The 57671-nt window shown below is 42.7% G+C and carries 58 protein-coding genes (2 of these 58 cut by a window edge); 4 read left to right on the top strand and 54 right to left on the bottom strand.

The annotated features are described in order from the left end of the window. On the top strand, window positions 1-63 hold the end of the coding sequence (gene truA / locus WMO37_RS03865; protein ID WP_349154347.1) for a tRNA pseudouridine(38-40) synthase TruA. Its footprint begins 732 nt before the window's first position; only the last 63 of its 795 coding nucleotides appear in the window; its start codon lies beyond the left edge, outside the window; it ends in the stop codon at window positions 61-63. A 34-nt stretch (window positions 64-97) separates the two neighbouring features. On the opposite strand, the gene WMO37_RS03860 is transcribed toward truA, so the two are convergent. After that, on the bottom strand, window positions 98-1414 hold the full coding sequence (locus tag WMO37_RS03860; protein WP_349154346.1) for a pyrimidine-nucleoside phosphorylase: 1317 nt from the start codon (window positions 1412-1414) through the stop codon (window positions 98-100). Window positions 1415-1585: 171 nt separating this feature from the next. Next, window positions 1586-2794: a phosphopentomutase gene (locus WMO37_RS03855; protein WP_227089371.1), complete on the bottom strand. Its 1209-nt coding sequence runs from the start codon at window positions 2792-2794 to the stop codon at window positions 1586-1588. A gap of 515 nt (window positions 2795-3309) precedes the next feature. On the opposite strand from WMO37_RS03855, the gene WMO37_RS03850 reads away from it, so the two are divergent. Continuing rightward, window positions 3310-4338 (top strand): 3-deoxy-7-phosphoheptulonate synthase, encoded by a 1029-nt coding sequence (locus WMO37_RS03850; protein WP_022432210.1) that lies wholly within the window; start codon window positions 3310-3312, stop codon window positions 4336-4338. 64 nt (window positions 4339-4402) lie between these two features. On the opposite strand, the gene WMO37_RS03845 is transcribed toward WMO37_RS03850, so the two are convergent. The 16 genes from WMO37_RS03845 to WMO37_RS03770 all read right to left on the bottom strand — a co-directional run bounded on the left by WMO37_RS03845 (window position 4403) and on the right by WMO37_RS03770 (window position 20017). After that, window positions 4403-4969, bottom strand: a complete 567-nt coding sequence (locus WMO37_RS03845; protein WP_227089370.1) for a hypothetical protein — start codon at window positions 4967-4969, stop codon at window positions 4403-4405. Window positions 4970-5041: 72 nt separating this feature from the next. Beyond that, the gene (locus WMO37_RS03840) at window positions 5042-5572 is read right to left on the bottom strand and encodes an NUDIX domain-containing protein (RefSeq protein ID WP_227089369.1); all 531 of its coding nucleotides are present in this window, start codon (window positions 5570-5572) and stop codon (window positions 5042-5044) included. A gap of 19 nt (window positions 5573-5591) precedes the next feature. Next, window positions 5592-6389: a pyrroline-5-carboxylate reductase gene (proC, locus tag WMO37_RS03835; RefSeq protein WP_349154345.1), complete on the bottom strand. Its 798-nt coding sequence runs from the start codon at window positions 6387-6389 to the stop codon at window positions 5592-5594. A 139-nt stretch (window positions 6390-6528) separates the two neighbouring features. After that, window positions 6529-7809: an aspartate aminotransferase type Ic gene (locus WMO37_RS03830; RefSeq protein WP_227089368.1), complete on the bottom strand. Its 1281-nt coding sequence runs from the start codon at window positions 7807-7809 to the stop codon at window positions 6529-6531. A 346-nt stretch (window positions 7810-8155) separates the two neighbouring features. Continuing rightward, window positions 8156-9145 carry a TRAP transporter substrate-binding protein gene (locus WMO37_RS03825; RefSeq protein ID WP_227089367.1) on the bottom strand — a complete coding sequence of 330 codons (990 nt, stop codon included), beginning with the start codon at window positions 9143-9145 and terminating at the stop codon, window positions 8156-8158. 16 nt (window positions 9146-9161) lie between these two features. Next, window positions 9162-10880 (bottom strand): methyl-accepting chemotaxis protein, encoded by a 1719-nt coding sequence (locus tag WMO37_RS03820; protein ID WP_349154344.1) that lies wholly within the window; start codon window positions 10878-10880, stop codon window positions 9162-9164. A gap of 237 nt (window positions 10881-11117) precedes the next feature. Then, the gene (gene rny, locus WMO37_RS03815) at window positions 11118-12644 is read right to left on the bottom strand and encodes a ribonuclease Y (protein WP_227089436.1); all 1527 of its coding nucleotides are present in this window, start codon (window positions 12642-12644) and stop codon (window positions 11118-11120) included. A 105-nt stretch (window positions 12645-12749) separates the two neighbouring features. After that, a complete protein-coding gene (locus tag WMO37_RS03810; protein ID WP_349154343.1) occupies window positions 12750-13385 on the bottom strand; it encodes a regulatory protein RecX in 636 nt (211 codons plus the stop codon). 14 nt (window positions 13386-13399) lie between these two features. Next, a complete protein-coding gene (gene recA / locus WMO37_RS03805; RefSeq protein WP_349154342.1) occupies window positions 13400-14473 on the bottom strand; it encodes a recombinase RecA in 1074 nt (357 codons plus the stop codon). Window positions 14474-14762: 289 nt separating this feature from the next. Further along, a complete protein-coding gene (locus tag WMO37_RS03800) occupies window positions 14763-15239 on the bottom strand; it encodes a CinA family protein (RefSeq protein ID WP_022432220.1) in 477 nt (158 codons plus the stop codon). Next, on the bottom strand, window positions 15239-15787 hold the full coding sequence (pgsA, locus tag WMO37_RS03795) for a CDP-diacylglycerol--glycerol-3-phosphate 3-phosphatidyltransferase (RefSeq protein ID WP_349154383.1): 549 nt from the start codon (window positions 15785-15787) through the stop codon (window positions 15239-15241). Before pgsA ends, WMO37_RS03800 begins: the two co-directional genes overlap by 1 nt. Window positions 15788-15831: 44 nt before the next feature. Further along, window positions 15832-17160, bottom strand: coding sequence for a 30S ribosomal protein S12 methylthiotransferase RimO (gene rimO, locus WMO37_RS03790; protein ID WP_349154341.1), 1329 nt, complete (start codon window positions 17158-17160; stop codon window positions 15832-15834). A gap of 104 nt (window positions 17161-17264) precedes the next feature. Next, a complete protein-coding gene (locus WMO37_RS03785; RefSeq protein WP_349154340.1) occupies window positions 17265-17630 on the bottom strand; it encodes an Hpt domain-containing protein in 366 nt (121 codons plus the stop codon). A 105-nt stretch (window positions 17631-17735) separates the two neighbouring features. After that, window positions 17736-18734 (bottom strand): hypothetical protein, encoded by a 999-nt coding sequence (locus WMO37_RS03780; protein ID WP_349154339.1) that lies wholly within the window; start codon window positions 18732-18734, stop codon window positions 17736-17738. Further along, entirely contained in the window at window positions 18713-19495 is a 783-nt protein-coding gene (locus tag WMO37_RS03775; protein WP_349154338.1) for a putative sodium/potassium/calcium exchanger, read from the bottom strand. The genes WMO37_RS03780 and WMO37_RS03775 overlap by 22 nt, the downstream gene beginning before the upstream one ends. 36 nt (window positions 19496-19531) lie before the next feature. After that, entirely contained in the window at window positions 19532-20017 is a 486-nt protein-coding gene (locus tag WMO37_RS03770) for an RNA polymerase sigma factor (RefSeq protein WP_227089360.1), read from the bottom strand. Between the two features lie 392 nt (window positions 20018-20409). Here WMO37_RS03770 and WMO37_RS03765 point away from each other — a divergent pair, with 392 nt between their 5' ends. After that, entirely contained in the window at window positions 20410-20919 is a 510-nt protein-coding gene (locus WMO37_RS03765; RefSeq protein ID WP_349154337.1) for a transcription repressor NadR, read from the top strand. A 26-nt stretch (window positions 20920-20945) separates the two neighbouring features. Here the strand turns inward: WMO37_RS03765 and WMO37_RS03760 are convergent, their stop codons facing one another. The 35 genes from WMO37_RS03760 to WMO37_RS03590 form a co-directional block, all read right to left on the bottom strand. Further along, on the bottom strand, window positions 20946-21395 hold the full coding sequence (locus tag WMO37_RS03760) for a cytidine deaminase (protein WP_496111644.1): 450 nt from the start codon (window positions 21393-21395) through the stop codon (window positions 20946-20948). A 6-nt stretch (window positions 21396-21401) separates the two neighbouring features. Further along, on the bottom strand, window positions 21402-22484 hold the full coding sequence (locus WMO37_RS03755; protein WP_349154336.1) for a DUF3048 domain-containing protein: 1083 nt from the start codon (window positions 22482-22484) through the stop codon (window positions 21402-21404). Between the two features lie 88 nt (window positions 22485-22572). After that, window positions 22573-23082: an rRNA maturation RNase YbeY gene (gene ybeY, locus WMO37_RS03750; RefSeq protein WP_022432230.1), complete on the bottom strand. Its 510-nt coding sequence runs from the start codon at window positions 23080-23082 to the stop codon at window positions 22573-22575. Continuing rightward, complete coding sequence (locus WMO37_RS03745; RefSeq protein ID WP_022432231.1) at window positions 23066-24091, bottom strand: PhoH family protein; 1026 nt, start codon at window positions 24089-24091, stop codon at window positions 23066-23068. The genes ybeY and WMO37_RS03745 overlap by 17 nt, the downstream gene beginning before the upstream one ends. After that, window positions 24088-25299 carry a sporulation protein YqfD gene (locus WMO37_RS03740; protein ID WP_349154335.1) on the bottom strand — a complete coding sequence of 404 codons (1212 nt, stop codon included), beginning with the start codon at window positions 25297-25299 and terminating at the stop codon, window positions 24088-24090. Before WMO37_RS03740 ends, WMO37_RS03745 begins: the two co-directional genes overlap by 4 nt. Before the next feature lie 41 nt (window positions 25300-25340). Next, complete coding sequence (locus WMO37_RS03735; protein ID WP_022432233.1) at window positions 25341-25598, bottom strand: YabP/YqfC family sporulation protein; 258 nt, start codon at window positions 25596-25598, stop codon at window positions 25341-25343. A 158-nt stretch (window positions 25599-25756) separates the two neighbouring features. Further along, on the bottom strand, window positions 25757-25933 hold the full coding sequence (rpsU, locus tag WMO37_RS03730; protein ID WP_005539624.1) for a 30S ribosomal protein S21: 177 nt from the start codon (window positions 25931-25933) through the stop codon (window positions 25757-25759). Between the two features lie 136 nt (window positions 25934-26069). Beyond that, window positions 26070-28676, bottom strand: a complete 2607-nt coding sequence (gene alaS / locus WMO37_RS03725) for an alanine--tRNA ligase (RefSeq protein WP_349154382.1) — start codon at window positions 28674-28676, stop codon at window positions 26070-26072. Window positions 28677-28721: 45 nt separating this feature from the next. Beyond that, window positions 28722-28865, bottom strand: a complete 144-nt coding sequence (locus WMO37_RS03720; RefSeq protein WP_022432235.1) for a hypothetical protein — start codon at window positions 28863-28865, stop codon at window positions 28722-28724. An 88-nt stretch (window positions 28866-28953) separates the two neighbouring features. Beyond that, window positions 28954-30645 (bottom strand): MutS-related protein, encoded by a 1692-nt coding sequence (locus WMO37_RS03715; protein WP_022432236.1) that lies wholly within the window; start codon window positions 30643-30645, stop codon window positions 28954-28956. 30 nt (window positions 30646-30675) lie between these two features. Beyond that, the gene (gene deoD / locus WMO37_RS03710; protein WP_349154334.1) at window positions 30676-31392 is read right to left on the bottom strand and encodes a purine-nucleoside phosphorylase; all 717 of its coding nucleotides are present in this window, start codon (window positions 31390-31392) and stop codon (window positions 30676-30678) included. Between the two features lie 33 nt (window positions 31393-31425). Next, window positions 31426-31950 (bottom strand): adenine phosphoribosyltransferase, encoded by a 525-nt coding sequence (locus WMO37_RS03705; protein ID WP_022432238.1) that lies wholly within the window; start codon window positions 31948-31950, stop codon window positions 31426-31428. Between the two features lie 164 nt (window positions 31951-32114). Continuing rightward, a complete protein-coding gene (spoIVA, locus tag WMO37_RS03700) occupies window positions 32115-33596 on the bottom strand; it encodes a stage IV sporulation protein A (protein WP_349154333.1) in 1482 nt (493 codons plus the stop codon). Between the two features lie 92 nt (window positions 33597-33688). After that, window positions 33689-34393, bottom strand: coding sequence for a tRNA threonylcarbamoyladenosine dehydratase (locus WMO37_RS03695; RefSeq protein ID WP_349154332.1), 705 nt, complete (start codon window positions 34391-34393; stop codon window positions 33689-33691). Between the two features lie 95 nt (window positions 34394-34488). Continuing rightward, window positions 34489-34719 (bottom strand): hypothetical protein, encoded by a 231-nt coding sequence (locus WMO37_RS03690; protein ID WP_022432241.1) that lies wholly within the window; start codon window positions 34717-34719, stop codon window positions 34489-34491. 33 nt (window positions 34720-34752) lie between these two features. Further along, on the bottom strand, window positions 34753-36816 hold the full coding sequence (gene recG / locus WMO37_RS03685) for an ATP-dependent DNA helicase RecG (protein WP_349154331.1): 2064 nt from the start codon (window positions 36814-36816) through the stop codon (window positions 34753-34755). A gap of 3 nt (window positions 36817-36819) precedes the next feature. Continuing rightward, complete coding sequence (locus WMO37_RS03680) at window positions 36820-37266, bottom strand: GatB/YqeY domain-containing protein (protein ID WP_022432243.1); 447 nt, start codon at window positions 37264-37266, stop codon at window positions 36820-36822. Window positions 37267-37406: 140 nt separating this feature from the next. Further along, a complete protein-coding gene (locus tag WMO37_RS03675) occupies window positions 37407-39089 on the bottom strand; it encodes a DAK2 domain-containing protein (RefSeq protein WP_349154330.1) in 1683 nt (560 codons plus the stop codon). A 36-nt stretch (window positions 39090-39125) separates the two neighbouring features. Next, window positions 39126-39485 (bottom strand): Asp23/Gls24 family envelope stress response protein, encoded by a 360-nt coding sequence (locus WMO37_RS03670; protein WP_022432245.1) that lies wholly within the window; start codon window positions 39483-39485, stop codon window positions 39126-39128. Window positions 39486-39638: 153 nt separating this feature from the next. Continuing rightward, on the bottom strand, window positions 39639-39824 hold the full coding sequence (gene rpmB / locus WMO37_RS03665) for a 50S ribosomal protein L28 (protein WP_022432246.1): 186 nt from the start codon (window positions 39822-39824) through the stop codon (window positions 39639-39641). 303 nt (window positions 39825-40127) lie between these two features. Beyond that, window positions 40128-40526, bottom strand: coding sequence for a GerW family sporulation protein (locus tag WMO37_RS03660; RefSeq protein ID WP_227089351.1), 399 nt, complete (start codon window positions 40524-40526; stop codon window positions 40128-40130). A gap of 20 nt (window positions 40527-40546) precedes the next feature. Continuing rightward, entirely contained in the window at window positions 40547-41533 is a 987-nt protein-coding gene (locus WMO37_RS03655) for a hypothetical protein (RefSeq protein WP_349154329.1), read from the bottom strand. A gap of 20 nt (window positions 41534-41553) precedes the next feature. Then, complete coding sequence (locus tag WMO37_RS03650; RefSeq protein WP_349154328.1) at window positions 41554-41898, bottom strand: hypothetical protein; 345 nt, start codon at window positions 41896-41898, stop codon at window positions 41554-41556. 7 nt (window positions 41899-41905) lie between these two features. After that, entirely contained in the window at window positions 41906-43291 is a 1386-nt protein-coding gene (locus tag WMO37_RS03645; RefSeq protein WP_022432250.1) for a hypothetical protein, read from the bottom strand. A 24-nt stretch (window positions 43292-43315) separates the two neighbouring features. Next, window positions 43316-44596, bottom strand: a complete 1281-nt coding sequence (locus WMO37_RS03640; RefSeq protein WP_349154327.1) for a diaminopimelate decarboxylase — start codon at window positions 44594-44596, stop codon at window positions 43316-43318. A gap of 235 nt (window positions 44597-44831) precedes the next feature. Beyond that, the gene (locus WMO37_RS03635) at window positions 44832-45155 is read right to left on the bottom strand and encodes a leucine-rich repeat domain-containing protein (RefSeq protein WP_022432252.1); all 324 of its coding nucleotides are present in this window, start codon (window positions 45153-45155) and stop codon (window positions 44832-44834) included. Between the two features lie 39 nt (window positions 45156-45194). Beyond that, on the bottom strand, window positions 45195-45932 hold the full coding sequence (locus tag WMO37_RS03630) for a lytic transglycosylase domain-containing protein (protein WP_022432253.1): 738 nt from the start codon (window positions 45930-45932) through the stop codon (window positions 45195-45197). Window positions 45933-45945: 13 nt separating this feature from the next. Beyond that, a complete protein-coding gene (locus WMO37_RS03625; RefSeq protein ID WP_349154326.1) occupies window positions 45946-46380 on the bottom strand; it encodes an NUDIX hydrolase in 435 nt (144 codons plus the stop codon). A 96-nt stretch (window positions 46381-46476) separates the two neighbouring features. After that, complete coding sequence (locus WMO37_RS03620; RefSeq protein ID WP_349154325.1) at window positions 46477-47949, bottom strand: peptidoglycan D,D-transpeptidase FtsI family protein; 1473 nt, start codon at window positions 47947-47949, stop codon at window positions 46477-46479. Further along, window positions 47876-49261 carry an FtsW/RodA/SpoVE family cell cycle protein gene (locus WMO37_RS03615; RefSeq protein ID WP_227089347.1) on the bottom strand — a complete coding sequence of 462 codons (1386 nt, stop codon included), beginning with the start codon at window positions 49259-49261 and terminating at the stop codon, window positions 47876-47878. Before WMO37_RS03615 ends, WMO37_RS03620 begins: the two co-directional genes overlap by 74 nt. Beyond that, window positions 49261-51822: a U32 family peptidase gene (locus WMO37_RS03610; RefSeq protein ID WP_349154324.1), complete on the bottom strand. Its 2562-nt coding sequence runs from the start codon at window positions 51820-51822 to the stop codon at window positions 49261-49263. The genes WMO37_RS03615 and WMO37_RS03610 overlap by 1 nt, the downstream gene beginning before the upstream one ends. Before the next feature lie 53 nt (window positions 51823-51875). After that, on the bottom strand, window positions 51876-52283 hold the full coding sequence (locus tag WMO37_RS03605; RefSeq protein ID WP_022432258.1) for a cell division protein ZapA: 408 nt from the start codon (window positions 52281-52283) through the stop codon (window positions 51876-51878). Between the two features lie 342 nt (window positions 52284-52625). Then, complete coding sequence (gene ruvB / locus WMO37_RS03600) at window positions 52626-53624, bottom strand: Holliday junction branch migration DNA helicase RuvB (RefSeq protein ID WP_022432259.1); 999 nt, start codon at window positions 53622-53624, stop codon at window positions 52626-52628. Between the two features lie 12 nt (window positions 53625-53636). Beyond that, entirely contained in the window at window positions 53637-54245 is a 609-nt protein-coding gene (gene ruvA, locus WMO37_RS03595; protein WP_349154323.1) for a Holliday junction branch migration protein RuvA, read from the bottom strand. Window positions 54246-54264: 19 nt separating this feature from the next. Continuing rightward, window positions 54265-55584, bottom strand: coding sequence for an ATP-binding protein (locus WMO37_RS03590; RefSeq protein WP_349154322.1), 1320 nt, complete (start codon window positions 55582-55584; stop codon window positions 54265-54267). A gap of 241 nt (window positions 55585-55825) precedes the next feature. Here WMO37_RS03590 and WMO37_RS03585 point away from each other — a divergent pair, with 241 nt between their 5' ends. After that, complete coding sequence (locus WMO37_RS03585) at window positions 55826-57124, top strand: glycosyltransferase family 2 protein (protein WP_349154321.1); 1299 nt, start codon at window positions 55826-55828, stop codon at window positions 57122-57124. A gap of 79 nt (window positions 57125-57203) precedes the next feature. Here the strand turns inward: WMO37_RS03585 and WMO37_RS03580 are convergent, their stop codons facing one another. Next, window positions 57204-57671: the final stretch of a hypothetical protein gene (locus WMO37_RS03580; protein WP_349154320.1), read on the bottom strand. Its footprint extends 558 nt past the window's final position; 468 of the gene's 1026 nt are visible here — the last part of the coding sequence; its start codon lies beyond the right edge, outside the window; it ends in the stop codon at window positions 57204-57206.

Raw genomic sequence — 57671 nt, 5'->3', positions numbered from 1 at the left:
CCGCTTGCCGGTCCGACACTTCCGCCCTGCGGTCTGTTTTTAACCGATGTCACATACCCTTAAAACATTATCAGATATTTTATCCTGTATTTTTTCATTAAATGTCTTTTTCCGTAATGACACCGTGAATGAGCGGGCGTGCCGGTACAGGCTCTTCCGAAAATGAATATGCGCCTGCCAGCCGATTCTTTGCAGCTTCAAGCTTAACCTTATCATTGGCATAAAGCCTGGCTAGCGGCTCATTTTCTTTTACAAAATCACCGACTTTTTTGTTTAACACAATTCCTGCCGATAAATCAATCACGGAATCCTTTGTTTCCCTGCCGCCGCCTGCCGTCATTGCGGCAAGTCCGACTTCCTCGGACTGGATATGGGCAATATAGCCCGTCTTTGGCGCAGTAATCGTATCGGTATATGTGGCATGAAGCAGACGTTGTGGATTTTCCACATCTTCCCTGCTGCCGCCCTGTGCCGTCACAAATTCAATCATTTTTTCATAAGCAGAGCCGTCCTTTAATGTCCCTCTGAGCTTATCTGCGGCTTCTTCCAAAGAATCCGCTTTTCCTGCCGATACGAGCATATACGAACCGAGTGCCACACACAAATCTTCAAGGTCTTTGGGTCCGTTGCCCTTTAACGTATCAATGGCTTCTATCACCTCTAACGCATTTCCGACGGCAAACCCTAACGGTTCATCCATTTCCGAAATGACTGCGGCGGTCTTTCTGCCCGCACCGTGTCCGATACGCACCATTTCCTTTGCAAGCTTTCGGGCAGCTTCTTCCGTTTTCATAAATGCGCCGCTGCCCACTTTTACATCAAGCACAATCGTATCTGCTCCCGCCGCAATCTTTTTACTCATGATACTGCTTGCGATTAACGGCAGACTGTCCACGGTATCGGTTACATCTCTTAACGCATACAGCTTTTTATCGGCAGGCGCTAAATTTCCGGTCTGACCTGTAATCGCCATGCCGATTGTGTTGACATTCTGTATAAATTTTTCTTCGGAAAGCGCCGTGCTAAACCCCGGAAAACTCTCCAGCTTGTCAATCGTTCCACCGGTGTGTCCAAGCCCTCTGCCGCTCATTTTTGCCATTTTAACGCCCAGCACTGCCGCCATCGGTGCGAGTACCAGGGTCGTCTTGTCGCCCACACCGCCGGTGCTGTGCTTATCCGCCGTTACACCGTGAATGGCAGACAGCGAAAGACAGTCGCCGCTTTCTGCCATTGCCAGTGTCAGTGCCAGCGTTTCCGCTTCATTCATGCCCTGAAAATAAACCGCCATTAACAGCGCCGCCACCTGATAATCAGGAATCATTCCATTTGTGTATTCTTTCACAAAGTAATCAATTTGCTCCTTGGAAAGCACACCGCCGTCCCGCTTGGTTTTGATAATATCATACATTCTCATATTAATCTCCATTCCGCAGGCATTTTAATGCCGGAGGAATCGCGAGCCAAGTCTTATTTGGCTCTGCGATAAAAAGCGACTTTGTGACGCCTGCGGCACAAAGTGCTGTGTGAAAAATAAACGCATCTGCGCTATTTTTCACACTAACCTGCTCCTTTTTATGAACCCGATTTATCCGTTTTTACGGTTATCCGATTCATTTTTTAAAATTTTTTTTGCATAGCTTTCTCCGATTGTTGTCGGTTCTGTACCGAAAATGTCTGCAATTGTCTGTGCAATATTGGCATACGTCTTTCCCGTGCCTAAATCCACATTTTTATTTAACGCTTCCCCATACATTAAAAGCGGCACATACTCTCTTGAATGGTCTGTGCTTGGCGTTGTCGGGTCACAGCCGTGGTCTGCCGTAATAATCAGCATGTCGTCTTTACGCATTGCCGCAAAAATCTCCGGCAGACGCGCATCAAATTCTTCCAGTCCGCGTGCGTATCCTTTAACATCGTTTCTGTGTCCCCATGCCGAATCAAATTCAACAAGATTTGTATAAATAATGCCTTCATTTTCCTGTTTCATATACCGCAGGGTAACGTCAATGCCGTCCTGATTGTCTTTGGTGTGCGTTGCTTCACCGATACCCACTCCCGCAAAAATGTCTTCTATCTTGCCGACACCGATTACAGACAGTCCTTTGTCCTGCACGCGGCATAAAATATTGTCTGTCGAGGGCTTTAACGAAAAATCACGGCGGTTCGGCGTTCTTGTATACACACCGTTTTCACCGGTAAACGGTCTTGCAATGACTCTTGCCACCGCGTGTTTTCCGGTAAGAATCCGTCTTGCCGTATGACACAGCTCATACAGCCGCTCAACCGGAATCACATCTTCATGTGCCGCAATCTGAAAAACAGAATCGCCCGATGTATAGATGATGGGTTTTCCGGTGCGGATATGTTCCTCACCCAGCTGTTTAATAATCTCTGTTCCCGATGCCGGAATATTTCCAAGAATTCCGGAAACTCCGGTTTCTTTTATAAACGGCTCAATCACTTCCTGCGGAAAGCCGTCCGGATAAACCGGAAACGGATCCGGCGAATAAATTCCTGTCATTTCCCAGTGTCCAATCGTTGTATCTTTTCCGTTAGAAATCTCTGCCAGCCGTCCGTAACAGCCCTTTGGCTGTTCACATTTTTCAATGCCTGTAATGCCCGCAATATTTCCGATACCTAACTGAACCATATTCGGAATTTTTAAACCGCCGACTGCTTTTGCCGTATTGCAAAGCGTATTGCTTCCGACATCACCAAATTTGTCCGCATCGGGAAGCTCCCCGATACCGACACTGTCTAACACAATCCAGATTACTCTTTTTACCTCTGCCATGTAAATCCGTCCCTTCTATATTTTAATTTTAATTTTTTTATACATTTTCTCCCCTCCGTACACTCACGAATTCGCGCTTACGCGCTTCTCATCCTGCTTTGCAGGATATTCGTTCGTTAATCGCGCAGAAAAAGTAAATGTCTGCTTCCTTTTCCGCTTTTAGCTGGCACGGCTCATTGCTTACGCTAGTTATATCATAACACTTTTTTACGTGGAATCAACGTTTTAAAAATCAAACTATATTTACATTTCTTATAAAATATAATATAATTCTTTAATCGGCAGATGCCAGGGGCAAAAGGTCTGAAACCACATGAGCTTGCTCATAAATGGGTGAAAGACCTTGCGCCCCGATATGAGCATAAAAGCGGGATAATAATCCCGCGATATGCGAATATTGGGGCGGATTGTAGGAGTGCGCAGCACGGAACAATCCGCAGGCATCATTGTTGGGGCTTTTGACCCCGACATCATCAGAAGTACAAACTATAAGAAATAGAAATGAGGAAAAAGCAATGAGTTTTGAATTTGTTAAAAAGCTTCCGGCACCTAATGAAATTAAAAGAGATTTCCCGGTGCCTGAAAGGATTGCCCGTTTAAAGGCACAGCGCGATGCCGAAATCCGCGATGTTATTACGGGAAAATCTGATAAATTTCTTGCAATTATCGGGCCATGTTCCGCCGACAACGAAGCTGCTGTTTTAGATTATACGCTTCGTTTAAAAAAGGTACAGGAAAAAATCAAAGATAAAGTAATTATTATTCCGCGCGTATACACAAACAAACCGCGTACAACCGGTACCGGTTACAAGGGAATGTTACATCAGCCTGACCCTGAAAAGAAGCCTGATTTACTCGGCGGACTGGTTGCAATCCGTAAAATGCACATCAACGTCATGGAGCAGACCGAGCTGATGCCTGCCGATGAAATGCTTTACCCTGAAAATTACTGGTATTTAGCAGATGTGTTATCTTATGTCGCAGTCGGCGCACGTTCCGTAGAGGACCAGCAGCATCGTCTGACTGTCAGTGGAATGGATGTTCCTGCCGGTATGAAGAATCCGACCAGCGGTGATTTATCCGTCATGTTGAATTCTGTTGTTGCCGCACAGGCAAAGCAGACCTTTATTTACCGCGGCTGGGAAGTCAATACACCGGGCAACGAACTGGCTCACACCATTTTGCGTGGTGCGGTCAACAAGCATGGTCAGTGTATTCCAAACTATCACTACGAAGATTTAATGCGCCTTTCCAATATGTATAAGACCAAAGATTTGAAGAATCCTGCCGTTGTTGTCGATGCCAACCACAGCAACTCCTCTAAAATGTATTTTGAACAGATTCGTATTGTCAAAGAAGTATTGCACAGCTGCAAGCACTCTGCCGATGTGAAACAGCTTGTCAAAGGTGTCATGATTGAGAGTTATATTGAGCCTGGCAACCAGAAAGTCGGCGAGGGCGTTTACGGTAAATCCATTACCGATGCCTGCCTTGGCTGGGAAGAATCTGAACGTCTGTTATACGATATTGCAGACCTTGTATAAAAATTTGCATAAAATTTTCACAAGCAGTCTTTCCTATAAAAGAAAACAAAAGCTGTATGGGTTCTCAGTAAAGATACCCATACAGCTTTTTTAAAATCAACGGATTACAGTACGCTTCCGTATACGTTCCTGCCCCTACCAGAATCACAGCAATTGCCGCAATCATAAGTACATTTTTTCCGGTCAGATGATGAACATAAAACATTTGGTACAAAAAATACAGCGCTGTTCCATACAGAATATACTGCGGCACAACCGACGCCAGATACAGTCCGATTCCTGCCAGTCCGTAATACATCACCGATGTTGAAACCAGCATTCCGGCACAGATTCCCAGATACGCAATATAAAATGCAATCAAATATTTTCTGAATGCCGTCAGCCCCATCATGCCTATCAGCAGTAAATCCCTGAAACGATACCGGATAATATACTTCCAAAGTGCATAATAATTCATTGTAATGTCCGCATATGCCGACAAATAATGCTGATTGTAAATTTCCGGCAATGCAGCCTGATAACGGTACGCTATATTCGCATAGCCGGTTCCGATACAGATACCGGCAAAAAATGTCACCGCAAACCGATGGCGCAGCAAAAAATTTTGCATCAAAAATCTTTTTGTTTTCACACAATCCCCCATTTTACAGACATTCCATATCCATCAATGTTCCTGTCTTTTTCATTTATGGGACAATATATGCTACTTGCGGTTGATATATGCCATAATCGCCGCAACTGTTTTAGAATCCTGAATCTTGCCGCTGTAAATCATATCGGCAAGTTCCTGTGGTGTATACGCATAGACATCAATATACTCATCTTCATCTAAATGCTGCTGTGTCTTTTTTAAACCGGTTGCCAGATAAATGTCAATGACCTCGTCACAGAAGGCAATTGCCGTAACAATTGAAATCAGTGGTTCTAAATGCTCTGAAGCATATCCTGTTTCTTCTTCCAGTTCTCTTGCAGCTGCTTCAATCGTCGGTTCGTCCTTGCTGTTTAATCCGCCCGCCGGAATTTCCAGTGTATAACGGTCTACCGAATTGCGGTACTGTCTTACCATTAAAATTTTACCGTCATCTGTGACCGGCACAACTGCCGCTGCCCCCTGATGTCCGATAAAATCCCAGACCGCCGTATTGCCGTTTGGCACTTTAATCGTATCCGCATACATGGATAAAATTGTGCCTTTATATTTTAATTCTCTCTGAACTCTTTCAATATGTTCCATACAATTCTCCATTTTTGATCTATTTTATTTTCGTACATGCCTCATAGCACTTATCCGTTGCTTTTATCACAGCATTTCTAAATCCGTATTCTTCCAGTGCCGCAACACCCTGAATTGTTGTTCCTGCCGGTGAGCATACGTTATCTTTTAATTTGCCCGGATGTTCTCCAGTCTGTAATACCATTTTGGCTGAACCTAAAAGTGTCTGTGCCGCCAGCTTATAAGCGTCCTGTCTTGGGATACCGTATTTTACAACGCTGTCTGCCAGCGCTTCGATAAACATATACGCATATGCCGGTGAACTGCCGCTTGCACATACAACGGCACTCATTAAATGCTCCGGCACGGTAACTACTTCACCGAAGGACTGGAAGAACTGTTCTATCGTATCGCGTTCTTCGATTGTAAATTCTTCTTTATTATAGCTGATGCCTGTCATTCCTTCACCTACCAGCGCCGGTGTATTCGGCATGGCTCTGACAACACGCACACTGCCGCCTAATTTCCCCTTAATACTGTCAATCGTAATTCCCGGCGCAATAGAGATAATGACCTTCTCCGGTGTAATCACATTTTCAATGTTCTTTAAAACTGCATCGTACATCTGCGGCTTAACGGCTAAAATAATATACTTTGCGTTATTTGCACATTCTGCATTGCTCTCGGCATATTTTACACCGGTCTGTGCGCTGATTTTTTCACATTTTTCTTTGTGCGGTGTCGTAAATATAATCTGTCCCGGTGCAAATTCTCCAAGTACGCCGTTTAACATCGCATATCCCATATTTCCCATTCCAATAAATCCAAACTGTGCCATTTTTCTTCCTCCATCTCCGCATATATTTGTGCTGTAAATGATATAACTATAAAAGGGCTTTCGCACATTTCCAAATATCTGCATTTTTATGCAAATCCTTCTTTGTGCGACCGCCCTTTTATTATATCAATTTCTGTAATTATTTTGCAAGAAGCTTCTCTACGCTTACCAGTTTTACACAAAGAACAAATAAATCAGCTGCCTGTGCCATCTCTTCCGGTGTTGGGAATGACGGTGCAATTCTGATATTGCTGTCTTTCGGGTCTTTTCCGTAAGGGAATGTTGCACCGGCATTTGTAAGCTTTACACCGGCTTCCTTACACTTTGCAACGATTTCCTTCGCGCAGCCTTCCATTGCATCAAATGAAATGAAGTAACCGCCTCTTGGTGCGTACCATGAACCGATACCCAGTCCGCCAAGTTCTGTATTTAACACTTCCAGTACCGCTTCAAACTTTGGACGCATCTGTTCTGCATGCTTTCTCATATGTTCCTTTAAACCGTTGATATCCTTAAAATATCTTACATGACGTAACTGGTTTAACTTATCATATCCGATTGTCTGGATTGTCAGTGACTTCTTAATGTCTGCAAGATTTGCTTCTGATGAAGCCAGTGCCGCAATACCTGAGCCTGGGAAGCTGACCTTTGAAGTGGATGCAAATTCAAATACCATATCCGGATTTCCTGCTTTTTCACATTCAGAAATGATGTCTAAGATTTCATCCTGCTTGTCATCGTATAAATGATGAATCACATAAGCGTTATCCCAAAAAATTCTGAAGTCCTTTGCTGCCGGCTTTAAGTTTGCAAAACGCTTTACGGTTTCGTCTGAATAAGTAAAGCCCTGTGGATTTGAATACTTTGGAACACACCAGATACCCTTTACGGTTTCATCGTTGTTTACATACTGTTCTACCATATCCATGTCCGGACCGGATTCTGACATTGGAATGTTAATCATTTCAATACCAAAATGTTCTGTGATTGCAAAATGTCTGTCATATCCCGGTACCGGACATAAGAACTTCACCTTGTCAAGCCTGCCCCAAGGTGTGTTTCCTAAAATACCGTGTGTGTAAGCTCTTGATACCTGATCGTACATAATATTCAGACTTGCATTACCATAAACAATAATATGCTCAGGAGTGGTGCCCATCATATCTGCCATCAGCTTTTTAGCTTCCGGAATTCCGTCTAATACACCATAATTTCTACAGTCTGTTCCGTTTTCTGCCTTTAAATCAGAAGAAGCGTTAATTGCATCTAACAGACCCAAAGATACATTCAGCTGTGTTGCAGACGGCTTACCTCTTGACATATCAAGATTTAATCCCTTTGCTTTTGCTTCTGCATACTGCTGGTTTAACTCAGCCTGTAAGGTTAATAATTCTTCTTTGCTCATTTCACTGTACTGCATAAAATCCTCCTAGTTCATTGCTTATTTTTCTGTAGCTTGCATTATCATACAATGTTTCCGGCAAAAAAGCAAGCTTATTGTTATTTATTTGAACTTTTTTCTGTTTTGAACTTATTTTATTAAGTTGTTTCTTTATTTTAGTTTATATTATTAATGGTATTGTTCTTATCTGCCTTTTTATCTGAAGTGTTCTTATCCATTTAATTTACTTTCTTCTGTAAAAAGATTTTATTACAACTTTTTATAATACAACTTTCAAATGTGCCTTATAAAATAAAAAAGCTGTGTCTTCCGTTTTACCGGATTACACAGCTTTTACTTTCTTTTTTTCAGACTACCGCAAATTTTACTGCGCCGCCTTAATTTTTCTGATAATGGTCATATATTTTGCGCTGACCTTTTCATTGATTGGCTCTGCAACGCTTTGGAATTTTGCGGACTGTTCCTTTGTTAAATATGTAATCGTACAGCCAGCATCCTCTGCAGCTTTAATTGCTTTTTCATCATATTCCTGCATCCATTTACGCTGAAGCTGTCCGGCTTCCTGTGCGCACTCTCTGACAATCTGCTGCTGCTCGGAAGTAAGCTTGTTCATAGATTCCGTTGATGCCACAATCATTTCCGGGATTCTTGTATGCTCATCAACCGTAATATATGGTGCCACTTTATAATGTCCCGTTGAAATATAGGACGGCCAGTTATTTTCCGCACCGTCAATCGTTCCGGCTTCAATGGAGTTATAAATATCATTATAAGATACATTGATCCCCTTTGCACCACAGCTTTCCAAAAACGCAAACATCGAATCTGTATTAACACGCAGTGTCAGTCCTGCCAGATCCTCCGGACTTGTAATCGGTCTTACATTATTATAAAAATTTCTTGAACCACCGGATACCCAGCACAAACCTTCCAGACCGTTGTCCTTTAACTGCTGCGCCTTTAAAAATTCATTTCCGATTTCTCCGTCCAGCACCTTCCACATATCGTCTTCGCTGCTGTACAGATACAATGCCTGAAACGCCTTGATATCATCATAATATGCTGCCACCGGTGATGATACTCTGACAAAATCAATTCCCCCCACGGTTGCCTGTGCTATCTGTTCCGCTTCCGTACCAAGTGTTGAACCATGATAAACTTCTATGACAACTTTTCCGTTTGTTCTTTTCTTAACGAGCTCTGCAAATTTGTCACACGCCTGTGCCGTCGGGTGGTCGCCTTCCTGCACATCTGACATAATCAGAGTGACAACACCTTCATTTTTTGTACCGCAGCCTGAAAATGCAAATAACAATGTCACCAGCATTCCAATAAATAAGACTTTCTTTCTCATACTGTTCCCGCCTCCATTATATTCTTGTAAAACGTCCTACCGTATTTTCCAACCGTTCTGACACAGATTCAGTCTGTGACATTTCTTCTTTAATCTGACTGATACCCTCTGTCAGACCAACCGTATTATTAGAAACAGTTGCAATACCATCGGAGTTTTCATTAATTGTAGAAGACATTCCACGGATTAACTTTGCCACTTCTTCCGTTGCCTGTTTTAATTCTACTGCCTTATCTGTAAATCCGCGCATAATATCATCAAAATTTCCTGCGTCCTGATTGTACTGTTCACCAATATTGACCAGTTTATCATAATCCGGCATAACAACCTCTACGATAAAATCAATCATCTTATTGGCATTGTCGGCAAGCTCTGCAACGGAATTGGTCACCTCGTTGCTGATTGCCTGAATATCATTTGCCGTACTTCTGCTGGAATCCGCAAGTACTCTGATTTCATCTGCAACGACTGCAAAACCTTTTCCGGCTTCTCCGGCACGTGCCGCCTCTATCGAAGCATTTAGCGCTAAAAGATTGGTTTGGCTTGAAATACTTAAAATATTATCTGTCAGATCATTAATCTTTTCAACGCCCTTGCTTCTGTCCAAAGAATCCCTGACAGAATTTCTGATTTCATCTGCCATTTTACTTGTATTTTCTTTACTTGCAATTCCCTCTTCTTTTAATTTAACCGCTTTACCCTTAATATCTTTTGCAATTGCAGAACCATCACCTGCCTGATGTGCAATCTTTTCCATACTATCACTGATAAAGTCTGCCTGCTCACTGATGTGTTCTGCGGCCGTTGCCATTTCTGCCATACCGGCTGTCAGCTGTTCCATAGTCGCCGATACATCCATAATGTTTCCATCCGCAGTTGAAATCTGTCCGTAAACCGCATTGACACTGTTTTTCATTTCAACCGCATCATTTTTCATTTCTGCAATAATGCCATGAAGCACACCGATAAACTGATTGACTCCTGCAACCAGCTGTCCGACTTCATCCGATGATTTCTGTGAAACTCTTGCTGTCAAATCGCCATCCTGTGCTTCAATTCCCACAATAATGCCTTTAAGCTCCCCGGTTGCAATCTTTGCCGGACGGATAATGGTATATCCTGCTGTTAAAATACCAAGAATCAGTGATACTACCAAAAGCACACCGACTGTTACAAATGTAATCCTGCTGATTGTCATATTATTACTCAGCGCCTTCTGTGCCCGGATTGTATTGACCGTATTCTGCACCTCCACTGAGTGAATGGATATTTCCAGACTACCGTAGAGTTTGCTTAACTTACTGTTTACCCCTGTTTTGTCTGTAATGCTTCCATTTTGAATCTGTTTTAAAACATCATTGTACTGGGTATTGTACGTATTATACGACTGCTCCAGCTTGTTTACCGTTTCTCCCGCTCGGTCAGTTGTTGCATTTCCCTTTAAATTCTGCAGGGAAGTCACAACTGCCCCCTGGGTTTTGGTGATATTACTCATCGTTGTGGATTTCTGCGTGTCATCGTCAATCAGATATTCCAGCATCTGTGACTGAAGACTGACTACATTCTTAGAAATAGCATCCACTTCTTCAATACTTGTAAGGTATTTCTGACTGATTTCATTTGTAATTGTTCCCATACCGTTAATCTTGGAATTTACAATGATAATTCCAACACCACAAACCAGAAATACCAGCAGCAACACATAACTAATTTTTGCGCCTATTGATTTCATCATACATATTCGCCCCTTTATATTTTTTTGTTCCGGCTGGAACTTAGTAAAATTATACCATATTTTGTTATAAAATGTTTATTTTTTTGAAATTTTTGTAAATTTTGTTTGTAAAACACACTGCGTTTTATAATGCAGCATACCTTAAAAAATCCATAATTTCCTGAACAACAAAAAAAGACCGTGTCCTAACAATCTGCATTGTTAAGACAACGGTCTGTTTCATGAACTTTATCGTAATTACTTTGCGTAGCCAACGGCTCTGGACTCTCTGATTACACTAACCTTAATCTGTCCAGGATATTCCATCTGCGTTTCAATCTGCTTCGAAATATCTCTCGCCATAAGTACCATATCTGAGTCGCTAACGACTTCAGGAACAACCATAACACGAATCTCTCTACCCGCCTGAATGGCAAATGATTTTTCAACTCCCTTGAAGGAATTGGTAATATCTTCTAATTGTTTAAGTCTGTTTGTATAAGTTTCTAACGTTTCTCGTCTTGCACCAGGTCTTGCGGCTGAAATTGTATCAGCAGCCTGTACAATACAAGCAATTAAGCTTTCCGGCTCAACGTCACCATGATGTGCTTCTACTGCATTAATTACGATTGGGGATTCCTTGTACTTCTTACATAAATCCACACCAATCTGAATATGTGAGCCTTCCATTTCATGGTCAACTGATTTACCGATGTCATGTAATAAGCCTGCGCGCTTTGCCAGCTTAATATCCACGCCAACCTCACCAGCTAACAGTCCTGAAAGCTGTGCAACTTCAATTGAATGCTTTAACGCATTCTGACCATAGCTTGTTCTAAAACGCATCCGTCCAAGTAATCTTACCAACTCCGGATGAATGCCATGAACGCCAACCTCAAGGGTTGCTGCTTCACCTTCTTCTTTAATTAATACTTCTACTTCTTTCTGGGCTTTCTCAACCATTTCTTCAATTCTTGCCGGATGAATACGTCCGTCAAGAATCAGCTTTTCAAGTGCAATTCTTGCAACTTCTCGTCTGATTGGATCAAACCCTGATAAAACAACGGCCTCCGGTGTATCATCAATAATCAGTTCTACACCTGTTAATGTTTCAAGAGTACGGATATTACGTCCCTCTCTACCAATAATACGGCCTTTCATTTCATCATTTGGAAGCTGGACAACTGAAATCGTCGTTTCTGCTACATGGTCAGCAGCACATCTCTGAATTGCTGATACAACATACTCCTTCGCTTTCTTATCTGCTTCCTCCTTCGCTCTGCTCTCTAATGTCTTAACCATTACGGCAGTATCATGTTTCACTTCATCTTCAACAGTCTTTAATAGATATTCTTTTGCCTGTTCGGAGGTAAGTCCTGAGATTCTTTCTAGTTCCTGCTGTCTCTTCTGCTCAAGTTCATCAACCTTCTGCTTCATCTTACCAAGTTCTTCTTCTTTCTTGGTAATGCTCATGTCACGCTTCTCAACGGCTTCAATCTTCTTATCAAGAGTTTCTTCTTTAGAAAGGACACGTCTTTCATAACGCTGTATTTCAGCACGTCTTTCTTTCGTTTCTTTTTCGAGTTCATTACGGGTCTTTAACGACTCCTCCTTAATCTCTAAAAGCGACTCTTTCTTTTTGGTCTCAGCTGTCTTTAAAGCTTCATCTATTATCTCTCTGGCCTTGTCATTGGCATTGCCAATGGTTGTATTGTGAATCTTCTTCTGTACGGAAGATGACACAAGCCATGTAATAGGTGCAACAATCACTAATGTAGCAATCATCGTGATAATAACTGACGACACAGGAGCACCTCCTTATTAAGTTTTCATTGTACAAACATACAATATAATAATATTATACTTATTTCAATTCCTTGTCAAGAAAAACTAGTCATGTTCGCACTCACTAACCACAATATCAAGTGCCTTTTTGATACTGTCAGACTGAAAGCCTTTTCTGTAAAAACTGCCCATCAGTTTCATCTTTTCTTCATAGGAAAGCGGCAGCTTTCCTGCCGCTTTCCTGCGCATCTGAACAAGAATCTGCTCCAGTTCGGAATCTTCGTTCTGTCCGTAATACTCCTCACATGCCTGATCAATCAGTTCTCTTGAAATTCCTTTTTTCTGCAAAAACAACTCAATCTGTTTTCTGCTTTTTTTCTGGCCCTTAAACTGAACATACATCTGTGCAAACCGCTCGTCACTCAGATATCCGAAATGCCTGACATAGGCAAGCGCGCCCTCAACAGATTCCTGTGGATAAAAGTCCCTTTGCAGTTTTTCCGTCAGTTCTTTTTCTGTATAATCCTTTGCCTGTAGCAGATACATTGCACGCTTGACAGCCCTTTTATCCAGAAGCTCTGTGCGGAGCTGTTCAAGGTCTTCCTGCGCAAGCGCTTTTCCCTCTGCAATGCCGTACCTGCGCACTTCCGTACTGTAAAGCGCAAATGCCTGTTCCCCATTGATATAGACCAGCCTGCGCCTTCCCGAAAGCTCTTCTATCTTTGTTACAATCTGTTCCATAACCTATCCTGTATTTAGACTTCCGGTTCTGACTGCTTTGCTGTCTTTGCAGCTTTTTCCTTCTTATCTACGGCTTCACTGTCTTCTTTTTCTTCACCGATGCCGTAGTGGGCACGTACCTTTTCGTCAATCTCTGCCAGCATATCCGGATGTTCTGTCAGGAACTGCTTTGCGTTCTCACGTCCCTGTCCGATCTTATTCTCATTGTAAGCAAACCACGCGCCGCTCTTTTGTACAATGCCGACATTCGCTGCCAGATCGAGAATATCCCCGACAGCGGAAATACCCTTGCCGAACATAATATCAAATTCTGCTTCCTTAAACGGCGGCGCAACCTTATTCTTTACAACCTTGACTCTTGTACGGTTACCGATCACTTCACCACCCTGCTTTAAAGTTTCAATTCTTCTGACATCCATTCTGACAGAAGCGTAGAACTTTAACGCACGACCGCCGGTTGTCGTTTCCGGATTACCGAACATAACACCCACTTTTTCACGCAGCTGATTGATAAAGATAACCACGCAGTTATTCTTGCTGACAACCGGTGTCAGCTTTCTTAATGCCTGTGACATCAGACGCGCCTGAAGACCGACATGGGAATCTCCCATATCGCCGTCAATTTCCGCTTTCGGAACGAGTGCCGCAACGGAATCCACGATAATAATATCTACCGCACCGGAACGCACCATCGTTTCGGTAATCTCAAGTGCCTGCTCACCGCTATCCGGCTGTGAAATATATAAATTGTCAATGTCGACACCGATATTCTTTGCATAAACCGGGTCCAGAGCGTGTTCAGCATCAATAAAGCCCGCAATACCGCCGCGCTTCTGAACTTCGGCTACCATATGTAATGCTACCGTTGTCTTACCACTTGATTCCGGTCCGTAAATCTCAACAACTCTGCCTCTCGGAACGCCCCCCAGTCCCAAAGCAATATCAAGGCTTAAAGAACCTGTCGGAATGGATTCTACATTCAGATTCACATTCGATTCGCCCAGCTTCATAATAGAACCTTTACCAAACTGCTTCTCAATATTAGATATCGCTGCATCCAGCGCTTTTAACTTCTCATCACTTGCCATAAATTCATACCTGCTGTAGAACTTCTACAGCGCAAACTCTACGGAACAGGTTGTTTGCATTCTTCCTTCCTTCTGATAATTTCCTGTCCTGCCGTAATTGAACATCTGTTCGTTGTGATTAATATACACTATTTCACTCAGGCTGTCAAGCAAAAAACGAACAAATATTCGTGTATTGCATAAAAAATACTGGAATATTTGCATAATCACATTTTATCACAATCTATCCCAGCATGTAAAGTTTTTATTTTATTTTTATTTTGAAACTATATTACAGATTCCTGTACATTTATTCTGAAACGACCCCAAGTGCCAGTGCCAGTGCCTCGCAGGCTGCCTGTCTTCGGATTTCTTCACGGCTGCCCGTAAATTGAAAACGTGCCGCATATACACTTCCTTCAAATGCAATGCCGATATAAACCAGCCCCACCGGATTACCTTCATCCGGGTCGGGTCCCGCAACTCCCGTAACCGAAACTGCCAGACTGCTCTGTGCCGCTGCCGCAGCTCCTGCCGCCATTTCCTGCGCTACCTGTGCGCTGACAACCGTATACTGCTTCAAGGTATCCTCACGGACTCCCAGAAGCTTCTTTTTGGCTTCGTTGGAATAAGTAATATAGCCTTCTTTAAAACAGGCAGAGGCACCGGCAACACTGACGATTGCCGATGCAATCATGCCGCCGGTACAGGACTCCGCCGTTGTCACCGTCAAGTTTTTCTTTTTTAAAAGTTTTACCAGCTTTTCTGCTGTTTCTGACTGTTCCATTATTTTGACGACCCTTCTAAAAATACCTTATAATTCTTTACAATATAGTCTACCAGTGAAATCACCGTCAGCGCCAGTGCCACATAAACCAGCACCATGCCGACAACATTTGCATAAGCAAACTGCAAATCGACCACAAGATAAATAATCATAAGCATCTGGAATGTTGTCTTAAATTTGCCCCAGTAGCTTGCAGCAATCACGACCCCGTTATCCGATGCCACCAGACGGAATCCGCTGATAATAAATTCTCTTGCAATGATGATAATAACAACCCATGCGGCGATTTTATTCAAATCCACCAGCGCAATGAGCGCCGAACACACCAGCAGCTTATCTGCCAGCGGATCCATAAACTTTCCGAAATTCGTTACAAGATTGTACTTTCTTGCAATCTTTCCGTCCAGCATATCCGTAAGACTTGCCGCAATAAAAATCACTGCCGCAATAATTTTATCATAACCGTGAAACCAGTCTGTATACAAAAACAGAATAAAAAACGGAATCATCACCGTTCTTAAAATCGTCAGTTTATTCGGTAAATTCATTTTCATACCATACTCCATTCCGCAGGCATTTTAATGCCGCATTTCTAGTCCTCAACAAGGCTTCCTATTAAATCATACTCCATTGCGCCTGTAATTTCAACGCGGACAATCGCACCGGACATCAAATTTGCCGTGGTGTTGACAAAAACAAACCCGTCAACATTCGGCGCATCCTTATAAGAACGTCCGACATACGCTTCATCATCGGAAATTTTTCCTTCAATCATGACTTCAATCGTCTTTCCGACCATATCCGCTGATTTATCCAGTGAAACCTCCTGCTGTAACTCCATGACTTCATCGCGCCACTGTTCTTTGACTTCTTCATCAATCTGATTATCCATTTCTGCTGCCGGTGTGCCTTCTTCCGGTGAATATGTAAAGACGCCCAGACGGTCAAATTCCATGCTGTCCACAAATTCCATCATCTGCTCATGGTCTTGCTTCGTTTCTCCCGGAAAGCCCGTAATCAACGTTGTACGAAGGGCAATATCCGGAATTTCCTTACGAAGCTTTGTGATAATGTCAATTAATTCCTGTCTGCTCGTTCTTCTGCCCATACGCTTTAAAATGGCATCGCTGGCATGCTGAATCGGCATATCCAGATAGTGACAGACCTTCGGCTCATTTTTAATTGCCTGAATCAGTTCGTCATTGATTTCTTCCGGATAGCAGTATAAAATGCGTATCCATTTTAAATCTTCAATCTGTCCCAGCTTATGAAGCAGCTCCGGCAGTGCCTTTTTTCCATATATATCCGTACCGTAAACGGTCGTTTCCTGCGCCACCAGAATCAGTTCCTTTGCGCCGTTTGCCACAAGGGCTTCTGCCTGCTCCACCAGATAATCCATTGGGTAGCTTCTGTAATTTCCGCGAATTTTTGGAATAATACAGTAGGTACAGTGCTTGTCGCACCCTTCCGCAATCTTTAAATATTCATAATACCCGCCGGTCGTCACCACTCTCTTAGAGCGCACAAGCGGCAGTCGGTCGGTATCTTCAATCGAATTATACGTTCTTCCGTCTAAAACGGCTTCAATGACATCTGCAATTTTATCATAGGAAGATGTTCCGATAAATGCATCGACTTCCGGGATTTCTTTTGTGATTTCGTCCTGATAGCGGTGTGCAAGACAGCCTGTAACAATCAGAATTTTACACTTGCCGTCTTTTTTGTGTTCTGCCATTTCCAGAATCGTGTTAATACTTTCCTGCTTTGCATCGTGGATAAAACAACAGGTATTGACCGCAATGACTTCTGCTTCCATTTCATCATCTGTAAAGGTAAATCCTCTGTCATTTAAGATTCCAAGCATATTTTCCGTGTCAACCAGATTTTTATCACAGCCGAGTGAAACAAACATTACTTTCATTCATTCATCTCCATTATCTTTACACAAATACAAGGGAAGGCGGTCTTTGACCAGTCTTCCCTTTATTGTCTGTTTATTTTTGCAATTCATTATATTCTGCCGTATTACTGCACTGTACATACTTTTGTGATTGCCGTGCAGACGTTTTCGTAGGTCTGTGACAGTCCCTTAAAATCTTCCGGTATGCCCTCCATGCTTCTGCCTCTTAAAATCTCCACCATGGGAACAATCATTTTGCTCATGGAATCAATGCTTAAATTGGCGCATAAGCCTTTCAGCGCGTGTGCCGCCTCAAATGCATCATCTACACTGCCGTTTTGCACCGCCTGTTTTAACCGGCTCATCAATGTATCTTCTACAAATGAATTTAAAAATTCAAAATACATTTCTTCATCGTCCAAAAAACGTTTTAACGCCGTATCTACATTAATCCCGGCTTCTGTCAATACCGTTCTTGCAGTATCCTTCATATGTCGTCCCCTTTTGATTTTGCAATCATCAATCAATGCCTTAATACAAATATACCGTATTACTTTTTGATTTTAACATATCCAAGTCTTAAAGACAACACTCTTTTACTCCTGCTTTCTCTGGTTCTCCTGTCCCGTTCCGATGCTGTTTTTTTCATCCTCGATTTCATTTTCCATTTCCTGAACTTTATTGTCCTGTGCAAGGGCAGCCATGATTCTGCGGACATCTTCCGGCTTAAACATCCCGATGGCTCTTGCCAGCTCCGCTTTGTTATCGCGGTTGACCTTTAACGTGCCGCCACCCGCAAGCGGAATACTAAGGACATTGCTTTCATCACTCATATCGCCGAGACATAACGCGCCGTGTTCATCATCACAGATAAAAACCGTGCCTTTATATTCGATAATACCGCTTTCATCTGCCAGCTCATAATACGGCGCATGCTTTTTTCCGTCAAATTTATCAAACGGCGTATGTACGGCTGTTTCCTTTGTACGCTCTGTCGTTGTAACATCTTCTGTCTGGCTGTCCGGCTGATTTTTCACTTTGTCGTGTGTTTTTTCCAAGAAATCCGCCAGCGAATTCATCTGCATATAACCATGCCAGTTCTTTGCCTCCATCTGTTCCTGTGCCGTACTCTTTACAATCTGTGTAAAATCCATTTTATCATGAAGATTATCCATGCCGAAACAAAGCTTTTCCGTTGCCGCCAAAAACAGTCCGTCTGCATTCTGTACAAGCTTCTGTTTTGCCGCATAAGCTGAATATGCCGCCATTTGAACATACGTGGCATTGGACGGGTCTACCTTGTTTAAGGAAACTTCTTCCTCTGTTACATTGCCCTCACTGTCCCATGTTTTTACAAGATATTTCGGGTCTTTTGGATTAAAATCCGCCGGTTTGTAAACTGTCAGGCTTCCGCCGCCTGCCAGTGATGTGGACATCACAGCCTCATTTCCCTGCGTATCGTCAAACCAGTGCAGAGTGCAGTGAGTTACTCGTCCACTCACATCATCATACTGTCCTGCCTGCTTGTTTTTCCGGTTCATAATCGTCTGTGTCAGTCCGATTCCCGTTCCTGCTATATTGATTCCAATTCCCATTTTTTTATATCCTCCTCATGTTCTTTCTGCTCGTTATCCAGTTCCTTTTGTTCTTCTTTTTCAAGCCGCTTCTTAAGCTCCTGTTCCTGTTCTTTTTTCACATCATCAATCGTATCGTCTAAATTTTTTACAAGCTTGTCCCATTCCTCCACGCTCATCTGCGTTGCCCCTGTTGCAAATTTAGGCGGACCGTTTTTGATTCTGTTCTTTACGTATGCTGCAAATTCTTCAAGCGCCTCATGCCAGTCTTTGTCTGTCTGCTGCTCTTTGCCATTCTTTTGTACGCAGGCTTTTGCCGCCTGTTCTATGAGATTGCCGGTTTCTTCGTCAATTTTATCCAAATCAACAGAATATGCCTTTACTGTCCCATCATCAAATTTCTGTTCGACATATACTGTTTTGCCGTCATCCGACTGCTTTGCCTTTAACACATACCCTTCTGCCAGATGTTTTTCAACATAATCCGCATCTTCTGCCGTAAGATTTTTCACTTCACAGGCTGACACCGCTTTGGATAAAACGCCTTCTGCCACCACTTCCTTTGCCCGCAGTCCGCCCATGCTTCCAAACTCTGCAATCCCTGATGCCTGCGCTCCGTCTGCGGCTGTCATACACGTTTCATCCGTGTCTTCACTGCGGTATTTTTCATCATAACTTTTCTGCAATTCATAAGCAAAGCCATCCTGCTGCTTTCCTTTTACTTTCTTTCCGCTTTGTGCCGCATTTTCATAAAACCGGCTGCCAATCCTACTGACTTCCATTTGTTCCTCCGTTCTAAAATTTCTGTCAAATCCTGTCTACTTTTCCAAAAATTCTTTCAGCGCCTGCCTGCCGCGTTTTAAATTGGTCTTCACCGTATTTTCGGGCATTTCCAGACTCTGTGCAATTTCTTTAATCGAATAATCTTCATAATAAAACAAATACAGGCAGTTTCTGTATTTTTCCGGCAGCTGTAATACCGCCCACATCATATCATCCTGTATTTCCGTAAAATTCTCACAGCTTCCTCTCTGCGCTTCGCTGACCTCTTCCATGCTGACACTCGTTTTGTGCCATTTGCTTTTTAACAAATCCCTGCACAGATTGATTGTCACACGCACAATCCATGCCCGCTCATGCTCCATGCTCTGATAACGCATATCATGCCGGATAATCTTTAAAAATACTTCCTGTGTAATGTCCTCTGCATCTGCATGGTTTTTCACCTGTGAAAATGCTACTCTGTATATCAGCTGATAATAATCCCGGAATATCTGCTCCAGTCTTTCTTTTGTTTCTCCCATTCTCTCTTCAGACACCCGTGTATCTTATACCTCCCGTCACTCATAATACGATTGTAAAACCTGAAAAGTTTCAAATTAAAAAGCCTTTTTTATTTTCCCATTACTGATATTATCGGACGTTCCGTCATAATTCATGAAAACTCCGATGATTTTACGCCTCAGCCTGCCGGCAATTCCGGCATAAAAAAACGGCTGCGGCGTTATCTGTGCTTATTAATAAGAATCATTTCTGCACACATTTTCTAAATAAAGTATTGCAAATCTTTGTCCGAGGAAATAAAATAAAATTCTGACGAAGTCAAATAACTATGGTTCTCTGTTTTTTAGCGAGGGCAGAAAACCTGACGTCGGGTGAAAAATTGCAGAGAAATGTCTGCGGAATGGGGATTATTATGAACGGCGAAGAACGCAGAGAAAAACTTGTTGAACTTCTTAAAAATACAGAATCACCGCTCTCCGGCACACGGCTTTCACGCTTACTGCACGTAAGCCGTCAGGTCATTGTCAATGACATTGCCCTGTTAAGAGCGGCAAATGTTGATATTCTTTCAACGAACAAGGGGTATCTGCTTTCCGCACCGGTTTCTTCAACTCGTGTTTTTAAGGTCTGTCATGCCACGGAGGATTTTGAACGTGAAATGCAGACCATTATTGATGCAGGCGGCAAAATACAGGATATTATCATCGAACACCCTGTATACGGTAAAATTTCCGCGCCGCTTGAGATTTATTCCAGAAATGATATTGTAAAATTCAAAGAAAAAATGCAGAGCGGTAACGCTGTGCCGCTCTGCGATATTACCTCTGGTGTACATTACCACACCATACTGGCTTATTCTGATGAAATTTTAGATGATGTTGCCGCTGCTTTAAAAAGCAATGGTTTTCTGCTTTCCAGATAGAACATTCTGCCCGGATTGGAATTCATTTAGAGCTTAAAGCTTTCCGGCAGCAAATCTTTTATCGTATAACTTTCAATGCCGTCTTTATCTGCCAGCAGAATCTGTGCATTTTCCGTCATAAACTCTGCCAGTACCTGTCTGCAGATGCCGCATGGCGGCGTTTTCTGATGGGACGATGATACGATGGCAATCCGCTCAATCTGCGTATACCCTTCCGATACCGCTTTAAAAACTGCCGTACGCTCCGCACAGTTGGTTGCACCGTACGAAGCATTTTCAATATTACAGCCCGTAAAAATTTTTCCTTCTTTGGTGAGCAGTGCCGCACCCACGCGGAAGTGGGAATATGGCGCATACGCATGCTTCATTGCCGCATATGCTTCTTCTACCAGTTTCTGATTCATTTCATCACTACTGCAATCCATTTTTCTCTCCTGTCTTTTTTCAAGCTCACAAACCGCATTGTATTCAGTTATCCAGCCTTACTCAACCGTAATATTCTGTGTCGTTTCAACCTGACAGATATAGGTCTTTCCCTGATTTAACACAATTTCTGTTCCGTCTTCATAATAATATTTTGTCGGGCCGCTGGTTTCGGAATCCTTTTTCCACGTCACCTGCACGGCTTTTCCGTTGGTAATAAACAGTCCCGCGCCTGTTCCGTCCACCTTATAATTCGGTGTTCCGTTTTCATAATAGTCCGGTTCAACATATTTGACGAGAATGTTTTTATAAGAAAGCTGCTCTCCGGTTTCCGCATCAATCTGTGCATCATCAAACTGGAACCTTAAATATTCCCCAGTGCTTTCATCATATTCAAACCACGGCTTATTGTACGGATACCCCGGATAAAAGGTATTACACGTTTCACCGCCTGCAATCTGTATCTGTTTGTCATCCTCTTCATTAAAACTAAACGGTTTTACAAAATTCTGCGGATAAACTGTATCATACCCTTTCTTTGCCACACTGTCCATAATACCATTCCATGAAGTATAAGCATTGTGCGGTGCTACACGGTCAGCGGTTCTGTAAAAAGAACAGTATGCCATGCCATCTAATGCATGAAAGGACTGCTGTGCCAGATAATCCGCCGCATATTCCGAATAGCCGAAATGTACATAGTTGGCTTCAAATTCTTTTGCAAATAACAGATAATAGGTACGGCAGCTTCTAACAGGTCCGATCTTTTCCAACTCCGTCTGATTTTCAAAAAAACAGCACAATCTTGTAATGCCGCCTTCCACAAGTGACTCAAACACAATATCTGCTTTGCTGATATTCGACTGCGGCATCGCCTGCTTGATATTACTGTACATCACTGCCACAGCCTTCTGCTGTGCCAGTTCGCTGCTTTCCCACTTTCCGCTGATCACACTCTGCGCCTGTCCCGCATGTGGATTTTTCACTTCCTGTGTGGTCTGTTCCTGAACAGTCTGGGCCGTACTGTCATTTACCGCTTCCGGACTGCCTTTTTTACGTGTCATCCCATAAATACCCGCCGCAATTCCTGCTGCTGCAAGCACACAGACAATCACAATAATAATACTTTTTTTCTTTTTCATAAATCCTCATTTCCCGGACGGCTTTTAATATCATTTTAAACTGCCTGCTTCCGTCCATAACCGGACAGTTTCCGTAAATTACTGTAAATTATCTTGTAATACCTAAAAGTTCCAGCACTTCACGCTGTTTGGCTTCCATAACCTTTGCTTCGTCTTCTTCCATATGGTCATAGCCAAACAGATGCATCATACTGTGTGCTGTTAAGAATGCCAGTTCGCGTTCCTTGGAATGACCGTATTTTTCTGCCTGTTCTTCAACTTTTTCTACTGAAATGACAATGTCACCCAGCATCAGTTCTCCCGTATCCGGGTTAAAATAATCCTCCGGAAACTGATCCATAACATCTTCCAGCGCATCAAAATCCGCCGGCGTTTCATATTCAATCATCGGAAATGATAACACATCCGTTGCGCGGTCGATTTCGCGGTATTCGCGGTTGATTTCATGAATTGCAGCATTGTCCGTGAGTGTTACATTCACTTCCGCTTCATATGGACACTTTTCATAATCCATCGCCTTTTCAACAACCTGTCTGATAATGGTTTCATAGTCTAAATCCAGTTTTTTTTCGGTTTCATATTCAATGTTTATTGTCATTTTTCTCTCCATTCCGTGTGCGTGCCTGCTTGCTGCGGGTCTGTTTTTTTGCCATACGGCTTTCATACTCCTCATACGCTTTGACAATCTTTTGTACAAGCGGATGACGGACAACGTCCTGGCTGGTCAGCTTGACCATGCCTATTTCATCAACTTTTGACAAAACCTTCATTGCCACATCAAGCCCCGATGTTGTATCCTTTGGCAAATCCTTCTGTGTTAAATCGCCGGTAATCACGACCTTTGAACCAAATCCGATACGTGTCAGGAACATTTTCATCTGCGCCGGTGTTGTATTCTGTGCTTCATCAAGAATGATATAGGCATTGTCCAAGGTACGTCCTCTCATATAAGCAAGCGGCGCAACTTCAATCAGTCCTTTTTCCATATTAGCGGTAAAACTCTCCGCACCCATAATCTGATACAGCGCATCGTATAACGGCCGCAGATACGGGTCTACCTTGCTCTGTAAATCGCCCGGAAGAAAGCCCAGCTTTTCTCCTGCTTCAATTGCCGGACGGGTCAGAATAATCCGTCCGACTTCATTATTTTTAAATGCAGTAATTGCCATCGCCATTGCAAGATAGGTCTTTCCCGTTCCCGCAGGCCCTAAGCCGAATACAATCATTTTATCACGGATTTCATCAACATATGTCTTTTGTCCGAGGGTTTTCGGCTTAATCGGCTTACCTGTAATCGTCCGGCAGATAATGTCCGTATCAATTTCCAAAATGGCATCTTCTTTTTCTTCAAAAGCCAAAGACAGTGCATAATCCACATTCTGCTCTGTAATCTGATTGCCCCTTCTAGCCAGTTCTATCAGATTGTTTAACACACCTGCCGCCTTTTTTACGGCACCTTCTGCACCGATTACCTTTACATCGGAATCCCGTGCAATAATCGTTACTTTTAATGTTCTTTCAATCTTTTTAGCATATTCATCTAACTGTCCAAATACGGCACTGCTGTACTGTGCCGGTAATTCAATCAACGATTCTTTCACACTCATTGTACTGCTTTCGTTTCCTCATTTCCTTCAATTTCAGGCATTGTAACCACCGCATAACCGACTGCCGGCATATCCGCCGTAATCGTGCCTGTCATTACATAGTCTGTCCCGCTGTCATTTATTGTAACACCATTATGCAGGATTTGCACTTTATTTTCAATCAAATCAAGTAAATATATTTTCAATTTCTGATTTAGTACATCTTCGGCTTCCTCCTGCGTATAGCGGCTTTCTTTTATATCATATTCCAGGTACTGCTTTCTGCCGGTACGAAGCGGCAGATAAAAACTGTCCGTAAGCTTTAATACTCTGCTGTCCGTCACAATGTCCGCCTGCTTCAGCGAAGACCATGAAACACCTGCTTCAATCTCCCTGTCTGCAATGCCAAACAGCCACCTTGTCTTTTTTCTGCCGGTGTATTCCTTATATTCATACAGATATGGCAGATGTTCCTCATAAGGAATGTCCACACGTACAAAAATATCCGCATCGGCACTTACCGGCCGCTGATTCACAACTTCTTTGGCATCATTGTATACATCAACAATACCTGACACCAGAATCTGCCCTTTTTCAACTTCATCTCCCGGTTTGACCTTGGGTGTTCCTGCCCGTGTAATCATCGATGTCACCACACCGGAACAGGTTGCCACGATATCTCTTGGCGTGCTGTCTGTCTGTATATCTTCTTTGATTCCGTCATTTTCCTTAATATGGACGATCAGCCGTGTGCCGCTGATTTCAGCCGATACCCACGTAATATCGGGATAATCATTTCTAAGTGCCGTTTCAATACTGTCACAATCCACTGACCGTATCTGCATCCCTGAATAAACACCCTGTCCCGCAAGATATTTGCAAAGACTGCTGTGGGTATATCTGTAATTACCCGTAAATGAAATATCCCAGACATACAGGCTGCAGCTGTATAAAATAATACACGCCGCGGCAATGCCGATAAAAAAAGAAGAGTGCCTACGGTACCGGAACAGTAAAAAACGGATTCCGTGCCGTTTGCTAATCCGCACCGTTGTCTTTGTCTTCCGGCAGATGTCCTTTAGCTGAAAAAAATCCTCTCTCGTAATATTCGCGGTAAATCCCTGCTCCGTTTCCGAAATTTTCCAAAAACCGATATTTTTATGACGGCACATATTTAAAAACCGCTCTATGGAATCTGTCATTACTGTCACTGTTATGTATGCAGACATTATTTTTTGCTGTTTCCACATATCACCGGCATGCCCCTCTTTTATACTTCAATGCTGATAATCCTGCCCCTGACGGCGATTTCTTCTTCATCATAATAAAGAATTTCCAGCCGTTCCCCTTTAATGGATAAAAATCCTTTTTTTGTTAAAAGTTTTACGGTATTACAGTCATATTCTGCAATGGATTTGAAATTTTCCACATAAACTTCACAATTGCCGACTGCCGTAACCACCGGCATACCGAGTGCCGCATCTTTGGTTACGTCCAATGCCTCCACAATAGTTTCTTTTCTGCGCATACGTCCGCTAAAGACACCTTTCAATCCATTTATATATTGTATGTTACAACCAAAACTTTATGCCTTTTATTTAAACGAAATGTACATCACTAGGCGCACCACGAAAAAGCCGGTGCAGGATTGCTCCCACACCGGCTGATAAATTAATTAAACTCTAATTAGTTGAACTTACGTTTTCTAGCAGCTTCAGACTTCTTCTTACGTCTAACGCTTGGCTTTTCGTAATGTTCTCTTTTACGAATTTCCTGCTGAATGCCAGCCTTTGCACAGTTTCTCTTGAATCTGCGTAATGCGCTATCTAAAGACTCGTTTTCTTTAACGATGACATTTGACATATCTTTTCCTAACCACCCTTCTGTTGCAAATTGTGCACAACAATACATAAATAGGGTATTAATTAATTGCACAAAAAATATTATACCATAGATTTTCTATTCGTCAACCTTTTACGGTAAATTTTTGCAGATATTTTTATAACTGCTGTTCCAGAACCTGCGGCGCCTTTGCAAGCAGTTCGTCAATGCCCGCCGGATTCTTACCACCTGCCTGTGCCATATTCGGACGGCCGCCGCCGCCACCGCCTACGCAGGAAGCAACCGCTTTAATCAGATTACCGGCATGAGCGCCCTTTCCGATTACATCATCGGTTGCCATGGCAATCATATTGACCTTATCTGCGCCCTGTGCACTGACAATCAGTACAACGCCTGAACCAATCTGTGACTTTAATTTATCACCAAGATTTCTGAGTTCATTCATATCAACATTGTCAACCTTTGTTGCAAGGAACTTCACGCCCTTTACTTCGGTAATGTCTTTTGTTACATCCCCTAAAGCGTTGTTTGCAAGCTCTGCCTTTAACTTTTCGTTCTCGCTCATTAATGTCTTGATTTCATCATTCATGGAATGAATCTTCTTAACAAGCTGTACCGGTTCTGCCTTAGCTGCTTTTGCGGCTTCTTTTAAGGTTTCTTCAAGCTGTGCGTAATACTTTAATACACCGTTGCCTGTGAGTGCTTCGATTCTTCTTGTACCTGCAGCAACACCGGATTCTGAAATAATCTTAAACAGTCCGATGTTTGATGTATTGGCTACATGTGTACCACCGCAGAACTCTTTTGAAAATTCGCCCATGCAGACAACACGTACCGTTTCGCCGTACTTTTCACCAAACAGTGCGGTTGCGCCTGTCTTTTTGGCTTCATCAATCGTCATGACCTGTGTCACAACAGGAATGGCTTCCGCAATCTTTTCATTGACAATCTTTTCAACCTTTTCAAGTTCCTCGGCTGTCATGCTCTGGAAATGTGCAAAGTCAAATCTTAATCTGTCAGGGTCTACATAAGAACCGGACTGCTGTACGTGGCTTCCGAGTACTTCCTTTAATGCTCCCTGAAGCAGATGTGTTGCACTGTGATTCTTGCATGAATCGGCTCTCTTTGCGGCATTTACAGAAAGTGTTACTTTATCGCCTTTCTTTAACATGCCCTTTGTCATCACACCGACATGTCCAATCTTGCCGCCCTTTAACTTAATGGTTGTTTCTACGGTAAATTCACCTTCCGGTCCTGTAATCACACCGCAGTCACCTTCCTGACCACCCATGGTTGCATAAAACACGGATTCATCTACGATAACGGTTCCTTTATCGCCTTCTGAAAGTGCTTCTGTAATCTCTGATTCCGTTGTCAGTACGGTAATCTCCGATTCATTCACCAGCTTATCATAACCTGTAAACTTACTTGTAACTGCCGGGTCGATTTCATCATAAACGGTTGCATCCGCACCCATGTAATTTGTGGTCTTTCTTGCCTTACGTGCCTTTTCCCGCTGTTCATTCATCGCTGCCGTAAAGCCTTCTTCATCAATTGTAATATTCTTTTCTTCAAGGATTTCCTTTGTTAAATCCATTGGGAAACCGTATGTGTCATACAGCTTAAATGCATCTGCGCCGCCGAGTACCTTTTTACCGCTCTTTTCAAGCTCCTGTTCCATATCGGCAAGAATGCTTAAGCCCTGGTCAATGGTCTTATTAAACTTATCTTCTTCTTCTGCGATAACTTTAATAATGAAATCTCTCTTTTCATCCAATTCAGGATATCCGTCCTTAGAACCTTCAATAACCGTTTCACAAAGCTTTGATAAGAACTTGCCTTCAATGCCAAGCAGTCTTCCGTGTCTTGCGGCACGTCTTAACAGTCTTCTAAGCACATAACCTCTGCCTTCGTTAGACGGCATAATTCCGTCGCTTACCATAAATGTAACTGAACGGATATGGTCTGTGATAACACGGATTGATACGTCCTGCTTTTCATCTTCGTGATACTTCACACCGGCCATTTCACAGACCTTGTTGCGCAGTGCCTGTAAAGTGTCCACATCGAAAATAGAATCAACATCCTGAACAACAACCGCAAGTCTTTCAAGACCCATACCGGTATCGATATTTTTCTGTTCCAGTTCTGAATAATTGCCCTTGCCGTCATTGTTAAACTGTGAAAATACGTTATTCCATACTTCCATGTAACGGTCGCAATCACAGCCTACCGTACAGCCCGGCTTGCCGCAGCCGTACTTTTCTCCGCGGTCATAATAAATTTCCGAACATGGTCCGCAAGGTCCTGCGCCGTGTTCCCAGAAATTGTCTTCCTTGCCAAAACGGAAAATACGTTCCGGTGCAATACCGATTTCTTTATTCCAAATGTCAAAGGCTTCATCGTCATCTAAATAAATAGACGGATACAGTCTATCCTTATCCAGTCCTACAACTTCTGTTAAAAATTCCCATGACCAGTGAATTGCCTCTCTCTTAAAATAATCACCAAAAGAAAAGTTACCGAGCATTTCAAAGAATGTACCATGTCTTGCTGTCTTTCCTACGTTTTCGATATCTCCGGTTCTGATACACTTCTGACAGGTTGTCACCCTTCTTCTCGGTGGAATCTCCTGTCCTGTGAAATATGGCTTTAACGGCGCCATACCGGAATTAATAATCAATAAACTGTTGTCATTGTGTGGAACAAGTGAAAAGCTTTTCATCTTTAAATGGCCCTTGCTCTCGAAAAAGTCAAGAAACATTCTTCTTAACTCGTTAACACCTCTGTACTGCACTTCTTTATCCTCCTAGATTTCCTTGTTTTTTGCCTCTTTTTTTGCGTCTGAACGTGTACGGAGCTTTCCTCCGATAACTACACCGCCTGCCAGCAATAACAGCATAATAATAAACTTCACTGCTTCGTAAATAACTTCACCTGCTAATCCTGTCATACCTGTACCTCCCTATCCAAACTGATATTATATTTTATCATATTTTTATTGTATTCTCAACCCATTTGATGCAAACAAATAACGGTACTTAAATTTTCCAGACACCATTTTCTATAAAATAACCTGCCTGACACTCTGCACCTTTGATAATAGATGCATCATAACCTATCATTTTAAGCAGCTTAATCGCGTTTCTTGTCGTCGCCGGTCCTTTAAACAGCTTAAAATTAAAGGAAACATCGCTGTCCGTGACTTCTTCCTGAAAATGATAATTATCATAACAGCCGCTTAAAATCGCGGTCAGTTCAATATCATGCGTTGCCGCAAAACACAATACATTCTTATCCTTTAAATATTTTAAAATCTCAGAAGATGCCGCGATACGCTCTACCGTATTGGTTCCGCGCAGCACCTCATCGACAAAGCAAAGCACCGGGCAGCCCGTCTGCTCTGCGGCGGTAAGAATCCTTTTAAGTGCTTTAATCTCCACAATATAGTAGCTGTTTTTGCCGCCTAAATCGTCCTTTAAAGACATTGAAGAATAGATTCTGAAATACGGTGCCTGATAATTTTTTGACACACTCGTAAAAATGGTCTGTGACAGCACCGCATTGACGGCTATCGTCCGTAAAAATGTGGATTTACCGGAAGCGTTGGAGCCTGTCAGCAGTACATTTTTTTCTGTATGCATGGAATTGGCAACCGGCTTTTCAATTAATGGGTGATACCCTTCCTCAATCACAAGCTTTCTTCTGCTGCCGGTTAAAAGCTGCGGCTTCGACCAGTACGGAAGCATCTGTCTGTATGATGCCACCGAAATACAGGCTTCCAGCAGTCCTAACGTATCAAACAGTTCATAGACCTCTGCCTGACAGTTTCCGATATGGCGTACCATGCTGTTAAATTTCATTAAATCCACATGGGTAAGCATACGCATATACTCCATTGCCATTTCAGACAGCGAGCCGTTGACATTACCGGATTCCAGCAGCCACGCATTTTTTGTGACCGACTGGAATTTTTTGCAGAGTTCCTCCAGCTTTTTGTTATATTCTTCCAGACCTGCGTTTTTTTGCTGTGCAATCGCCTGTGCCGCCGCTGTCATGCGTACAATCTGCGCAATGCAGACAAAGTAATGTTCAACCTTTGCCTTCATTTTATAATATGTCAGAATCGAAAATGTAACCGCCGCCACAATCAGTCCGATTCCGATAACCGGATTTACCGCAAAGCAGACCACAAAAGCTGCCGCCAACGCAATGAGCGCCGCAATATGCACACCGTTGCCGCCGGGTTCCATGCCAACCATCAGGCCGATATAGTCGCTAAGTGATAAATATTTCACAAAGCCAAGCTTTACAAATTCCTGCTGTAATGCAATCCGCTCTTTCTCATGTGCTGCAAAATACTCTGCCAGACTGTCAATTTCACGAAGCCTGTCCGGACTTTCCGCCGGTGTCCGCAAAAGCCTGTACAGATACTCTTGTCCTGCCGAAGAATTGGCAATATTCATCTGCTTAAAAATGTCGTCCATATTCAGGTCATTCCATGTAATATCGTCAATGCCTTCCCCGGACTGCTCTGCACACTCTCTGTAATAATGTGTCAGGCGCTCATATTCATCTTCCCCGTATCTGCGCCCAGACGGTTTCCCAAAGCTGCTTTTAAGCTGCTTTAAAACCTTTGCCCGGTGTTTTCTTTTACCGTCCGCGGAAACATAAACCGCAATCACGAGAAAACATACAATCAGCCAGAACGGCGCACTGTTTAAAAATGTCATACTCTGTCTTTCTTTCCTCCGCTTTTCGTTTTATGCTTCACATGCTGCTGCCGTATCCAGCGCCAGTGTCATCATCTCCTGAAATGAATTCTGCCGCTGCATTGCCGTCAGGCTTTCATGACGGTACAAATGGTCACTGATTGTCAGCAGGCAGAGTGCTTTTTTACCGCATCTTGCCGCATTCATATACAGTGCCGCCGCCTCCATGTCCACTGCCAGTACGTTCATCTTCTTCCAGCGGTCATTGACACTGTTGTCTTCATTATAAAAAATGTCCGAAGACACAATATTTCCAACCTTTAAGGAAAGATTTTTTTCTTGTGCAATGCGGTCTGTAATCTTTAACAGACCAAAATCCGCTGTCGGTGCAAATGTACCCGGCAGCCCATACTGGGAAGCATAATTAGAATCCGTACAGGTACCGATTGCCGCAACAATGTCCATCAATGCAATATCATCGGAGAGCGCCCCGGCAGAACCGATACGGATAATCCGCTCTACATCGTATTTTGTATACAATTCATAGCTGTAAATGCCCATGGACGGCATTCCCATACCGCTTCCCATGACAGAAACTTCCCTGCTTTGATACATTCCGGTATAGCCGTACATATTGCGCACTTCGTTAAACTGCTGTACCTCTGTGAGAAAATTCTCTGCAATATACTTTGCACGCAACGGATCTCCCGGCATCAGCACCGTCTTTGCAATCTGTCCCTTTTCTGCCTGATTATGTGGTGTTGCCATATGCTCTCTCCTTTCTGCCGTACAGTCCGTTCTTTATTTACCCGGATACTTAATCACTGCATCCACATCGTAATCTTTTAAACGTTCTCTGCCCTTTAAGCCTTCCAGCTCCATAAGAAATACAACCTTTACAACCTCACCGCCCAGACGCTCAATCATATGAATGGCAGCTTCTGTCGTTCCGCCGGTTGCAATTAAATCATCGACAATAACAACCTTCTGACCCGGCTGAATGGCATCCTTATGTATTTCAATTGTTGCCGTACCGTATTCAAGGGCATATTCTTCTGAAATGGTTTCGCACGGAAGCTTTCCCTTTTTTCTGACCGGTACAAAGCCCGTATGATTATTGTAAGCAATTGGCACACCAAAGATAAAACCTCTGGATTCCGGTCCGACTACCACATCAAAATCTACGTCTTTTAATAAATTCTGTATGCCGTCAATTGCAAGCTTTAATCCTTCCGGATCCTGAATCACGCTTGTAATATCTCTGAAAATAATTCCCTTTTCCGGGAAATCCGGAATACTGCGTACATAATCTTCTACTTTTTTCATGTTGTTCTCCATTCCGCCGCATTGCAGCATATATTTCTTGAATTCGTTTTTTCAATACAGAAGTGTTATACCACGGCATATCAGATAATGCCGTGATACAACACTCTTTCATTAGTATACCACAGTTTTTTTACATTATAAAGCATTTTTGCATACAGCCTGATTTATACAATCAGGCAGACCAGTCCCGAATTTTCATTCATGACTTTTTCCAATGTAGAAGAAATCTTTTCCATGCTTTCCGGTGTCATGTTGTGTGTTTTTTCATAAATGCCGTCATCTACAATCTGTTCAATCGTCTTTCCGAAAATATTTGTTTCCCAGATTCCCTGCGCATTGTCCCCGGCATTTTCTTTTATGTATGCAATCAGGTCATCTGCCTGGTTTTTCGTACCGACAATCGGTGCAATTTCCACACTGATGTTCGTCTTGATCATATTGACGGACGGCACCTGCGCTTTGATTTTTACACCGTATTTTGTGCCGTTTTTAATCACCTCCGGCTCATCTAACACAATTTCTTCCCGCACCGGTGTTACAACCCCGAAGCCGCTTGCAGACACTTCTGATAAAGCATTTCCCACACTGTCAAATTCTTTTTTCTTTGCGGAAAGCTCCCGGATCATGTGAATCAGCTCATATTCATTGTGGATTGCCGTGCCTGTCAATTCACTTAAAATGTCATAATAAACCTGCGGCTTCATCTGCACTTCCAGCCGCACCCTGCCATCCGACATCTGGATATCGGATACGGTAATGCCGCTTAGCGATTCTCCCGTTACCTGCACAAAATTTTTCTTCACATCGCGGATTTTTCCAACCGGTTCTAACACTTCCGCAGCCTTTGCAATCAGCTCTGCTTTCAGCCAGTGGTCCTCCGGCAGCATTTCCATCCACTGCGGCGTGTAAAAATCCAGCTCCGTCACCGGAAATTCAAGCAGTACATTTTCAAGAATCGCAGTGATATCTTCTTTTTTTAACTGGTCGCAGTTGACCGGCAGCACGGTTACGCCGTATTTCTGCGTGAGTTCTTCCGCAAGCTGTCCGGTTTCCTTAGAATACGGCTTTACACTATTTAACAGCACCAGAAACGGCTTTTTAATGGCACTTAATTCCTGAATAGTGCGTTCCTCCGCCGGAACGTAATTTTGTCTTGGAATCTCTGAAAATGAACCGTCTGTGGTTACGACAATACCTATCGTTGAATGTTCCGCAATCACCTTTTTCGTACCGATTTCCGCCGCCTTGGTAAACGGGATTTCCGTCTGCGACCACGGTGTTTTTACCATGCGCTCCTTTTCATTTTCAACGTGACCGGACGCGCCTTCCACCATAAAACCGACACAGTCAATCAGACGCACCTTGACGCCCACATCTTCCATTGGATAAATGAGTGCCGCCTCACTTGGAATAAACTTCGGCTCGGTCGTCATAATTGTTGTTCCCGCGGCGCTCTGCGGCAGTTCGTCCTTTGCCCGCGCACGTACATGTTCATTTTCCATCTGCGGCAGTACGCACAAGTCCATAAATCTTTTAATAAAAGTTGATTTACCGGTTCTGACCGGTCCTACCACCCCGATGTATATTTCTCCGTTTGTTCTGGCTTTCATATCCTTGTATAACGAAAATTCCTGATTACTGTCCATAAAAACAAAAACACTCCTTCCATATTTACTTCATGTATATGGAAGAAGTGTTTTATTTATGCAGTGATTATTAAGATACTTTTGCCCGGTTCTTACATCATAATGTCCTTGACGACTTCAGAAGCGATCAGCAGTCCTGCCGAAGCCGGAACAAATGCAGTACTGCCGGGAATACATCTTCTGGCATTATTCTCAAGCGGCGCCGATACCTTGACTGGCTGCTCCTTGGAATAAATCACTTTCAGTTTCTTTACGCCGCGCCTTTTTAATTCATAACGCATGACTTTTGCAAGCGGACAGACCGAAGTCTTAAAAATATCCGAAACCTCGAGCAGCTCCGGGTGATGTTTATTGCCGGTTCCCATGCTCGCTATAATCGGTGTTCCTGCTTTCTGCGCTTCAAGCACCAGATCAATCTTGGCAGCAACTGTATCAATACAGTCGATAACATAATCATATGATGCAAAATCATAGTCATCGTGATTTTCCGGCAGATAAAAGGACCGGTGCAGTTCCAGATTAATCTCCGGGTTGATATCTAAAAGCCGTTCCTTCATTACTTCCACTTTCGGTCTGCCGACCGTACTGTGCAGTGCGATAATCTGACGGTTGATATTGGAAACACTTACACAGTCGTTATCTGTAAGCACCATGTTTCCGACACCGCTGCGTGCAAGTGCTTCTGCCACGTAGCCGCCGACTCCGCCGACTCCGAACAGTGCCACCTTTGCATTTTTTAATTTTTCCATGCCCTCACTGCCAAACAGCAGTTCTGTGCGCATTAATTCTTCCTTCATCTGTCCACCTGATTTTCTCTTCTAATCCTTATCCTTCTTTTTTCGCAGCATTCTGCGTGCGGCAGTTTCTGATACAATCTTCCACTGTGCCGCATTTACTCGTCAAATTCCGCCAGTACGTAGTATCCACGGCTGGTTTCGCCGACTTCTTTTACAATGCCTTTTCTGGATTTTAAACGCTCCGGTGTCGAGTAGTTTCCCGACATTGCAACCGCAGGTTCTATCGTGTAGTAAAAGCTGCTTGGCAGTTTCCCTTCGGTAATTTCCACTTCCTGTCCCGGTTCTACCAGTCCGGGTCTGCTCATTGTAAATTCCATTGTCCGCATTTTATAGCACTCCTTATACTTGTGACACTTCCATCATAAATTAATATTTTCCAGACATTCCTTTGTATATTCTTCCACTTTTGTCTTCAGATAAACATTTTCTTCCGACGAAAGCAGTTCATCTTTTGCAAGTACAGCGCCTGCCGCATCTGCTGCTTCCTTTAACACTTTGGAATCTGAGAAAATATCACCGATTTTAAAACGCAAATCCCCGCTCTGGCGCACGCCGAAAAAATCTCCCGGTCCACGCTGTTTTAAATCCTCCTCTGCAATTTTAAATCCGTCATTCGTCTGATTTAAAATGCCTAAGCGGTCCTTTGCCTTGGCTGTGTCCGAACCGGACACAAAGATACAATACGACTGATATTTTCCGCGCCCCACACGTCCCCTCAGCTGGTGAAGCTGTGCAAGCCCGAAACGGTCTGCATTTTCCACCATCATTACCGTGGCATTCGGAACGTTGACACCGACTTCGATAACGGTTGTCGATACCAGTACATCTGTTTCCCGCGCCGCAAAGCGCGCCATAATTTCTTCTTTTTGATTTGCTTTCATCTTTCCGTGCAAATATTCCACACGGATTTGCGGAGGCAGTGCCGCTTTAAGCTTTTCGGCATATTCTACGACATTTTCAGCATCGACATTTTCGCTTTCCTCCACCATCGGACAGATAACATATGCCTGTCTGCCTTTTTTGACCTGACCCGCTATAAACTTATACGCATTTTCCCGGTAGTTGGTTCCCACAACACAATTTTTTATTGGAAGACGTTCTGCCGGTAGTGTATCAATAATAGAAATATCCAAGTCACCGTATACTATAATTGCCAGTGTTCTCGGAATCGGGGTTGCACTCATAACCAGTACGTGCGGATTGTCCCCTTTCATAGAAAGCGCCCGCCGCTGATTGACCCCGAAGCGGTGCTGTTCGTCCGTAATTACCAGTGCAAGCTTGTCATAAACGGCTTTTTCCTGAATCACGGCGTGCGTGCCGACCACAATATCCGCCTCATGCGTGCGAATCTGCTCATAAACCGCTCTTTTCTGCGCCGCCGTCATCGAACCCATTAAAAGCACAACCTTTAACGGAATCTGATGTTTTTCAAACATCGAACAGATCGACTCGTACTGCTGTTTTGCAAGCACCTCTGTCGGCACCATCATTGCCCCCTGATACCCTGCAAACGCGGTATTCATCAATGCCAACACTGCAATAATCGTCTTTCCGGAACCAACATCGCCCTGAATCAACCGGCTCATTAACGCACTGCCGGACATGTTTTCTTTGATTTCTTCCCATGTCTTTTTCTGTGCATCCGTCAGTTCAAACTCCAGTTCAGAAATGAATTTATCGGTACGCGCATCATTTAAAATACGGTACTCATTCAGCCTGTGTGTATTTTTTTCTTTCATATTGCGCACTGCCAGCACAAACAGAAAAAATTCTTCAAATGCCAGTCTTTTTCTGGACTGTAAATAATCCTCCTGCGACTGCGGAAAATGTATCCGCTGTACGGCAAAATTGTGTTCCGCAAGCTGATACGCACTGCGGATATCTACCGGTATATATTCTTTTTCCAGACACGTATCGTACTTTTCCAATGCCTGTTTTACTGCTTTGGCGACCGTTTTATTGGACAGCCCCTTTGTCAGCGGATATATGGGCTGCATACTTCCCTGTAACTGTGCATATGCCGCCATTGTATACATCTGTGGCTGTTCTAAAACAAAGCTTCCCTTTTTCTTTGCAAGCTGACCGCGGAAGACATAATGTGCTCCCGGCTTTAAACTGCTGCGCAGAAACGGCATGTTAAACCATGTGCATTTCAGGGATGTTCCCTGTTCATCCCGCACAACTGTCGATAATACTTTCATTCTCGGTGTGGAATACTGTTCCACATTTCTTGCCACAACGGCTTCAATGCTCACGATTTCTGATGCATGTTCTTCCACTGCTTCCTGTACAAAAACAGGCTTTTCATATACATCGTAAGCCCGTGGGTATAACCCTACAAGGTCTTTTACAGTGTATACGGAAAGCCTGCTAAGTAGCGCAGCAGTTTTTTCTCCAATTCCTTTAAGCTGCTGTATATTCATAACTTATGCCATCATTGAGCCAAGAACCTGATTGACAAGTTTACCGTCTGCCTTGCCTTTGACCTTTGGCATTAACACTTTCATAATTTTACCTTTATCCTGTGCTGTCGGTGTTTCGATAGAAAGTTCTTTTAATGTTTCTTCAATCACTGCTTTGATTTCAGATTCATCCATCATCTTCGGTGCATATTCCTCTAATACACTGATTGAGAAATTACACTCGTCAATAATGTCCTGTCGGTCTGCCGGAGTAAGGGAAAGTGTTTCTTTTAACTGCTTAATCTGCTTTAAAATAACCTGATTTCCTTCTTCATCAGTCAGCGGTGTGCGGTTGTTAATTTCTACATTCTTTAATTCCGCAAGCAGTAAGGAAAGAACATCTTTTCTGGCCTTATCCTTCGCCTTCATCGCCTTAACCATCTCGCCTCTGATTTCATCAATCTTACTCATCTTATCCTTCTTTCCGCAGGCATTCCAATGCCGGAGGAACGCGGACTGAATTTATTCAGTCCTGCGATAAATAACATTTTACGCTGCCTGCGGCGTAAAATGTTATGTGAACAAGCTGTAATAGATGACTTGTTCACATTTTATTCTACTGAAACAATGTAATAATAAATCGGCTGTCCGCCCATCTGAAGCTCTACATCAATATCCGGATATTTTTCTTCAACCTTTGCTGCGGCATTTTCTGCATCTTCTTCTGAAATATCACTGCCGTAATACAGGGTAATAAGTTCTGCATCTTCATTCATCATTGCATCAACAAGTTCTAACAGCGTCTGGTCAATGCTCTTGCCGACTGCCGCAAGTCCGCTGTCTGAAAGTCCCATAATATCGTCTTTGTGAATTTCTTTTCCGTCAATTGACGTATCACGAACTGCATAAGTAAGCTGTCCTGTTGCCACTGTTGAAAGTGCTTCTGTCATCGTGTCTGCATTTTCCTGTGCATTTCTTGAAGCTTCAAAGTTAATCATCGCTGTAATACCCTGCGGAACTGTCTTTGTCGGAATTACAATCAGCTTTTTGCCTTCTACAAGCTCTGCTGCCTGCTCCGCGGCAAGAATAATGTTCTTATTATTCGGAAGAACAAAAACAGTATCTGCATTAATGCGGTCAGCAGCATTTAAAATATCCTCTGTACTCGGATTCATGGTCTGTCCGCCTTCAATCACTTCGTCAACACCCAGTTCCTTAAAGATTTCAGAAAGTCCTTCGCCTGCGGAAATCGTTACAAAACCAAAATCCTTATGTGGTGCTTTTTCTTCCTTCTTTTCTGTTTCTTCCTTAGCAGCTGCTTCCATCTCTGACTGCTGGATAACCTTCTGGTTGTGTTCCTCACGCATATTATCAACCTTCATCTTTGTCAGCTGTCCGTATTCTAATGCCTTTTCAAATGCCTGACCCGGATGATTGGTATGCACATGAACCTTTACAATGTCATCTAATGCAACACACACAATGGAATCACCGATAGAAGATAAAAATGCCTTAAAGGATTCTTCTGTCTTTTCATCAAATTCTTTATCGAGCATAATAATAAATTCCGTACAGTAACCGAATTTAATATCTACATTTTCAATGGCAGCTCCCGTATTCTTTCCTGTTGCTGCAATTTTTGCTTTAGATACGCCTTCAATCTTAAAGTCTGTGACTTTACCTGTTAAAGCATCATACATACCTCTTAATACAACAACCAGACCCTGTCCGCCGGAATCCACAACACCGGCTTCCTTTAAAACAGGGAGCATTTCAGGCGTCTTTGACAAGACAAGCTCTGCATGTTCAATAATCTTTAACAGTGCTTCTTCGATGTCTTCTGTTTCCTCTGCAACTTCTGCCGCCTTATCAGATACACCCTTTGCAACGGTAAGAATTGTTCCTTCCTTCGGCTTCATAACGGCCTTGTATGCTGTTTCTGTTGCTCTCTGTGTTGCTCTTGCAATGTCTTCTACGGTTAAACTGTCAATCCCGGACATTTCCTTTGTAAATCCTCTGAACAGCTGTGAAAGAATAACACCTGAATTACCTCTTGCACCTCTTAATGAACCGGTCGCAATTGCTTTTGCCAGCGTTTCCATATCCGGTACTGCAAGCGCACCGACTTCTTTTGCCGCAGACATAATTGTCAGTGTCATATTGGTTCCCGTATCGCCGTCCGGCACCGGGAATACATTCAAGTCATTAATCCACTCTTTTTTTGCTTCAAGGTTTTTTGCTCCTGCAAGGAACATCTTTTGCAAAAGTGCTGCATCTATTGTATTTGTAGCCACAATTTTCCTCCATTCCGCCATATACGGCATCTTCCATTAATCTATTACACGAACACCTTCTACAAATATATTAATCTTCTTAATATCAAGACCTGTAAATTCATGTACCTTGTACTTTACATTTTCAATCAGATTCTCTGCAACGGTTGAAATGCCGACACCATAAGAAACAATAACATGAAAATCAATTGTAATCATATTGTCTTCATCAATCTCTACGTGAATTCCTCTTGTAAGGCTGTCGCCCTTTAAAAGCTTTACAAGGCCGTCCTTCATGCTGACAGCTGCCATGCCCACAATACCAAAACACTCTACGGCTGTAGAACCGGCATATCTTGCAATAACTTCTGATTCGATGGTAATCGTACCTAACTGTCCTTCGATATGACCTCTCATCTATATACCTCCATTCACGGATACTATCTATCCTATCTAATAATAGATATTATACCTATTCATGATACAAATGTCAAAACAAAGAAGGTGAATCATCTAAAAAGACAATCCACCTTCCCACTGATATAAATTTTCGAAAATTAACAGCAGTTCTTATGCGCGTTCTACTTTACCGGAACGTAAGCATGAAGTACATACATACATCTTCTGAGATGCACCGTTGACCTTAACCTTTACTGACTTAACGTTAGCATTCCATTTCTTATTTGATCTTCTATGAGAATGGCTCACAGCGTTACCAAAGTGAGCAGCTTTTTCACAAATTGCACATTTTGCCATCTTAAATACACCTCCTTAATGGTATTGGGTATTATTTACCCACAACAGAAAATATTGTAGCAGATATTAAATTATTTTGCAAGCATTATTTCAACATTTTTTTCATTTTAATGACAAAACAAATTATATCCCAATATCATCAGCACAATAATCACGAAAATACACAGACAGATATTTTCAGTAAAAAACAGTGCAATCATCATTCCTACTGCAATCCAGAACAGTATAAATCCACACATTCTTGTCATAGCGAACCGTCTTTATATTCTGTCTTATCAATAGTATATGCTGCACCGCCGCGTGTTATTCCTCTGTTACATCGTGAATTGCATTTTCAACTTCTTCATCGTACTCTTTTGTCTTATTTCCGCTTGTAAAACGGTCAATCACGTCCGGCACCATGTCTAAAATCTTTGTCACCGTATCCTGATTTTTAATATTGACAAGCTTTGTTGTCCCATTCTGAATAACTAAAACCGCACTTGGCGAAACCTTTCCTGTCATTACGCCGCCCGCATTGTTTTTCTTTTCGCCCGCAAATGCACCTGCACCCACACCAAACGATACATCAACCAGCGGAAGAATAATGGTGTCATTGACTGTCACTGCATCTCCCACAACCGTTTTTGCGGAAACAAATGAATCCATCCCTTTAAAAAGAGAGGCTACCGTTGTATCAAAATTATTCTTATTTTCTGCCATAACTCCTCCATTCTGCCGTCTTAACGGCTGCTTTTCTTTAACAGTTTTTTCTGTACAAGGCGGTTAAAATAAACTTTCCCTGCAATCATTAAAATCCCCGCCAGCCGGATTTTCCCTTTTATCATGCCTTCGCCCTCAAAAACGGATTCTTCAAAATCGGGAATCAGTTCGATGTCCAGTCCCAAAAGTCCGTAAAGGACCGCAAGCCGTACTGCAAGCCAGCCTGTCGTTTCACTGTCTTCAAATCCGTACCGGACACGGAGTCGGTATTTTTTCGGACGGGATTTTTGTAAAAGCCGTTTCAACTGCTCCCATAGAAAATGAACCAGCTCGCGGTTTTCTTCATCCTGCAGCATTTCCGAAAAATGGGTTGTTTTTTCCTGCACGGTCTCCTTTAGCGAAACACTCTTATCAAAAATACCGCAGATTGTCTGCGCAATCCTGATAAAAAATGCTTTTATCCGCCGGCAGACCTGTTTTATGCGCTCTCCGAAACACTTAAACTTTTCCGCTAAAGACGGCTTTTTGCGGAAAGCACACGGATTTTCTTCCGCCGTCTGCTCTGCCTCAGTTTCGCTCCCGGTTTCCTGCGGTGGTTCCTGTTCTATCCGTTTCCGGACTTCCTGCGCCTGTACGCCGCTTTTCTGTGGCTGTTCGTCAAAAACCGTGCGTTCCCCGGCTTTCTGCTTCTTTTTTGAAGCTTTTTCTTTTTGTTCTTTTATTTCCGGCTCTATCGGTCTTTCCGAATCATACAGTGGAAAGAAAAGAACCTGCGCCCGCATTTTAAAGCCTTCGTTATATTCCATAAAAAAACGGAACAGATGCAAAAGCCATGTAACCCGTACATGAAGCACCGGCTTTTTGCCGCTGTTTTTATCATATTGTGCATCTGCCGCATAGCGCACCGGCACAAACAGCACCGCCGCTGCTGCCGCAAGAACAATTCCCAGTAAGACTGCAAGGATAATCCCTGCTATTTTTAAAACCAATAGCAAACCATGAAGCATTGTTGTTTTCCTCCCACAGTCTAGCGGATGCGGTTTCTTCCGAACTTTAAATAACCCGGAATATCAAACGCCCCCGTCTGCTGATAAACATCATCAATAATGGCTGTGATAACCTCAAGCCCCTCGGCATAGCCTTTCGCCAGACCGACAACATAGATTTCTCTGGCATGAATCCCCTTTTGTTTCTTAAAATAAGGCTGCTTTAAGACATTTGCCGAAAACATATCCAGCAGATTATCCGGGTTGTCCGAAAGTGTAATCAGATACGTATCCAGTTGAAAACGCCCGCGGCGGATTCTGCCAAACATCTTATATTTTGCCTGCTTTGCACCCTCGCCAAGATAGAGGTTCCGATACCATTTCATTTACTCATCACCCACGCATTATCATTTTCATTACTTCAATTACTGCCATCTTTTCTGCCGCATCATTGCACTGCTCCAGCGACAGATTAATATATTCGCAGATTTCGTCAGTATTGTTAAAAAATACAGGCAGCTGTGAAAGTACTGCCGACATCACGGCACGTCTTACAATCTGCGGCATATCCGTAAAGCTTTCCTTTAGCTGGGCAATAATGTTTTCACAGGTTTCGTCTGCGTAAGAATTATCCGGTACATTTAACTTTTCCGGGTCTTTTATAAGACTTACAAAGTCACTGCCGGACTGTAATTTCATCACATCAGCCAGTGCTGCATAGCAGTCCTGTAATCCTTCTTCTTCTAATTCCTTTGGCATATTTTCCAGTGCCGTTTCCACTGCAAAGTCACTCTTAGAAAGAATCATAAGGATTCTTTCCTGCTTTCCTTCAAAATATTCAAACTTGCCGAGAACTTCATCTGAAAGCAGTGTTTTTCCGTCAAATGCCTGACGCACACCGGTAATAATCTGCTTTGCAACCGTCACTTCCCCGATATCGGAAAGTGTCTGCTTTTCTGTTAAAATAATGGTGTACAAATCATTGACCACCTGTGTAAGCAGTACAAATAAATCCGCGCAGTCTAACATCTTTTCTGTCGCAATTGTAAGCACATTTTTAAGGCGGGTATATTCTTCCTCTGTCAGTTCTGCATAATCTGCATTGGCAAGCGTTCTGTAACTGTCATACACTTCAGGAAAAAGTGTTTCAAAACCCTTGACTTCCTGTAACATCGCCGTTGTGCGCAGTGCATAGGCAAAATCATCGATCGTGCCTTTCTGTGCGCCGTGGTATAACGTAAATGCTTCTCTTAAATATTCAAAGAACTTGTTCCGTGAAAGACGCATCGGCAGCTGTCCCACAACTTCTGAAATCTTACTGTTAATGACAACATTATCTTTATCTGCAAGAATATAATGCATCAAATCATTGGTCAGATACATCCCGTAATATTCTTCATCTGCCACCTGACCACTGAAACGGTGTTCCACGCGGTTTAATACATATTCATAAATCCGCAGGCAGTCTACATACTGTGTTACAACCTCCATAGTTTCAATCAGACGGTTTCTGACTGTTTCAACTTCTGTCACATCTTCTGCCTGTCCGGAAAGCAGCTTGTCAATCACACCGTTTGTCGTAGCAAGCAGTTCTTCAAATACCGGATTGACTGTCGCATTTTCCTGACGCATATCATAAACGGTATAATAATTCATGGACAGCTTCATGTATGCAAGTCCTGTATACATAGAAGCCATCCCTGTTGCATATTTTAAAAGATTTCCTTTTAAATTCTTCTGCTTTGAAATCTCCTGCGCAACATAATATAAGTCTTTCATAATAATTCTTATTTCTCCTTCGGCTTATTTTAAATTCAGCTTATCGAGGATATTACAAAAATCAAATGTTGCAAAATAATCCTTTGGTGTTTCTGCACGGCGGATCATTTCCACACTGCCATCTTCCTTTAATAACAGTTCTGATGAACGCAGCTTTCCGTTGTAATTGTATCCCATTGAAAAGCCATGTGCGCCTGTATCATGAATAATCAGATAATCACCCATGTCAATCTTTGGCAGCTTTCTGTCAATTGCAAATTTGTCATTATTTTCACAAAGAGAGCCTGTAATATCGTATACATGGTCGCAAGGTGCATCTTCTTTTCCCGCTACCGTAATATGATGGTATGCACCGTACATTGCCGGACGCATAAGGTTTACCGCACACGCATCGACACCGATGTATTCCTTGTGTGTATGCTTTTCATGAATTGCTTTTGTAACAAGGCAGCCGTAAGGTGCAAGCATGAAACGTCCGAGTTCCGTATAAATTGCAACATCGCCCATGCCATTTGGTGTCAACACTTCATCATAAACCTTGTGAACGCCTTCACCGATAACAGCAATATCATTTTCTTCCTGATCCGGCTTGTATGCAATGCCGATACCGCCTGAAAGGTTGATGAACCGGATATCTACGCCGGTCTTTTCCTTTAATTCAACTGCCAGTTCAAATAAAATCTTTGCCAGTGCAGGATAATACTCGTTAGAAACTGTATTGCTTGCAAGGAAAGAATGAATACCAAAGTGCTTTACGCCCTTTGACTTTAAAATCTTAAATGCTTCGATAATCTGGTCATGTGTCATACCGTATTTTGCATCACCCGGATTGTCCATAATTGATGTTCCGAGTTTGAAATATCCGCCCGGATTATAACGGCAGCTCATGGTTTCCGGGAATTTGCCGTCTAAAATCTTATCTAAGAAATCAATATGTGTAATATCATCTAAATTGATCATAGCACCAATTTTTGCTGCATAAGCAAATTCTTCTGCCGGTGTATCGTTGGATGAAAACATAATTTCTTCCGGTTTAAAATCGAGTGCATGGCTCATCATCAGTTCTGTCATTGAAGAACAATCCGTACCACAGCCGTATTCCTTTAAAATATTTAAAATGAACGGATTCGGGGTTGCTTTTACCGCAAAATATTCACGATAGCCTTTATTCCATGAAAATGCTTTCTTTAAACGTTCTGCATTTGCACGAATCCCTTTTTCATCATACAGATGGTATGGTGTCGGATAAGTCTTATTAATTTCTTTTAACTGTTCTAATGTTACAAATGTTTTTTTCTGACTCATAGTTCTCCTCATTTCCGCATATTTTCCTGATGCTTTATTGATTGCACATGCGAAGCGTACCATAACCGGGGAATTTAAAACCCCGACATTACTATATACGTATCCCACTATCTAAAAATCATATCTTACCGCAACGCATTTGTCAAATAAAAAGCACTTTAATTTACTAAAGAATCCGCAAATCTCCGATAACGAAAAAAGACTGCGGCAAATGCCGCAGCCTTGTCTTATGTACTTATCTTTCCAATTGGATACATCCTTTAAAGGAAGTTGGGTCTACCTTCACACCCTTTTTGTATACCGCACTTTTTAAATTCACGCAATTAATAAATGCTTCCTGTCCGATTTCTTCCAGTGAATCCGGGAAAATCACTTCTTCCAGATTGTTGCAGTTTTCAAATGCATTGTTGCCGATTTTCTTAACACCTTCCGGCAGTTCAATCTTAACAACATCACTTCTGTTTGAAAAAATGTCTTCTGAAATATATGAAAAATCACTCATATCAATCTCTTTTAATGTACGGTTGTACAGTGTTACCTTTATTCTTCCTCTTTTCATCTCTTGCACCTCTATTTTCTTTCTATATAATAAACGTGATTAAATCTGTGTAATTCCCGAATAATCCTGTCCGGAAATTACAGATATCACACTGTTGTAAGCAGCTTCGTATGCCTGTGCCGCTGTCTGATAGCCTGCCTGTACCACAGGAATCTGCGCAGCCGCCATATACTGCTGTGTCACCGGCGCACTGTAATACACTTCTTCTTCATCCTGTGATGTGCCGTATACCGGTGTCGGCTCTGCGCCGTCTACCGTTGTAGAATCATTGTCCAATGCTCCACCGAGAATATCATTAATCTTGCGGATATAATTTTCCGTTTCGGAATACGGAGGAACACCTCCGTACTTACGTACCGCTCCGCTTCCCGCATTATACGCTGCCAGCGCAAGTGTCACATCGCCGTTATAATCCGCTAAAAGATAGCCGAGCATCTTGGCACCGCCCGTAATATTCTGTCTGGCATCATACGGGTCTTCTACTCCCAGTGATTCTGCTGTTGCCGGCATCAGCTGCATAATACCCATCGCACCTGCACTTGATACCGCCTGTGAATCAAATCCCGACTCTGCCTGTGCCACTGCCTTTAACAGATTCACATTAACACCGTATTCTTTTGAAACTTCTTCAAATATCGTATCTAAATCTTCATCACCTGTAGATATATCCGAATATACCGAATCAAAACTGTCTGTATCCTGCGGTATCACACAGCTTGGAATATCCATAAGATATTTTGCCGTTTCTGCCGCTCCAATCTGACTGACTGTACTCATGTTTTTTCTCCCATTACCATATTTTTTCTTTTCTCATCTGTATATACTTTCCATAAGCCCTTTCTAAAATCTGTTTTTCATTCGGAAACTTTAACAAATGATACGCTTCATGAAATTTATAAAATCCCGCATCTTCAAAAAATTCTTCCCGCTGCGGTTTGGTATCATAACTGTCTGCCTCGCACAGATACCAGTGTACTGTTTTATTGACCACATCATCAGAAACATTAAATGTATATCCGGTATCTGCAAGGTACGCCCTGATTCTGACATTGGCGCCGCTTTCTTCTCTGACTTCCCGGATGGCGGTATCTTCATGTGCCTCTCCCGGCTCAACCGTCCCTTTGGGAAGCACCCAGCCTTTATACTTATTTCTGTAATTCTTGTATAAAACAAGTATTTTGCCTCTAAATATCACCACACCACCACAGCTTGTTGCTTCTTTCATTGCAATTCCTCCTGTACATATGGGTGTGTTCTCAATTACTTTCATTATAACATTGCAGGCAGACAATAGCAACCGCAAATCCTGTCATTTGTATTTCTAATTAAAATACGCGTCTAAGACTTCCTTTGCCACATAAGATGCATTTCTGACACCGGTGTAGCCGCCCTCTAAAATAACACAGATAGCAACTTCCGGATCATCATACGGGGCAAATCCGACAAACCACGAATGGACATTGTCAGAGCTGTCATACTGCGCCGAACCGGTTTTTCCGGCAGCTTTGTAAGAAGCATTTTTTAAGGCATAGCCTGTTCCCTGTGTCACAACTGCACGCATATACTGTGTCAGCTGTTCTGCTTCATCTGCCGTTGCAACCGTTGCCAGTGCTGTCGGTGTGGTCTGCTCTACAATTATCTTATCTGCCGTCTGCACATGGTCCACCAGATATGGTGTCATCATCACACCGTCATTGGCAATTGCTGCCGTAATCATCAGATTGTGAATCGGTGTCATCATAGTCTTACCCTGTCCGATTGCTGTTTCCTGTGCTTCACTGATTCCTGAGGAATCATCCAGCGTGAAACTGCTGCTGTTATACTCAATTCCGATTGGCAGATTGGAATTAAACATCAGCGTGCTGCACAGATTTTTAAATGCAGAACGGTTTAACTGTGTACCAATTGTAGAAAACGCAGAGTTACATGAATTGGCAAATGCCGTTTCTAAATCCTCTGTGCCATGTGCTTTATTATCAAAACACGGAATACTTGTTCCTCCCTGAATATAGGCACTTCCCGTACAATGATAAGAATACGAATCCGCATCATACTCCCGGATATATTCCAGTGCCGTAATAATCTTAAAGGTAGATCCCGGCGGATATAAGCCCTGTGTCGCACGGTTTAACAATACAGAATCCGCACTGTCATACGTCAGCCACTCTGAATAATCCGTGGATGCATCATTCGGATCATAATCCGGTTTGGAAACCATCGCTAAAATCTTACCTGTGGACGGCTCCATCACAATCACCGCACCCTTGTTACTTCCGATAGCTTTATAAGCAGCTTCCTGTAAATCAACATCCAGTGTCGTCACGCTCGTATTGCCCATTGCTTTTTGTCCGGTGGCATCACTAGCAAGCTGTTTTAACACATTGCCGTCCTCTGAGAGCAGATGATAGTTTTCCTCACCTTCTATGCCGCTTTTTGCCGAACTTAAACCAACTACATGGCAGAAGACTTTTCCAAACGGATAGCTTCTGGTTTCATTGCCATCCTCATCCGTTTCCGTTGTTGCAAGAATTGAACCGTCCGCCGCCAGAATATCGCCGCGCACGACCTTCGTTTCCTGATTATCCACTCTCTTATTATATGGACTGTTAATAATATCCGGGGCTTCTGTCACGTTAAACCACACCAGATAGCCCATCATAAAAAGAAACAGTCCCGCAAATACAAAAGATATAATATTGGTTTCACGGTTTCTGAGTCCGCTATTCTTCTTCGTCTCCAGAATATCCGTTTCCCTTTTCTTTGATTTTCTTTTTTTCTGTTTTTCCTTTTCCATGTTCTGCCTCGCCTTCGTCCTGTCGCATGTTGTACATGCCGTTAATCAGTGCAAACATCACCAATGAGCTGATGATGGAACTGCCGCCATAGCTGACAAACGGAAGGGTTACTCCCGTCATCGGAATCATTTTAATCGCACCGCCGACTGTTAAAAATACCTGAAAACCGTATGTAACGCCAAGTCCGACAGCTACCAGTCTGTAAAAGAGTGTCTTACAGCGTGATGCAATATTCATCATCAGAATAAGATTATTTAAGCAAATCAAAAGAAGTGCTACCGTAAAGATAATACCAAACTCTTCCGTCAATGCCGAAAACATAAAGTCTTTTTCGGCAACCGGAATCTTATCCGGCATTCCCTGTCCCAGTCCGTATCCAAACCATGAACCCATACCAATGGCAAATAAAGACTGGCAGATCTGATATCCTGTCGTATCAATCGTACTCCACGGATCTAACCAGATGGTTACGCGGTTTTTGACATGGGAAAAGATATGATAAGCAAGTACTGCCGCCACACTGCCTGCACCCAGTCCCGCAAACAGATAGCTGACCTTTTTGGTTGCCGTAAACAGCATCAGCAGATACACTACAAAAAAGATCAGTGCCGCACCCAGGTCATTTGAAGCAACCAATACTAAAACGTGTGCCGCCGCCAGCACCGTCACCAGTACCGTCTGCTTAAATGTAATGGACTTATTAAACATCGATGCAACAAACAGCACATATAAAATCTTAACAAACTCACCCGGCTGGACGGAAACCGGTCCTAATGAAAGCACCAGATTCGCACCGAATACTTTTCCGCTAAACAGCACCAGTATCAGAAGCACCAGCCCGGAAATACCATAAAGCCAGCCGAAATTTCTGAAACTGCGTACTCTTTTTAACAGCCACGGAATAAAGAATGTCAGAATCGTTCCGGTTGCCGCAATTGCAAACTGCTTGATGCATTTATCAAAATCCAGTCTTGCAATCATAACAAATCCGATTGCCATCAGCATGCACATATTATTCACCAGCAGTCTGGATGCCTTCGGATACAGCACATCGTATATCATCACCACAACAAACAGATAAATAAACTGCACAAAATACAGCATGATATATTTCATATCCTCATCATTTAAAATGTATAAAATCAGATATCCAAGCAGATGAATAATAAACATTAATACATTCTGCGTAAAATATATTTTTCCTCTTTTCTGTTCATTCTGCATGACCGCACCCTGATAAGATGCCAGTGTATAAAATGCAATCAAAAACGCAAATATATATTTTGAAAGTTCAATAAAAATCTGCTGCATTACTCAACCCCCAGCTCAAAATGTCCTCTGCCTGTCTTTTCGCAGTTTTGTCTTCCTGTTAAAACTTTATCCGGCTCTGCCGTTTCCTCTATAAACTCATACCGTATACTGTCCGGCGCTGCTTTGTCAATCAGCGTTTCCGGTTTTGAGATATCCAATACGGTATCGTCATACAGAATACTATAACACAAATCACATACACTTTGCACCTGATATTGCTGCCGGTATCCTGTCATTGTCATTCTGCCATTTGCGCCGTCACATTTTCCGAGTGTTTTTTTCACACACTGTTCAGAAACCATTAACGGCAGATGTGTGTATACAATCAGTTCACGCGGTAGTACCGCATTTTTGGTCTGTGCCAGTTCCTGCGCTGTTAATTCAAGCGGCATGGTCGTGCGGATAATCCGCAAGTTTTTTTGTGTTCCTGTTGTTTTTAATAGGAACTGCTCCGCCCGCGTATTCCATGTATACAGATTCGCATCGGTAATCACGCGGATAACGGCTGACCGGCTTAGTTCTTTTAACAGTCCGAGCTGTTCCAGACTACGCACAAGAAAAGTATCCGCTCCGGCAGCAAGCCAGTTTTCCATCAGCTGTCTGCCCTTTTGACTGTCTTTTCCGCGTAAAATGTGTGGCAGTGCAAGCACCGGATTTTTCTGTGCCGCCTTACACTTTCCTACAGCTTCTGCCATCATCCGGCTGTCCTTTTCACGGATAAACAGTCTGAAATCGAAATAAATGTCGGTGATATCTGCCATCGGATAAACGCTTTCCGCCTGCCTTAACGTTGTTACAAGCACCGTTACCGGGCGTGTCTGTGACTGTTGTGCCGCCTGAATCTGCATATTTTCTACACTGCCTGCAACAGATGCGTCTTTTGTGTCCATGTATACTTGTGTGTCCTGTGACATGGCAATACGGTCTTCTACTGCGCCTTTTGGCAATTCACGGTAATACTGCCCTAAAATTTTCTTTTCCAATGCCTGTGCGCAGTTTCTTTTTAATTCTTTCAATGCCGATACGGGAACAAATAATTCTCCCTGTAAGTCTACCTTTACCGTTTCAGCTGCAAACGGCGTATCACCAAGTGCCGTCACTATCTCTGCCAGCCGTTCTTTTTTTGCCGGCTGTTTCTGTGCCGCCTGTGCCTCTGCACCGGTCTGTGTTACCGCTGCTCCGGTGCTTGTATCTGTAAAGGTCAGTTCCAGCGGTCTGTCACAAGCTGCCGTCAGATGGACGTCAATTTTCTTTTTCAGCGTCTGCCCTACATACTGCTTTTCCACAAACCGGGTCAGTTCACCGTTTTTCATACGATAAAGCACCCTGCCCTTTTCAAGCCGGTACTTTTTCGGCAGATTTACGGTAAAGCGGCTTCCCTTTGCATATGCACTGCCGCTTGAAAAGCTGTTTTCCTTATCAATTTCAAAAACATCCTGCGGATAAATTTGTTCCAGTGCTTCAAACAATACCCTGCCGCCTTCATTTTTAAGAACCTTTAATGCCTTTGTTCCCATATGATTCGGGCGCTTTAATGAAATCATTTCCCGTCCTTTTGTATTATTATAATATCCGGTTGTAAACGCACCGCGGTTGTACAAGTCCATCAAATCATTAATATCCGAATCTTCGACCTTAAACCCTTCTCTGCCATATTCCAGATAACGGTCAACATATTTTCTGTAAATGCCGGTTACGCCTGCCGCATAATTGACATTTTTCATTCTGCCTTCAATTTTCAAGGAATAAACGCCTGCCTCTATAATATCCGGCAGAACCGGCAGACCGCACATATCCTTTGGGCTTAACAGATATGCAGAACCGTTACTGTCTTTTTGTCTGTTTTCATCACCGCGCAGTCCCTTTCCCTTCGTCCGCGGCATGGCTGATGTCTGCGGTGTATACATCAGGCGGCATGGCTGTGCACATCTGCCGCGGTTGCCGCTTCGTCCACCCTGAAAACTACTCAGCAGACACTGTCCCGAATAACAGTAACAGAGTGCACCGTGGATAAAGCTTTCGATTTCAATATCACAGTTATCGTGAATTGCCTTGATTTCCGCAAGATTTAACTCTCTTGCCGTTACCACACGGCTTGCGCCCGCTTCTTTTAAAAGCTTTGCGCCTGCCGCACCTGTAACCGTCATCTGTGTACTCGCATGAATATGCAGTCCCGGAAATGCTTCTTTTATCGCTTCAAACGCACCGAAATCCTGCACGATAACCGCAGAAAGTCCCGCTTTGTAAAACGGCTCAAGATACGGCAGTAACCTGTCTTCCAGCTCCTGCTGTTTCATCAGGGTATTCACTGTAAGATAAATCTTTTTGTCATGTAAATGTGCATAATCTAATGCCCGCAGTAATTCTTCCTGACTTAAATTATTTGCATATGCTCTCGCACCAAACATTGCGCCGCCCAGATACACTGCATCTGCGCCCGCTGCAAAATCTGCCATTAAAATATCATATGACCCTGCCGGTGCCAGAATCTCCACCTTATTTTCTCTTAAACTCATCTGCTCCTGCCGCTTTTTGCGTTCCTTTCCGTTGCTGTCTTTCAAACACGTTGAACCTGCAATCCGGGGTCTGCGCCCAAAATCACAGGTTCATCTGCTTACTTTTTTAAATCTTCCAGTTCTGTTTCCAACCGGACTACATTCTTCTGGTACTTATTGATTTCTTCTTTTAATTCTTCAATCTGCTTGTTTGCCGTTTCTAACTGAATCTGTGCAGCAATCAGTTCATGTTTCAAATCGTACATTGCCGTATCTTTGTTCTCCGTTTCAGACTGAAGACTGTCGCCCAACTTCTTCGCCTTAAAATAATCATCTGCTATATTTAAATACATCAGATTTGCCCGGACCTCTGCTGACTGCCTGCGATAGGACTCGTCCTTGTTAAATTCGGCAAGCTTATTATTAATATAGGCGGCAACTTTCTGGAGATATTCTTCACTTTCATATCCACTCAGCGTAAATACTTTTCCGCCTAAAATGACCTCTGTATTATTCTTTGATGACATACCGTCCTCCTGCTATATAAATACATTTCTATTTTTACTTTATTCTATTTATTCAATAACCACCAGTTTCGCCGTGCATGCGCAGGTGCGCTTCGCTCCCCTGCGCTGTCGGGCATTCGCCCTATCGCATGAAATCATAAAGAAGTGCTTTGTGCGAGCACAGCACCTTTTCTGGCTTTCTCTACGGGGTTCGCCGTGCATGCGCAGGTGAGCTTCGCTCCCCTGCGCTGTCGGGCATTCGCCCTATCAGCCTAAAGTCTAAAGAAGAACATTGTGCAAGCACTGTTCTTCTCTAGCCTTTACGCTGGCACGGCTCATTGCTTACGCACATTATACCATAGGTTATTGAATTTGTTCAACACCTAGATTTGCATAGGCGGCGGGGGTGGCTACTCGGCCGCGGGGGGTGCGGTTGATGAAGCCGTTCTGTATCAGGTATGGTTCGTAGACGTCTTCTAAGGTGCCTGAATCTTCACCGATGGATGCTGCCAGTGTTTCTATGCCTACAGGGCCGCCTCCGAATTTGCCGATTATGGTCTGCAATATCAGTCTGTCGTTTCTGTCCAGTCCGTCTTTGTCCACGTCCAGCAGATTTAATGCGTAGTCGGCAACTTCGCCTGTGATTCTGCCGTCGTATTTGACCTGTGCAAAATCACGTACACGCTTTAACAGGCGGTTGGCAAGACGCGGTGTTCCCCTGGAACGCCTTGCAAGTTCGTGCGCGCCCTTTGTATCAATGTCAACATTTAACACACTTGCCGAGCGGATAATAATTGTTTCCAGTTCTTTTACGGAATAAAATTCCAAATGACTGACTACCCCGAAACGGTCACGAAGCGGTGCAGAAAGAAGTCCCGCTCTCGTTGTCGCCCCGACCAGTGTAAATTTCGGAAGTTCTAACCGGATTGAACGCGCCGTAGCACCTTTTCCTATCATAATGTCGATTTCATAATCTTCCATTGCAGGGTATAAAACTTCCTCTACCTGCCGGTTTAAACGGTGGATTTCATCGACAAACAGGACATCACCTTCCTGTAAGTTATTTAAAATTGCCGCCATTTCACCCGGCTTTTCGATTGCCGGTCCCGAAGTCACTTTTAAATGGGTTCCCATTTCATTTGCAATAATACCGGCAAGTGTCGTCTTACCCAGTCCCGGCGGACCGTAAAACAGCACATGGTCTAACGAATCGCCACGTTCCTTTGCGGCTTCGATATAGACCTTTAAATTCCGCTTGACTTTTTCCTGCCCGATATAATCTTCCAGTGAAAGGGGTCTTAAATTATTTTCAATTTTAACATCTTCTTCCACCAGTTCTGTGGAAATCATTCTTTTTTCCATATTTTTATTTCCTTAAATCAACTTTTTCAAGGCTTCCTTTAAAATCTGTTCCGAATCTTTTTCTTCGGCATTTTCAACCTGCTGTACCGCCTTCATCGCCTGCGCGCTCGCATATCCCAGCGCCACAAGTGCTTCTACCGCCTCATTCTTTGCAAGCAGTACATCATTTTCAGACGGTGCTTTTTCTTTATTGGCAAGTGCCGTTTCAAAGACTTCGGCAAGTTTTAATTTATCCTTTAATTCGATAATCAGCCGCTTTGCCGTCTTTGCGCCAATACCCGGTGCGGAAGAAATCGTCTTGACATCTTCTGAAAGCACCGCAAAACGCAAATCATCCGGTCCAATCGTTGAAAGAATCGCCAGCGCACCTTTCGGTCCGATACCGCTGACATTCAGCAGTAATTTAAACACTGATAAATCGTCCCGGCTTAAAAAGCCGAATAAATTCATCGCATCTTCTTTGACATATAAATATGTATAAATCCGTACAGAACTGCCGACAGACGGCAGGCGGTCAAGCACCGAGCCCGGTACGCGGATATTGTATCCGATGCCGTTTGTTTCAACAACGACCGTATCTTCAAAAACCTCGTTCAGTTCTCCTTTTATATATGAAATCATTTTTCACTCCGTTATTTTCTTAGTTCTGTGATGCCGGTTCATTTCCCAGACAATGATTGATAAACTGCTGTGCAGTTCTGCCGGAAATACCGCCATGGCTTAATTCCCACTTGTTTGCTTCTGCACACAGTTCTTCTTCGGTCATGGTAAGGCCGTTCTTCTTTGCCAGATTGACAACAATATTAAAGTATTCCTTCTGTGACGGCTTTGAATAATTAATCTGACAGCCGAAACGGTTGACTAAGGATAATTTTTCCTCGATGGTATCGGAACGATGCAGTCCGTTTGCAGATTCCATATCGCTTCTGTCGTTCCATGTTTCCTTAATCAGATGTCTTCTGTTAGAAGTTGCATAGATTAAAATGTTGTCCGGCTTTGTTTCCACGCCGCCCTCAATAACTGCCTTTAAGAACTTGTATTCGATTTCAAATTCTTCAAAAGAAAGGTCGTCCATATAAATAATGAACTTATAGTTTCTGTTCTTAATGTCTGCAATGACGGTCGATAAATCCTTAAACTGGTGCTTGTAAATCTCAATCATGCGCAGACCCTGGTCGTAGTATTCATTCACAATCGCCTTGATACTCGTTGATTTACCCGTACCGCTGTCGCCGAATAACAGCGCATTGTTGGCTTTTCTGCCCTGTACAAAAGCTTCTGTATTTTCAACAAGCTTCTTTTTCTGGATTTCATAACCGATTAAGTCATCTAACATAACCTTATCCATATTGTTAATCGGGTGGAACGTTACTTTGCCGTTGTCACTGCCTGTAATGCGGAATGCCTTATTTAAACCAAACATACCGACACCGTAAGCTCTGTAAAATTCCGTAACATGCGCAAAAAATTCATCGACATCCTTTGCTGCCGCAAGCTTTTCACTTAATACCTGTACCTTTTCAGACACATTTTTATTGTACATCAGTTCTTTTTTGACAATCGCCTTATAATCGGAAATAACCGAAAAGCAGTTAATGCCAAGCTGGGCTTCAATTTTAGAAAAATCATAGTGAAACAGGTTCATAAACACCTGAAAATCATTTTTTGCAAATGCATTGACACTGCCGTCATTTGCACCAACCTTTTCACAGGTAATGCTGAACGGATTCTCATTGGTAATTAAAATAAAGGTCAGATAATTATGCCACAGATTTTTGTCAAAGCCATAATCCGTTGCCACTTCTAACAATCTCTTAATCTGCGTATAAATATCCTGTGTCAGCTGCGCATCGGAAGACTCCTGCATTTCAAATCTTCTAAAAATATCCGCAAATTTATATAAAATACAATCCTGGTCCATATTGCCATACATAATTAACTTTGAAATTTCCTGATACATCTTTTTCACCCTTCTACCTTTCTGAATCATACTTATTATATAATAAAGGAATGAGATTATTTGTCAAATCTTTTTGCACCGTAATTCAAAAAACGGATTAAAATTAAATAAAAAAAGCCAATAATGATTGACACCTTTGAAATTAATGATATAATCTGAAAAGAACTTTACATAAGGTCATAAGGTTCTTTTTGAATTTTGACTGATATTTCATTTCTTGAAAATGGAGAGGATAAATGGAATGAAAACAATAAATACTATCAACTCTATCTTATATATAGCGTTGACTGTACTGTATTTTTACCAGTTTATTTACATTGTAATCGCACTCATTGGCGACAAAAAAAAGAAACTGGACACTTACGAAGCAAAGAAGCTTCACAAATTTGCCTTTATTATAGCGGCGCGGAATGAGCAGGCAGTAATCGGCAATCTGATTAACAGTATTAAACAGCAGAATTATCCTGCGGAGTTAATCGATGTGATTGTTGTGGCAGATAATTGTACAGATGATACGGCACAGATTGCACGGGAGCATGGCGCAATCTGCTATGAACGATTTAACAATATGCTCGTCGGAAAGGGATATGCCCTGGACTACTGCTTCAACAAGATTGTGGAGCAATTCGGTGATTATACGGCTTATGATGGCTACTTCATCTTTGATGCCGACAATGTCATTGATAAAAATTATGTCAAAGAAATGAATAAGGTTTTTGACCGTGGCTATAATGTCATTACCAGTTACAGAAATTCAAAAAATTATGATACCAACTGGATTACTTCCGGTTATTCCCTCTGGTTTATCCGTGAGGCAAAATACCTGAATAATCCGCGTATGATGTTAAAAACAAGCTGTGCCGTTTCCGGTACCGGATTTTTGGTAAACAGCTCAATTATCAAGAAAAACAACGGCTGGAAGTTCAACCTGTTAACAGAAGATATTCAGTTTTCTGTTGTGAACATTCTGGAAGGTGAAAAAATCGGCTACTGCGAAAGCGCCATGTTCTACGATGAACAGCCGACAACCTTTAAGCAGTCATGGAATCAGCGTATGCGCTGGTCAAAGGGATTTTATCAGGTAATGTTCCGCTACGGCAGGGAACTGATTGCAATGATGTTTAAAAAGCGGGAAATGTTCGTATCCTGCTACGATATGTTTATGACCCTTGCCCCTGCTACACTGCTTTCAATCGGATGTATTTTACTGAATCTGATTTTCCTTGCATACGGTGCAACGGACGTACATATGTTACGAAGGATTCTGCCGGGAACATTAGGCTCTATTGCTTTTGCAGGTGTAAACTTCTATCTGCTGATGTTCTCAATTGGATTTATTACTTTAGTAACCGAATGGAATAAGATTTTAGCTCCTGCGAATAAAAAGATTAAATCCTTATTTACGTTTCCGCTGTTTATGATTACCTACGTACCGATTTCTCTCGTTGCGCTGGTAAAGAAAGTCGAATGGAAACCGATTGCCCACAGCATTTCAAAATCTGTTGAAGAAATTGAATTGCAGCAGCAGGCAAATAAATAGAAACTTAAAAACCCCCGGTATCTGTTCTGAGAGAAGCTCAGTTACAGATATCGGGGGTTTTTATTACTCTATCTCCAAACTATTCATAATTTATCAATTTAAAATTGTAATCCGGAATCAATAATACACAGGTGCTCAATATCCAGATAAATCCTTTTTCTGCATCTCTGCTGACTTTATTTTGAATATCCAGTATTTCTGATAAATCAATCCGTTCAAATTGCTTTCTAAGGTCATTTTCACCCGTATCTTCATTTTGAATCCTGTCCGCTTTGCAGATATTATGATATACAACTTCCAGAAAAATTTTCCGCATATATTCCCAATATGTCATATTTCCATGTGTATACCCCAACTTTAAAATCCAGTCTTTTAGCTGATATTTTAAAGTTTTTTCTTTCTTTTCATCTCTCACAATATGCAATATTTCCTCTAAGTTCTTTTCTAACTCATTCTCAGTAAGTTTTAATATGGCATCACAACATTCCCTCCTCTTTTCATCGTCATTTACCTGATATCGTTCTCCCGCCAGTAAATCATCAATTCT

This window comes from Lachnospira intestinalis (genome assembly GCF_040095895.1).
In the GTDB taxonomy this organism is placed as follows: Bacteria; Bacillota; Clostridia; order Lachnospirales; family Lachnospiraceae; genus Lachnospira; species Lachnospira intestinalis.
Note: the sequence above shows the minus strand (reverse complement) of the source record. Positions and strands in the feature narration are given on the sequence as shown.

Bases quoted from the DNA above. Each gene is read 5' to 3' on its own strand.
- WMO37_RS03620 (WP_349154325.1), bottom strand. From the start codon at position 47,949: ATGGAAAAGGAAAAACAGAAAAAAAGAAAATCAAAGAAAAGGGAAACG.
- WMO37_RS03775 (WP_349154338.1), bottom strand. From the start codon at position 19,495: ATGGAAGTCAGTAGGATTGGCAGCCGGTTTTATGAAAATGCGGCACAA.
- WMO37_RS03615 (WP_227089347.1), bottom strand. From the start codon at position 49,261: ATGCAGCAGATTTTTATTGAACTTTCAAAATATATATTTGCGTTTTTG.
- rpsU (WP_005539624.1), bottom strand. From the start codon at position 25,933: ATGTCAAATGTCATCGTTAAAGAAAACGAGTCTTTAGATAGCGCATTA.
- WMO37_RS03635 (WP_022432252.1), bottom strand. From the start codon at position 45,155: ATGAAAAGAGGAAGAATAAAGGTAACACTGTACAACCGTACATTAAAA.
- WMO37_RS03755 (WP_349154336.1), bottom strand. From the start codon at position 22,484: ATGAAAAAGAAAAAAAGTATTATTATTGTGATTGTCTGTGTGCTTGCA.
- WMO37_RS03605 (WP_022432258.1), bottom strand. From the start codon at position 52,283: ATGTCATCAAAGAATAATACAGAGGTCATTTTAGGCGGAAAAGTATTT.
- spoIVA (WP_349154333.1), bottom strand. From the start codon at position 33,596: ATGGACAGTAATCAGGAATTTTCGTTATACAAGGATATGAAAGCCAGA.
- ybeY (WP_022432230.1), bottom strand. From the start codon at position 23,082: ATGACAATAAACATTGAATATGAAACCGAAAAAAAACTGGATTTAGAC.
- WMO37_RS03860 (WP_349154346.1), bottom strand. From the start codon at position 1,414: ATGAGAATGTATGATATTATCAAAACCAAGCGGGACGGCGGTGTGCTT.
- alaS (WP_349154382.1), bottom strand. From the start codon at position 28,676: ATGTTTCTTGACTTTTTCGAGAGCAAGGGCCATTTAAAGATGAAAAGC.
- WMO37_RS03850 (WP_022432210.1), top strand. From the start codon at position 3,310: ATGAGTTTTGAATTTGTTAAAAAGCTTCCGGCACCTAATGAAATTAAA.
- WMO37_RS03740 (WP_349154335.1), bottom strand. From the start codon at position 25,299: ATGTCTGCATACATAACAGTGACAGTAATGACAGATTCCATAGAGCGG.
- WMO37_RS03705 (WP_022432238.1), bottom strand. From the start codon at position 31,950: ATGAAAAAAGTAGAAGATTATGTACGCAGTATTCCGGATTTCCCGGAA.
- WMO37_RS03825 (WP_227089367.1), bottom strand. From the start codon at position 9,145: ATGAGAAAGAAAGTCTTATTTATTGGAATGCTGGTGACATTGTTATTT.
- WMO37_RS03840 (WP_227089369.1), bottom strand. From the start codon at position 5,572: ATGGAACATATTGAAAGAGTTCAGAGAGAATTAAAATATAAAGGCACA.
- WMO37_RS03820 (WP_349154344.1), bottom strand. From the start codon at position 10,880: ATGATGAAATCAATAGGCGCAAAAATTAGTTATGTGTTGCTGCTGGTA.
- rny (WP_227089436.1), bottom strand. From the start codon at position 12,644: ATGATTGCTACATTAGTGATTGTTGCACCTATTACATGGCTTGTGTCA.
- WMO37_RS03735 (WP_022432233.1), bottom strand. From the start codon at position 25,598: ATGCGCAGAAAAGAAACTATTGTGGAGGCATTGGACGTAACCAAAGAT.
- WMO37_RS03810 (WP_349154343.1), bottom strand. From the start codon at position 13,385: ATGGAACAGATTGTAACAAAGATAGAAGAGCTTTCGGGAAGGCGCAGG.
- proC (WP_349154345.1), bottom strand. From the start codon at position 6,389: ATGGCACAGTTTGGATTTATTGGAATGGGAAATATGGGATATGCGATG.
- pgsA (WP_349154383.1), bottom strand. From the start codon at position 15,787: ATGAATTTACCGAATAAACTGACGATTTTAAGAACGGTGATGATTCCG.
- WMO37_RS03640 (WP_349154327.1), bottom strand. From the start codon at position 44,596: ATGAGTCAGAAAAAAACATTTGTAACATTAGAACAGTTAAAAGAAATT.
- WMO37_RS03745 (WP_022432231.1), bottom strand. From the start codon at position 24,091: ATGAGTGTGAAAGAATCGTTGATTGAATTACCGGCACAGTACAGCAGT.
- WMO37_RS03785 (WP_349154340.1), bottom strand. From the start codon at position 17,630: ATGAAGGATACTGCAAGAACGGTATTGACAGAAGCCGGGATTAATGTA.
- WMO37_RS03680 (WP_022432243.1), bottom strand. From the start codon at position 37,266: ATGAGTAAGATTGATGAAATCAGAGGCGAGATGGTTAAGGCGATGAAG.
- WMO37_RS03625 (WP_349154326.1), bottom strand. From the start codon at position 46,380: ATGAAAGAAGCAACAAGCTGTGGTGGTGTGGTGATATTTAGAGGCAAA.
- WMO37_RS03765 (WP_349154337.1), top strand. From the start codon at position 20,410: ATGAACGGCGAAGAACGCAGAGAAAAACTTGTTGAACTTCTTAAAAAT.
- WMO37_RS03660 (WP_227089351.1), bottom strand. From the start codon at position 40,526: ATGGCAGAAAATAAGAATAATTTTGATACAACGGTAGCCTCTCTTTTT.
- recA (WP_349154342.1), bottom strand. From the start codon at position 14,473: ATGGCAAGTGATGAGAAGTTAAAAGCGCTGGATGCAGCGATATCTAAT.
- WMO37_RS03800 (WP_022432220.1), bottom strand. From the start codon at position 15,239: ATGGAACAGTCAGAAACAGCAGAAAAGCTGGTAAAACTTTTAAAAAAG.
- WMO37_RS03855 (WP_227089371.1), bottom strand. From the start codon at position 2,794: ATGGCAGAGGTAAAAAGAGTAATCTGGATTGTGTTAGACAGTGTCGGT.
- WMO37_RS03715 (WP_022432236.1), bottom strand. From the start codon at position 30,645: ATGACATTTTTAAACAGTGCGCCGTTCTGGCTGATTGTATGTTTTCTC.
- WMO37_RS03590 (WP_349154322.1), bottom strand. From the start codon at position 55,584: ATGTATCAGGAAATTTCAAAGTTAATTATGTATGGCAATATGGACCAG.
- WMO37_RS03645 (WP_022432250.1), bottom strand. From the start codon at position 43,291: ATGAAAGACTTATATTATGTTGCGCAGGAGATTTCAAAGCAGAAGAAT.
- WMO37_RS03695 (WP_349154332.1), bottom strand. From the start codon at position 34,393: ATGAAGGAAGAATTAATGCGCACAGAACTGCTGTTTGGCAGTGAGGGC.
- deoD (WP_349154334.1), bottom strand. From the start codon at position 31,392: ATGGCAACACCACATAATCAGGCAGAAAAGGGACAGATTGCAAAGACG.
- WMO37_RS03830 (WP_227089368.1), bottom strand. From the start codon at position 7,809: ATGCAGTACAGTGAAATGAGCAAAGAAGAATTATTAACCTTACAGGCT.
- WMO37_RS03655 (WP_349154329.1), bottom strand. From the start codon at position 41,533: ATGCTTCATGGTTTGCTATTGGTTTTAAAAATAGCAGGGATTATCCTT.
- recG (WP_349154331.1), bottom strand. From the start codon at position 36,816: ATGAATATACAGCAGCTTAAAGGAATTGGAGAAAAAACTGCTGCGCTA.
- ruvB (WP_022432259.1), bottom strand. From the start codon at position 53,624: ATGGAAAAAAGAATGATTTCCACAGAACTGGTGGAAGAAGATGTTAAA.
- WMO37_RS03670 (WP_022432245.1), bottom strand. From the start codon at position 39,485: ATGAGAGGTCATATCGAAGGACAGTTAGGTACGATTACCATCGAATCA.
- rimO (WP_349154341.1), bottom strand. From the start codon at position 17,160: ATGAAAGTAATGTTTGTTTCACTCGGCTGTGATAAAAATCTGGTTGAC.
- WMO37_RS03770 (WP_227089360.1), bottom strand. From the start codon at position 20,017: ATGGGAGAAACAAAAGAAAGACTGGAGCAGATATTCCGGGATTATTAT.
- WMO37_RS03780 (WP_349154339.1), bottom strand. From the start codon at position 18,734: ATGGGAATTGGAATCAATATAGCAGGAACGGGAATCGGACTGACACAG.
- WMO37_RS03650 (WP_349154328.1), bottom strand. From the start codon at position 41,898: ATGAAATGGTATCGGAACCTCTATCTTGGCGAGGGTGCAAAGCAGGCA.
- WMO37_RS03630 (WP_022432253.1), bottom strand. From the start codon at position 45,932: ATGAGTACAGTCAGTCAGATTGGAGCGGCAGAAACGGCAAAATATCTT.
- rpmB (WP_022432246.1), bottom strand. From the start codon at position 39,824: ATGGCAAAATGTGCAATTTGTGAAAAAGCTGCTCACTTTGGTAACGCT.
- WMO37_RS03720 (WP_022432235.1), bottom strand. From the start codon at position 28,865: ATGACAGGATTAGCAGGTGAAGTTATTTACGAAGCAGTGAAGTTTATT.
- WMO37_RS03585 (WP_349154321.1), top strand. From the start codon at position 55,826: ATGAAAACAATAAATACTATCAACTCTATCTTATATATAGCGTTGACT.
- ruvA (WP_349154323.1), bottom strand. From the start codon at position 54,245: ATGATTTCATATATAAAAGGAGAACTGAACGAGGTTTTTGAAGATACG.
- WMO37_RS03690 (WP_022432241.1), bottom strand. From the start codon at position 34,719: ATGCGGACAATGGAATTTACAATGAGCAGACCCGGACTGGTAGAACCG.